The organism is Agrococcus sp. Marseille-P2731, from assembly GCF_900117395.1.
Lineage (GTDB): Bacteria > Actinomycetota > Actinomycetes > Actinomycetales > Microbacteriaceae > Agrococcus.
Genome location: NZ_FPEG01000001.1, coordinates 724,985 through 781,475, shown reverse-complemented (window position 1 = coordinate 781,475; position 56,491 = coordinate 724,985). Strand labels below are relative to the sequence as shown.

55 protein-coding genes (2 of these 55 cut by a window edge) are annotated in these 56,491 nt (G+C 72.1%); 8 read left to right on the top strand and 47 right to left on the bottom strand.

Going from position 1 to position 56,491, the window contains the following annotated elements; genetic code table 11:
• The 15 genes from miaA to dapA form a co-directional block, all read right to left on the bottom strand.
• Positions 1–422, bottom strand: the 5' portion of a protein-coding gene (miaA, locus tag BQ6202_RS03820) for a tRNA (adenosine(37)-N6)-dimethylallyltransferase MiaA (RefSeq protein ID WP_072313104.1). The gene continues 487 nt to the left of window position 1, outside the view; only the first 422 of its 909 coding nucleotides appear in the window; it begins with the start codon at positions 420–422; its stop codon lies off the left edge, out of view.
• Positions 419–1,912, bottom strand: coding sequence for a tRNA (N6-isopentenyl adenosine(37)-C2)-methylthiotransferase MiaB (miaB, locus tag BQ6202_RS03815; RefSeq protein WP_072313103.1), 1,494 nt, complete (start codon positions 1,910–1,912; stop codon positions 419–421). Before miaB ends, miaA begins: the two co-directional genes overlap by 4 nt.
• A 75-nt stretch (positions 1,913–1,987) precedes the next feature.
• A complete protein-coding gene (locus BQ6202_RS03810) occupies positions 1,988–2,473 on the bottom strand; it encodes a hypothetical protein (protein WP_072313102.1) in 486 nt (161 codons plus the stop codon).
• A 74-nt stretch (positions 2,474–2,547) separates the two neighbouring features.
• Positions 2,548–3,189, bottom strand: a complete 642-nt coding sequence (locus tag BQ6202_RS03805; RefSeq protein ID WP_083586937.1) for a regulatory protein RecX — start codon at positions 3,187–3,189, stop codon at positions 2,548–2,550.
• Entirely contained in the window at positions 3,186–4,262 is a 1,077-nt protein-coding gene (gene recA, locus BQ6202_RS03800; RefSeq protein ID WP_072313101.1) for a recombinase RecA, read from the bottom strand. Before recA ends, BQ6202_RS03805 begins: the two co-directional genes overlap by 4 nt.
• Positions 4,263–4,457: 195 nt before the next feature.
• On the bottom strand, positions 4,458–4,679 hold the full coding sequence (locus BQ6202_RS03795; protein WP_072313100.1) for a DUF3046 domain-containing protein: 222 nt from the start codon (positions 4,677–4,679) through the stop codon (positions 4,458–4,460).
• Between the two features lie 3 nt (positions 4,680–4,682).
• Positions 4,683–5,009: a helix-turn-helix domain-containing protein gene (locus tag BQ6202_RS03790; protein ID WP_072313213.1), complete on the bottom strand. Its 327-nt coding sequence runs from the start codon at positions 5,007–5,009 to the stop codon at positions 4,683–4,685.
• 121 nt (positions 5,010–5,130) lie between these two features.
• Positions 5,131–5,787: a CinA family protein gene (locus BQ6202_RS03785; RefSeq protein WP_083586936.1), complete on the bottom strand. Its 657-nt coding sequence runs from the start codon at positions 5,785–5,787 to the stop codon at positions 5,131–5,133.
• Positions 5,784–6,386, bottom strand: coding sequence for a CDP-diacylglycerol--glycerol-3-phosphate 3-phosphatidyltransferase (gene pgsA, locus BQ6202_RS03780; protein WP_072313099.1), 603 nt, complete (start codon positions 6,384–6,386; stop codon positions 5,784–5,786). Before pgsA ends, BQ6202_RS03785 begins: the two co-directional genes overlap by 4 nt.
• 13 nt (positions 6,387–6,399) lie before the next feature.
• Positions 6,400–9,309 carry an FtsK/SpoIIIE family DNA translocase gene (locus tag BQ6202_RS03775; protein ID WP_083586934.1) on the bottom strand — a complete coding sequence of 970 codons (2,910 nt, stop codon included), beginning with the start codon at positions 9,307–9,309 and terminating at the stop codon, positions 6,400–6,402.
• 89 nt (positions 9,310–9,398) lie between these two features.
• Positions 9,399–10,625, bottom strand: coding sequence for an ABC transporter permease (locus tag BQ6202_RS03770; RefSeq protein WP_072313098.1), 1,227 nt, complete (start codon positions 10,623–10,625; stop codon positions 9,399–9,401).
• Positions 10,622–11,317, bottom strand: a complete 696-nt coding sequence (locus BQ6202_RS03765; RefSeq protein ID WP_072313097.1) for an ABC transporter ATP-binding protein — start codon at positions 11,315–11,317, stop codon at positions 10,622–10,624. Before BQ6202_RS03765 ends, BQ6202_RS03770 begins: the two co-directional genes overlap by 4 nt.
• Positions 11,317–12,405, bottom strand: coding sequence for an efflux RND transporter periplasmic adaptor subunit (locus BQ6202_RS03760; protein ID WP_083586932.1), 1,089 nt, complete (start codon positions 12,403–12,405; stop codon positions 11,317–11,319). Before BQ6202_RS03760 ends, BQ6202_RS03765 begins: the two co-directional genes overlap by 1 nt.
• 115 nt (positions 12,406–12,520) lie before the next feature.
• Positions 12,521–14,194 (bottom strand): ribonuclease J, encoded by a 1,674-nt coding sequence (locus BQ6202_RS03755; RefSeq protein ID WP_268753739.1) that lies wholly within the window; start codon positions 14,192–14,194, stop codon positions 12,521–12,523.
• A gap of 87 nt (positions 14,195–14,281) precedes the next feature.
• On the bottom strand, positions 14,282–15,256 hold the full coding sequence (gene dapA / locus BQ6202_RS03750; RefSeq protein ID WP_072313095.1) for a 4-hydroxy-tetrahydrodipicolinate synthase: 975 nt from the start codon (positions 15,254–15,256) through the stop codon (positions 14,282–14,284).
• Positions 15,257–15,304: 48 nt separating this feature from the next.
• Between dapA and BQ6202_RS03745 the strand changes: the two genes are divergently transcribed.
• Together BQ6202_RS03745 and BQ6202_RS03740 are read left to right on the top strand one after the other, a co-directional pair.
• On the top strand, positions 15,305–15,868 hold the full coding sequence (locus BQ6202_RS03745) for a GNAT family N-acetyltransferase (RefSeq protein ID WP_072313094.1): 564 nt from the start codon (positions 15,305–15,307) through the stop codon (positions 15,866–15,868).
• A 103-nt stretch (positions 15,869–15,971) separates the two neighbouring features.
• Positions 15,972–17,678, top strand: coding sequence for a cell wall-binding repeat-containing protein (locus BQ6202_RS03740; RefSeq protein ID WP_072313093.1), 1,707 nt, complete (start codon positions 15,972–15,974; stop codon positions 17,676–17,678).
• Here the strand turns inward: BQ6202_RS03740 and BQ6202_RS03735 are convergent.
• From BQ6202_RS03735 to dapB, 4 genes are read right to left on the bottom strand one after another with little or no spacing between them, the layout of a single operon-like run.
• Entirely contained in the window at positions 17,648–18,205 is a 558-nt protein-coding gene (locus BQ6202_RS03735; protein WP_072313092.1) for a dihydrofolate reductase, read from the bottom strand. The two genes, BQ6202_RS03740 and BQ6202_RS03735, sit on opposite strands and share 31 nt — an antisense overlap.
• A gap of 23 nt (positions 18,206–18,228) precedes the next feature.
• Positions 18,229–19,029: a thymidylate synthase gene (locus BQ6202_RS03730; RefSeq protein WP_072313091.1), complete on the bottom strand. Its 801-nt coding sequence runs from the start codon at positions 19,027–19,029 to the stop codon at positions 18,229–18,231.
• Positions 19,026–19,532 carry a hypothetical protein gene (locus tag BQ6202_RS03725; protein ID WP_327021578.1) on the bottom strand — a complete coding sequence of 169 codons (507 nt, stop codon included), beginning with the start codon at positions 19,530–19,532 and terminating at the stop codon, positions 19,026–19,028. The genes BQ6202_RS03730 and BQ6202_RS03725 overlap by 4 nt, the downstream gene beginning before the upstream one ends.
• Positions 19,529–20,233, bottom strand: a complete 705-nt coding sequence (gene dapB, locus BQ6202_RS03720; protein ID WP_072313089.1) for a 4-hydroxy-tetrahydrodipicolinate reductase — start codon at positions 20,231–20,233, stop codon at positions 19,529–19,531. The genes BQ6202_RS03725 and dapB overlap by 4 nt, the downstream gene beginning before the upstream one ends.
• Before the next feature lie 78 nt (positions 20,234–20,311).
• Between dapB and BQ6202_RS03715 the strand changes: the two genes are divergently transcribed.
• Positions 20,312–20,770, top strand: coding sequence for a GNAT family N-acetyltransferase (locus BQ6202_RS03715; protein WP_234946097.1), 459 nt, complete (start codon positions 20,312–20,314; stop codon positions 20,768–20,770).
• Between the two features lie 7 nt (positions 20,771–20,777).
• Here BQ6202_RS03715 and BQ6202_RS03710 read toward each other — a convergent pair whose 3' ends face one another.
• The 3 genes from BQ6202_RS03710 to BQ6202_RS03700 form a co-directional block, all read right to left on the bottom strand.
• A complete protein-coding gene (locus tag BQ6202_RS03710) occupies positions 20,778–21,380 on the bottom strand; it encodes a histidine phosphatase family protein (RefSeq protein ID WP_072313088.1) in 603 nt (200 codons plus the stop codon).
• Between the two features lie 68 nt (positions 21,381–21,448).
• The gene (locus BQ6202_RS03705; protein ID WP_072313087.1) at positions 21,449–22,822 is read right to left on the bottom strand and encodes a M16 family metallopeptidase; all 1,374 of its coding nucleotides are present in this window, start codon (positions 22,820–22,822) and stop codon (positions 21,449–21,451) included.
• 115 nt (positions 22,823–22,937) lie between these two features.
• Positions 22,938–25,226 carry a polyribonucleotide nucleotidyltransferase gene (locus BQ6202_RS03700; RefSeq protein WP_072313086.1) on the bottom strand — a complete coding sequence of 763 codons (2,289 nt, stop codon included), beginning with the start codon at positions 25,224–25,226 and terminating at the stop codon, positions 22,938–22,940.
• 252 nt (positions 25,227–25,478) lie between these two features.
• On the opposite strand from BQ6202_RS03700, the gene BQ6202_RS03695 reads away from it, so the two are divergent.
• Positions 25,479–26,303, top strand: coding sequence for a hypothetical protein (locus BQ6202_RS03695; protein ID WP_072313085.1), 825 nt, complete (start codon positions 25,479–25,481; stop codon positions 26,301–26,303).
• Positions 26,304–26,363: 60 nt separating this feature from the next.
• On the opposite strand, the gene rpsO is transcribed toward BQ6202_RS03695, so the two are convergent.
• The 6 genes from rpsO to BQ6202_RS03665 form a co-directional block, all read right to left on the bottom strand.
• Positions 26,364–26,633, bottom strand: a complete 270-nt coding sequence (rpsO, locus tag BQ6202_RS03690; protein WP_072313084.1) for a 30S ribosomal protein S15 — start codon at positions 26,631–26,633, stop codon at positions 26,364–26,366.
• Positions 26,634–26,785: 152 nt separating this feature from the next.
• Complete coding sequence (locus BQ6202_RS03685; RefSeq protein ID WP_072313083.1) at positions 26,786–28,039, bottom strand: PrsW family intramembrane metalloprotease; 1,254 nt, start codon at positions 28,037–28,039, stop codon at positions 26,786–26,788.
• Between the two features lie 34 nt (positions 28,040–28,073).
• Positions 28,074–29,570, bottom strand: a complete 1,497-nt coding sequence (locus BQ6202_RS03680) for an aspartate ammonia-lyase (RefSeq protein WP_083586927.1) — start codon at positions 29,568–29,570, stop codon at positions 28,074–28,076.
• A gap of 91 nt (positions 29,571–29,661) precedes the next feature.
• On the bottom strand, positions 29,662–30,966 hold the full coding sequence (locus BQ6202_RS03675) for a kynureninase (RefSeq protein WP_072313082.1): 1,305 nt from the start codon (positions 30,964–30,966) through the stop codon (positions 29,662–29,664).
• A complete protein-coding gene (locus BQ6202_RS03670) occupies positions 30,963–32,009 on the bottom strand; it encodes an amidohydrolase family protein (protein WP_072313081.1) in 1,047 nt (348 codons plus the stop codon). The genes BQ6202_RS03675 and BQ6202_RS03670 overlap by 4 nt, the downstream gene beginning before the upstream one ends.
• Positions 32,006–32,875: a tryptophan 2,3-dioxygenase gene (locus BQ6202_RS03665; RefSeq protein ID WP_072313080.1), complete on the bottom strand. Its 870-nt coding sequence runs from the start codon at positions 32,873–32,875 to the stop codon at positions 32,006–32,008. The genes BQ6202_RS03670 and BQ6202_RS03665 overlap by 4 nt, the downstream gene beginning before the upstream one ends.
• A gap of 59 nt (positions 32,876–32,934) precedes the next feature.
• Between BQ6202_RS03665 and BQ6202_RS03660 the strand changes: the two genes are divergently transcribed.
• Positions 32,935–34,257: a M20/M25/M40 family metallo-hydrolase gene (locus BQ6202_RS03660; RefSeq protein ID WP_234946096.1), complete on the top strand. Its 1,323-nt coding sequence runs from the start codon at positions 32,935–32,937 to the stop codon at positions 34,255–34,257.
• 361 nt (positions 34,258–34,618) lie between these two features.
• Here BQ6202_RS03660 and BQ6202_RS03655 read toward each other — a convergent pair whose 3' ends face one another.
• The 8 genes from BQ6202_RS03655 to truB all read right to left on the bottom strand — a co-directional run bounded on the left by BQ6202_RS03655 (position 34,619) and on the right by truB (position 41,701).
• Positions 34,619–35,551, bottom strand: a complete 933-nt coding sequence (locus BQ6202_RS03655) for a cation diffusion facilitator family transporter (RefSeq protein WP_072313079.1) — start codon at positions 35,549–35,551, stop codon at positions 34,619–34,621.
• A 31-nt stretch (positions 35,552–35,582) separates the two neighbouring features.
• Positions 35,583–36,479: an aldehyde dehydrogenase family protein gene (locus tag BQ6202_RS03650; protein WP_072313078.1), complete on the bottom strand. Its 897-nt coding sequence runs from the start codon at positions 36,477–36,479 to the stop codon at positions 35,583–35,585.
• Complete coding sequence (locus tag BQ6202_RS03645) at positions 36,479–37,918, bottom strand: aldehyde dehydrogenase family protein (RefSeq protein ID WP_072313077.1); 1,440 nt, start codon at positions 37,916–37,918, stop codon at positions 36,479–36,481. The genes BQ6202_RS03650 and BQ6202_RS03645 overlap by 1 nt, the downstream gene beginning before the upstream one ends.
• Positions 37,919–37,926: 8 nt before the next feature.
• Positions 37,927–38,937: a deoxyribose-phosphate aldolase gene (gene deoC, locus BQ6202_RS03640; RefSeq protein ID WP_072313076.1), complete on the bottom strand. Its 1,011-nt coding sequence runs from the start codon at positions 38,935–38,937 to the stop codon at positions 37,927–37,929.
• Between the two features lie 78 nt (positions 38,938–39,015).
• Positions 39,016–40,002, bottom strand: a complete 987-nt coding sequence (locus BQ6202_RS03635; protein ID WP_327021577.1) for a bifunctional riboflavin kinase/FAD synthetase — start codon at positions 40,000–40,002, stop codon at positions 39,016–39,018.
• Positions 39,999–40,412: a hypothetical protein gene (locus tag BQ6202_RS03630; RefSeq protein WP_442855757.1), complete on the bottom strand. Its 414-nt coding sequence runs from the start codon at positions 40,410–40,412 to the stop codon at positions 39,999–40,001. Before BQ6202_RS03630 ends, BQ6202_RS03635 begins: the two co-directional genes overlap by 4 nt.
• Positions 40,413–40,426: 14 nt before the next feature.
• Complete coding sequence (locus BQ6202_RS03625; protein ID WP_143143626.1) at positions 40,427–40,798, bottom strand: hypothetical protein; 372 nt, start codon at positions 40,796–40,798, stop codon at positions 40,427–40,429.
• Between the two features lie 9 nt (positions 40,799–40,807).
• Positions 40,808–41,701 (bottom strand): tRNA pseudouridine(55) synthase TruB, encoded by an 894-nt coding sequence (truB, locus tag BQ6202_RS03620; protein ID WP_083586925.1) that lies wholly within the window; start codon positions 41,699–41,701, stop codon positions 40,808–40,810.
• A gap of 33 nt (positions 41,702–41,734) precedes the next feature.
• On the opposite strand from truB, the gene BQ6202_RS03615 reads away from it, so the two are divergent.
• A complete protein-coding gene (locus tag BQ6202_RS03615) occupies positions 41,735–42,739 on the top strand; it encodes a ketopantoate reductase family protein (RefSeq protein ID WP_072313074.1) in 1,005 nt (334 codons plus the stop codon).
• A gap of 224 nt (positions 42,740–42,963) precedes the next feature.
• Here the strand turns inward: BQ6202_RS03615 and BQ6202_RS03610 are convergent, their stop codons facing one another.
• Both BQ6202_RS03610 and BQ6202_RS03605 read right to left on the bottom strand, forming a co-directional pair.
• The gene (locus BQ6202_RS03610) at positions 42,964–43,665 is read right to left on the bottom strand and encodes a nucleoside/nucleotide kinase family protein (RefSeq protein ID WP_083586923.1); all 702 of its coding nucleotides are present in this window, start codon (positions 43,663–43,665) and stop codon (positions 42,964–42,966) included.
• 49 nt (positions 43,666–43,714) lie between these two features.
• Positions 43,715–45,031 (bottom strand): DUF418 domain-containing protein, encoded by a 1,317-nt coding sequence (locus tag BQ6202_RS03605; RefSeq protein ID WP_234946095.1) that lies wholly within the window; start codon positions 45,029–45,031, stop codon positions 43,715–43,717.
• A gap of 37 nt (positions 45,032–45,068) precedes the next feature.
• Between BQ6202_RS03605 and BQ6202_RS03600 the strand changes: the two genes are divergently transcribed.
• Both BQ6202_RS03600 and BQ6202_RS03595 read left to right on the top strand, forming a co-directional pair.
• The gene (locus tag BQ6202_RS03600; protein WP_072313073.1) at positions 45,069–45,941 is read left to right on the top strand and encodes an HhH-GPD family protein; all 873 of its coding nucleotides are present in this window, start codon (positions 45,069–45,071) and stop codon (positions 45,939–45,941) included.
• 91 nt (positions 45,942–46,032) lie between these two features.
• Complete coding sequence (locus BQ6202_RS03595) at positions 46,033–47,445, top strand: RNB domain-containing ribonuclease (RefSeq protein WP_072313072.1); 1,413 nt, start codon at positions 46,033–46,035, stop codon at positions 47,443–47,445.
• A 57-nt stretch (positions 47,446–47,502) separates the two neighbouring features.
• Here BQ6202_RS03595 and BQ6202_RS03590 read toward each other — a convergent pair whose 3' ends face one another.
• The 9 genes from BQ6202_RS03590 to BQ6202_RS03550 form a co-directional block, all read right to left on the bottom strand.
• Positions 47,503–47,808: a GIY-YIG nuclease family protein gene (locus BQ6202_RS03590; RefSeq protein WP_072313201.1), complete on the bottom strand. Its 306-nt coding sequence runs from the start codon at positions 47,806–47,808 to the stop codon at positions 47,503–47,505.
• A 258-nt stretch (positions 47,809–48,066) separates the two neighbouring features.
• Entirely contained in the window at positions 48,067–48,510 is a 444-nt protein-coding gene (gene rbfA, locus BQ6202_RS03585) for a 30S ribosome-binding factor RbfA (protein ID WP_072313071.1), read from the bottom strand.
• A 65-nt stretch (positions 48,511–48,575) separates the two neighbouring features.
• Complete coding sequence (infB, locus tag BQ6202_RS03580; protein ID WP_072313070.1) at positions 48,576–51,338, bottom strand: translation initiation factor IF-2; 2,763 nt, start codon at positions 51,336–51,338, stop codon at positions 48,576–48,578.
• Positions 51,339–51,408: 70 nt separating this feature from the next.
• Complete coding sequence (locus tag BQ6202_RS03575; RefSeq protein ID WP_268753743.1) at positions 51,409–51,690, bottom strand: YlxR family protein; 282 nt, start codon at positions 51,688–51,690, stop codon at positions 51,409–51,411.
• A 29-nt stretch (positions 51,691–51,719) separates the two neighbouring features.
• Positions 51,720–52,709: a transcription termination factor NusA gene (gene nusA, locus BQ6202_RS03570; RefSeq protein ID WP_072313069.1), complete on the bottom strand. Its 990-nt coding sequence runs from the start codon at positions 52,707–52,709 to the stop codon at positions 51,720–51,722.
• Positions 52,710–52,773: 64 nt separating this feature from the next.
• A complete protein-coding gene (locus BQ6202_RS03565) occupies positions 52,774–54,537 on the bottom strand; it encodes a proline--tRNA ligase (protein WP_072313068.1) in 1,764 nt (587 codons plus the stop codon).
• Between the two features lie 60 nt (positions 54,538–54,597).
• Positions 54,598–55,380 (bottom strand): hypothetical protein, encoded by a 783-nt coding sequence (locus BQ6202_RS03560; protein ID WP_143143624.1) that lies wholly within the window; start codon positions 55,378–55,380, stop codon positions 54,598–54,600.
• A complete protein-coding gene (locus BQ6202_RS03555) occupies positions 55,377–56,369 on the bottom strand; it encodes a VWA domain-containing protein (protein WP_072313199.1) in 993 nt (330 codons plus the stop codon). Before BQ6202_RS03555 ends, BQ6202_RS03560 begins: the two co-directional genes overlap by 4 nt.
• Positions 56,369–56,491: the final stretch of a vWA domain-containing protein gene (locus BQ6202_RS03550; RefSeq protein WP_143143623.1), read on the bottom strand. The gene runs 867 nt beyond the window's last position; 123 of the gene's 990 nt are visible here — the last part of the coding sequence; its start codon lies off the right edge, out of view — the gene reads right to left on this strand; it ends in the stop codon at positions 56,369–56,371. The genes BQ6202_RS03555 and BQ6202_RS03550 overlap by 1 nt, the downstream gene beginning before the upstream one ends.

Below are 56,491 nucleotides of genomic sequence, written 5' to 3'. Positions count from 1 at the left end.
TGCAGGGCGTGCGCGCCAGCACGCTCGAGCTGCGCCTCGAGCTCGGCGCGCAACCCCTCGTCGGTCGCGGGGAACGCGAAGTCGTAGAGCGCGCTCGACGCGTAGAGCCCGCTGCCGCCGACCAGGATCGGCACCGCGCCCCGCCCCTCGATGTCCCGCAGCGCGAGGAGCGCGGCGTCGCGGTAGGCGGCCACCGCGGCGTCCTGCCAGGGCTCCAGCACGTCGAGCAGGTGGTGGGGGTGGCCGCGGCGCTCGGCGATCGGCGCCTTCGCGGTGCCGACGTCCATGCCGCGGTAGAGCTGCATCGCGTCGCAGTTGACGATCTCGGCGCGACCGCCGAGGCGCACGACTTCGTCGGCGATGTCGAGCGACAACCCCGTCTTGCCCGTGCCGGTCGCTCCGACGATGGCGAGCAGCGTCACACGCCGCCGATGCTCGACGGCCGCAGCGTCGGCAGGCCCAGCGAGACCGGGCCGGCGGGCTGCGGTGCGGCTCCGGCGGGGCTCGGCACCCCGCAGCTCTCGGCCTGCGAGCGATCCCAGGCGTCTCCGGCGCGCGTGCGTCGCAGGGCGCTCGGGGTGCCGGCGACCAGGTGGAAGGAGGCAGCCTGCGTCACCTCGACCGTGACGACGTCTCCCGGGCGAGGCTCCTGCTCGCCTGGCGTGAAGTGCACGAGGCGGTTGTCCTCCGCGCGGCCGCTCAGGCGCTGCGTCTCGGCGTTCTTCCGTCCTTCGCCGACGGAGACGAGCACCTCGACCGTGCGCCCGACCTGCCGCTGGTTCTCCTCCAGGGCGATGCGGTCCTGCAGCGCGACGAGCCGCTCGAAGCGCTCCTGCACGACCTCCTTCGGCACCTGGTCCGGCATCGTGGCCGCGGGCGTCCCGGGCCTGATCGAGTACTGGAAGGTGAAGGCGGAGGCGAAGCGCGAAGCCTCGACGACGCGCATCGTCTCGGCGAAGTCCTCGTCGGTCTCGCCGGGGAAGCCGACGATGATGTCGGTCGTGATCGCCGCGTGCGGGATGCGCTCGCGCACGCGATCGAGGATCCCGAGGAACCTGGCGGAGCGGTAGGAGCGACGCATGGCGCGCAGCACGCGGTCGGAGCCCGACTGCAGCGGCATGTGGAGCTGCGGCATGACAGCCGGGGTCTCGGCCATCGCGTCGATCACGTCGTCGGTGAAGGCAGCCGGGTGGGGGCTCGTGAACCGGATGCGCTCGAGCCCGTCGATCTCGCCGGCTGCGCGCAGCAGCTTGCCGAACGCCAGCCGGTCGCCGAACTCGACGCCGTAGGAGTTGACGTTCTGCCCGAGCAGCGTGACCTCGATGGCGCCGTCGTCGACGAGGGCCTGCAGCTCTGCCAGGATCTCGCCCGGTCGTCGGTCGCGCTCCTTGCCGCGCAACGAGGGCACGATGCAGAAGGTGCAGGTGTTGTTGCACCCGACGGAGATGGAGACCCAGCCCGCATACGAGGACTCGCGCTTCGTCGGCAGCGTGGAGGGGAAGACCTCGAGCGACTCGAGGATCTCGACCTCTGCCTCACCGTTGTGCCGGCTGCGCTCCAGCAGCGTCGGCAACGAGCCGATGTTGTGGGTGCCGAACACGACGTCGACCCACGGGGCCCGCTCGATGATGGCGGACCGATCCTTCTGCGCCAGGCACCCGCCGACGGCGATCTGGAATCCTGCGCGCTCCCGCTTGGTCTTCGCGAGGTGACCGAGGTGCCCGTAGAGCTTCTGGTCGGCGTTCTCGCGCACGGCGCAGGTGTTGATGACGATCACGTCGGGCGCGCCATCCAGCGCCTCGGCGTAGCCGGCCTCCTCGAGCGAGCCGCGCAGTCGCTCCGAGTCGTGCACGTTCATCTGGCAGCCGAAGGTCTTGACCTCGTAGGTCCGCGGCGGCGCGCTGATCGGCATGCGCACCAGGATACCGGCGCACGACGAAGCCGCCCCGCGCCAGGGCTCGGGGCGGCTGAGATCGGACGAGGAGCGTCAGCCCTGCGTGAGGGTGAGGTCGTAGCCGGAGTCGCCGTTGCCGTCGACGCCGGTGAGGCTCATGGTGTCGAGCGCTGCGGTGCCGGTGTACTCCAGGCTCTGGATGTCGCGGATGCCCGAGATGAACATGGTGATCTGGTCACCCTCGACGACCCAGGTGTCGGAGGGCTCGTCCCAGTTCTCCCCGTTCCAGTCGTTGAGGAGGACCGTGCCGTCCTCCTCGAGCACGAGGTCCATCGCGTTGCCGACGGAGTCGGAACCCGACCAGGCGGTGCCGGCGAGCTCGACCGAAGCGCCTTCCTCCGGCGCCTCCGACTCGGCGCCGCTGTCGGTGCCCTCGCTGCCGGTGTCCTCGGAGCCGGTGTCCTCGGTGCTGGTGTCGGTGGTGGTGCCGCCGACGGGCGGCAGCTGGAAGCAGCCCGTGAGGGCGAGCAGTGAGACGGCGGCGACGGCCGGCAGCGTGAGGATCCTGGTCTTCTTCATGGCCTCAACATAGCCCAGGATGCATGACGGGCACCTGCATGCGCGCCCGAAGTTCGGGCAGGCACCGCGGCCGCTCAGCGGAACCGCGGGCCCTTCGGCCGACTGTGCTCGATGGCGATGCGCACCAGGGAGCCGCCGAAGCCCCGGCGCTGCAGGAAGCCCGCCAGACGACGCTCTGCCGTCGCGTCGTCCAGGCTGCCCATCCGCCTGCGCCGGTCGCTCGCAGCGTCGATCGCACGCTGGAGCTCGGCCTCATCGTCGCTGGGCTCGAGGGCATCGGCGTCGAGACCGCGCTTGCGCAGCTCTGCCGCGACACCGCGCTCGCCCAGGTGCTTGCGCACGCGAAGCCGCTCCGCGAAGTCCTGGGCGAGCTGCGCGTCGTCCACCAGGCCCTCGTCGGCGAGGCGGTCGAGGACCGCCTCGCGCACCTCGGGCTCGACCTCGCGCCGCTCGAGCGTGCGATCGAGCTCCTGCCTGCTGGCCGCACGACGGCCGAGCGCGCGCAGCGCGATCGACCGCGCCGCCTCCTCGTCGATGTGCTCCGTGAGCACCTCGGCGCCTGCATCCGCCTCCGCGTCGTCGTCCGGGGCCTCCCAGGTACCGCCGCGGATGAACGGACGAGCCTCCACCGGATCGTCCTCCTTCGAGGCGATCCAGGTGGAGAGCTCCGTCACGGCCGCGAGCCGGTCGCGGTCGGGCCGCTCGAGGTCGCTCACGCGCCCTGGCGCTCCTGCCTGCGGGCGTCGAGCGACTCGACCGCCGCCTGCTGCTCAGCCGCGATGGCCTTGCCCGTCGCGCCGACACCGAGCTTGCCGAGGATCTGCCGCTCGATCTGCAGCGCCAGGTCGGCGTTGTCGATCAGGAACTGGCGGGCCTTCTCCTTGCCCTGGCCCAGCTGGTCGCCGTCGTAGGTGTACCAGGCACCCGACTTGCGGACGATGCCGTGCTCGACGCCGAAGTCGATCAGGCTGCCCTCGCGCGAGATGCCGATGCCGTAGAGGATGTCGAACTCCGCCTGCTTGAACGGCGGCGCCATCTTGTTCTTCACGACCTTGACGCGCGTGCGGTTGCCGACTGCGTCGGTGCCGTCCTTCAGCGTCTCGATGCGACGGATGTCGAGGCGCACGGACGCGTAGAACTTCAGCGCCTTGCCACCGGCAGTCGTCTCGGGGCTGCCGAAGAAGACGCCGATCTTCTCGCGCAGCTGGTTGATGAAGATCATCGTGGTCTGCGTCTGGTTCAGGCCACCGGTCAGCTTGCGCAGCGCCTGCGACATGAGGCGGGCCTGGAGGCCGACGTGGCTGTCGCCCATCTCGCCCTCGATCTCGGCGCGCGGCACGAGCGCCGCGACGGAGTCGATGACGATGAGGTCGATGGAGCCCGAGCGCACGAGCATGTCGGCGATCTCGAGCGCCTGCTCGCCCGTGTCGGGCTGCGAGACGAGGAGCGCGTCGATGTCGACACCGAGCTTCTTCGCGTACTCCGGGTCGAGCGCGTGCTCGGCGTCGATGAACGCCGCGATGCCGCCGTTGCGCTGTGCGTTGGCGATCGCGTGGAGCGTGAGCGTCGTCTTGCCCGAGGACTCCGGTCCGTAGATCTCGATGATGCGACCGCGCGGCAGGCCGCCGACGCCGAGCGCGACGTCGAGGGCGATGGAGCCGGTGGGGATGACCTCGACCGGAGCGCGATCCTCGCTGCCGAGGCGCATCACCGATCCCTTGCCGAACTGGCGGTCGATCTGTGCGAGCGCCGCCTCGAGCGACTTCTCGCGGTCTGCGGGTGTGGGCATTGCTGGCCTTCCGTTCGCCGTGCATGGCTGATGTTGTGCGCTCACGGTACGTCGGGCCACTGACACGCGTGCGACCCGTCGGCTCGCCTGTGGATGGCGGGCCTGTCGTGCGTGATCAGCCTACGCTCCGATCGAACGCATCTTCGAACGAAGGGCGGCGTGTCGCCCATGCGACACGCCGCCCTCGTCGGCACTTCAGCGCTGCGGCTCCTGCAGCCCCCGGCCGTGACGGCGCTGCGAGGGGACGTCCTTCGCATCGCACAGCGCGCGCCACACCTCGCGCGCCGGCACCCCAGCGGCGAGGGCCTCGGCGCCGGTGCGGCCGCCGAGGCTCCCGAGCCTGAGGTCGGTCATGAGCACCGAACCGAGGGCGCCGAACTCATCGGCGACCGCGGTCTGCAGCTCGCTCGCGCGCACCCCTCAGTGCACCGAGTCGAACTCCGCCACCATGTCGGCGGGGAGCGTGTCGGGCACGGTCGTGGACAGCGAGTCGAGCTCGCCGAAGCTCAGGCCCTCGAGCACTGCGAGACGGTCCCCCACCTCACGCAGCACGCTGGACAGCGGAACGTCGAGCGCATCTGCGACCGACGCGAGGATCTCGCTGGAGGCTTCCTTCTGACCGCGCTCCACCTCGCTCAGGTAGCCGAGCGCCACGGATGCCCGCGACGCCACCTGGCGCAGCGTCCTGCCCTGACGAAGCCGCGTGTCGCGCAGCACATCGCCGATCTCCTGTCGAACCAGCACCATGGTCTCCCCCTTCACCGTGGTCGGATGCATCAGCCTACTGGCAGCTCTCCTGCGATCTGCCGTGATGCCCACGAAGTTGACAACACCCATGTCACATCATGCATTCCGCAGGGCGCCCAGGTCAGGATGTGGATTCGCTGTGCATGGGGAGGTCGGTGCGATCGAGCGCAGCCGAGAGCTCCCGGAGGGCCGCGAGCAGCGCCGCGGCACGCACTTCCTCGCGGTCGCCCGTGACCTGGTGCGACGACGACTGCGCGACGCGGCCCGAGATCGTCTCGATCTCCATGCCGATGTGGAACTCGCCCGGCGGTCGATCGTCCTGCGAGCCCGGCCCGGCGACCCCTGTGGTCGCGACGCCGATCGTGCACTCGGAGCGATCGATCGCGGCGAGCTGGCGCACCCCGCGCGCCATCGCGATCGCGACGTCCGGGTCGACCGCTCCGCGCTCCGCCAGCAGCTCAGCGGGCACGCGCAGCACCTCCTGCTTCATGGGCGTCGCGTAGGCCACGATGCCGACCCGCAGGACGCCAGAGGCTCCTGGCGTGCGCACGAGCGTCGCGGCGACGAGGCCGCCGGTGAGCGACTCGGCGACGGCGATCGTGATGCCGCGAGCGGCCGCCCGCGCGACGATCGACCCGGCCAGCTGCGCGATCTCGCGCACCGTGGCGAACGAACCGGCCGCGGGGCCGCTCCCCGGAGCACTGCTCGCCCCGGCACCGCCGCGCTGGTCGCTGCCGACGCTCGTCGCGCGCGTGGCGCGCCCTGCCGCATCCGTCATCGTCGTCCTCTCACTGCGTGGATCACGAACTCGATGCCCGAGTAGACCGTGAGCGCCACCGCGACCGTCATGGTGATCGTGCAGATCCAGGCACCCGGTTCGCCGAACCATGCTTGGAGCGGCACGAGCGCGAGCGGCAGCGCGATCGCCTGGGCCATCGTCTTCGCCTTGCCCGCCCAGTCTGCCGCGAGCACGACCTGGCTCGCCACCAGGAGGCGGTAGGCGGTGATGCCCCACTCGCGCAGGAGCACGACGGCGGTGATCCACCAGTCGAGCTCGCCGAGCACCGACAGCACCACGAAGGCGCTGCCCGTGATCGCCTTGTCTGCGATGGGGTCGATGAGCTTGCCGAAGTCGGTGACGAGCCCGCGGCCGCGCGCGATCTGGCCGTCGACGAAGTCGGTGGCGATCAGCACGGCGAACAGCAGAGCACCGAGCGTGCGCGCCACACCCGGCTCGGGGTTCGTCAGCGCGACCACGATGAAGACGGGCGTCAGCAGGATGCGCGCGAGGGAGATGAGGTTCGGCACGCTCGCGACGCTCGCCGGCTCGTCGCCGCGCCGCCAGACGCGGCCGCGCCACGGGCTCAGGATCCCCATGCCAGCAGGCTACTCAGTCTCGACCGGTGAGCGACCAGGCGTCCTCGTCGTCGTCGCTCTCCGCCTCGACCACCTCGAGGCCGGCGCGGTTCGCCTCGTCGAAGGGGTCGGCGTAGGGGTCGTCGGCCTGGCTCCACGAGCCGTCGTCAGCGGATGCGTCGGTCGCGTCCGCGACGTCGGCGACCGCGGCCGCCGGCGCGCTCGGCGCGGCCTGCACCGGGGCGGGCGCGCCCGCCGGCGCACCTGAAGCCGGCCCCTCGCCGCGCAGCGAGGCGAGCACGGCCGCGAGGCCGTCCGGCGGCACGAGCACGTCGCGAGCCTTCGATCCCTCCGACGGGCCGACGATCTCGCGCGACTCCATGAGGTCCATGAGGCGGCCGGCCTTCGCGAAGCCCACGCGCAGCTTGCGCTGCAGCATCGACGTGGAGCCGAACTGCGTCGAGACGACGAGCTCCGCCGCCGCACACAGGTCTTCGAGGTCGTCGCCGATGTCGGCGTCGATCTCGCGCTTCTCGGCCACCTCGGCGACATCGTCGCGGTACTCGGGACGAGCCTGGCCGGTGACGTGCTGCACCACCCGCTGGATCTCGGCCTCCTCGACCCAGGCGCCCTGCACGCGCATCGCCTTGTTCGAGCCCATCGGCAGGAACAGGCCGTCGCCCTGGCCGATGAGCTTGTCGGCGCCGGGCTGGTCGAGGATCACGCGCGAGTCGGTGACGCTCGAGACCGCGAATGCGAAGCGGCTCGGCACGTTGGCCTTGATGAGGCCGGTGACGACGTCGACCGAGGGGCGCTGCGTCGCGAGCACCAGGTGGATGCCGGCGGCGCGCGCGAGCTGCGTGATGCGCACGATCGAGTCCTCGACGTCGCGCGGCGCGACCATCATGAGGTCGGCGAGCTCGTCGACCACCACGAGCAGGTAGGGGTAGGCCTTCAGGCTGCGCTGGCTGCCGGCGGGCAGCACGATCTCGCCGGCGCGCACCGCGGCGTTGAAGTCGTCGATGTGCTTGTAGCCGAACGACGCGAGGTCGTCGTACCGCATGTCCATCTCCTTCACGACCCACTGGAGCGCCTCCGCTGCCTTCTTCGGGTTCGTGATGATGGGGGTGATCAGGTGCGGCACGCCCTGGTAGGCGGTGAGCTCGACCCGCTTCGGGTCGACGAGCACCATGCGCACCTCGGCGGGCGTCGCGCGCATGAGCAGGCTCGTGATCATCGAGTTCACGAACGACGACTTGCCGGAGCCGGTGGAGCCTGCGACGAGCAGGTGGGGCATCTTCGCGAGGTTCGCGACGACGAAGCCGCCCTCGACGTCCTTGCCGATGCCGATCGTCATCGGGTGCTTCGAGTCGTCGGCCGCGCGCGAGCGCAGCACGTCTCCGAGCTTGACCGTCTCGCGGTCGGGGTTCGGGATCTCGATGCCGATCGCGCTCTTGCCCGGGATGGGCGAGAGGATGCGCACCTCGTTCGAGGCGACGGCGTAGGACAGGTTCTTGGAGAGCGCGGTGACGCGCTCGACCTTCACGCCCGGCGCGACCTCGACCTCGTAGCGGGTGACGGTCGGACCGCGCGAGAAGCCGGTGACCTTCGCGTCGACGTTGAAGGAGGACAGCACCTGCGTGATCGCCGCGACGATGTCGTCGTTCGCCTGCGAGCGGGCCTTGGGCGGGTCGCCCTGGCCGAGCGACGCGATCGACGGCAGCCGGTACGGCCGCTCGCGCGGCGGAGCGACCGGCGCGACCGACGTGCCCTCGCCCGACGGCGCATCTTCGAGCGCGTCGTCGGGCGCGGCGGCCTGGCCAGGAGCGATCTCGCCCGTGTGCTTGCGCATCGCCTCCTCGGCGTGCTCGAGCGAGGCGAGCGCCGCGGTGGCGTAGTCCTCGTGCTCGGCATCGCCGGCGTCACCAGGGCGCGGCTCGACGGGCGGCGCCGGCACCCGGCCGACGCGCGTCGTCGGCTGCTCGCGATCGACGACGACGGGGCTGTCGTAGGGCAGCTCCTGCGCGTCGCCGAGATCGAGCGCCTCGACGCCCTCGTAGGGCGGGTCGACCTCGCGGCCCGTCGAGTTGCGGCGCCAGAAGGGCAGGGCGTCAGCGCCCTCCACGGGCTCCTCCTCCGCCGCCTCGGCAGCCTCTGCCCTGGCGAGCTCCTTCGCTTCGCGGCGGACGCGGCGGGCCTCCTCGCGCTCTTCCTCGGTGCCGGTGTCGACGCCGAACAGGTAGCCGTACAGCTCGATGAGTCGCTGCGGGATGCGATTGGGAGCGGTGCGCGTGACCACGAGCACCGAGAGCGCGGCCACGAGGCCGCAGACGATGCCGGCGCCGATCGGCTGCAGCAGCGCGGCGAGCGGCGCAGAGGCCACCCAACCGAGGATGCCGCCGGCGTCTGCCAGCGCAGGCATGCCCTGCGACGCATCCGGCATGCCTGCGATCACGTGGGCGAGGCCTGCGACCGAGATCAGGAGCAGGGCGAGGCCGACCCCGACCCGCCCGTTGTCGCTGACGGAGGCCGGGTGCCGGAACATCCAGAGCGCGAGGAGCACGAAGACGACCGGGAGCGCGATCGCCACCTGGCCGAAGAGGCCGCCGAAGGTGTAGGCCGAGATCGCCTGCGCGACCGCGTTGGCCGGCAGGATCCACTCGACGACGGCGCCGAGGATCGCCAGCAGCGTCAGGAAGAAGGGCACGCCGTCGCGGCGCTCGTCCTTCGCCAGCTCCTCGCGGCCGAAGACGCGCGCCGCGCCGCCGGTGGCGTGCGCGAGGCCCATCCAGGCGCGCTGGCCGAGGCCGGGCCCGTCGTCCTCGAAGACGGGCTGCGCCTTCGTCCCGCGCGCCTGCTGCTGCACCTTGGTGGTGGCCGAGGTCTTCGTGCCCTTCGCCGGGCTCTTGGGCGCGATCGGGCGCGTCGGCTTCGTGCTGGACATGCGGATCACTGTAGGTCGAGCCGGCGACACGGGCGCGCAGGCGCTCCGCGATGCCGGCGAACACGCTGCGCGACCGCTCCCCCCGGAGCTCAGAAGCGGATGGCCTCGATCACCTTGGACCGCACGGCGATCGTCGCGGGGATGCTGCCGGCGATCGCGCCGACGGCGGCGGAGACGACGAGGCCGACCACGGCGGCGCCCATCGGGAAGCCGGGCAGCGTCGCCCCTGCGAGACCCTGGGTGAGGAGGTCCTCCACCACGGGCAGCCGGTAGGCGAAGATGCAGATGGCGATGCCCACTGCACCCGCGACGACCGTGCCCACGACGGATTCGAGCATCACCGCGACGAAGACGCGGCCGCGCGAGGCGCCGAACGCGCGGCGGATGCCGAACTCGCGCACCCGCTGCCGGATCGAGACGACGGCGACGGTCACGAGGCCGAGCGCGCCGAGCAGGAGGATCACCGTCGCGGTGCCGATGAGCGTGAGCTGGAGCGGCAGGAGCGGGTCGAAGCCGCTGTCCCAGGCCTGCCAGTCGCTGCGCTGGACGTCCACCGTCGAGCCGGGCAGCGCGGTGCGGAGATCGTGGCCGACCATGCGCACGCCGTCGACCGCTGCCTCCTCCGGCACCCAGAGCTCGAGCTGGAACGGGTTCATGTACACCGCGCCCTGCGCGGCGTCCGCGACCCGCACCAGGTCGCGCGGCAGCATCCACGCCTGCGGCCAGCTGTCGTTCTGCCCGCGATCGACGACGCCGACGATGACGGCGGTGGTGCCGCCGACCTCGACCGTGCGGTGCTGCGCGAGCGCGCCGCCGCCGAGCGCATCCAGCACACCGCGGTTGACCACCACGGCGGGCGCGAGGCGCGCGCGGTCGCTCTCGGTGAGGAAGCGCCCCTCGGTCGTCTCGAGGTGGTGCATGACCGCGAAGTCGGGGGCGACGGCCATGATCGACACCGATCGCATGCCGCTCTGCGCGACCAGGGGCAGGTCGCCGCTCGCGACGGGGCTCGCGTAGTCGATGGCATAGCGCTCGACGGTCGCCTCCATGGCGTCGAGCGTCGCCTCCTGGTCGCTCGACGTCGGCTGCTCGACGCTGGACGCTGCGGGGCTGACGTACGCGGTGATCGTGGCCGCCCTGCCCGACTGCGCCTCGAGCGACACGAGGATCGTCGAGCGGGCGAGCTCCCCGATGGCGACGGAGGCCGTGAGCGCCGTGATCGCCAGCATCACCCCGATGAGGCTCATGAGGACGCGGCCGCGATGGATGCGCAGCTCGGTCCACGCATCCTGGACGGCGGCGACGACGTCGGTCACGCTGCGACCCCCTCGGTCGCCTCGAGCCGGCCCTCCACGATGCGCAGCTCGCGGCGGGCGCGCGCGGCGACCGCGAGGTCGTGCGTGATGGTGACGAGCGCGGCGCCCGCATCGGTGGCGACCTCGTCGAGCAGATCCATGATGCGACCGCCCGTCTCGATGTCGAGCGCACCGGTGGGCTCGTCCGCGAGGATCAGGCGCGGGCTGCGCACGAGCGCCCTCGCGATCGCGACTCGCTGCTGCTCGCCACCCGACAGGTTGGTCGCCTTCGTGTCGACGCGGTGGCTGAGCCCGACGCGATGGAGCATCTCGCGTGCCAGCCGGTGCCGCTGCCAGTAGCGCCTGCCCGCGCCGTAGTGCAGCGGCATCGCGACGTTCTCGGCGGCCGTGAGGCCCTCGATGAGGTTGAACTGCTGGAAGACGAAGCCGACCGAGGCGCCGCGCAGCCGGTCCCGCTCGCGCGCGCCCATGAGCGCGACCGGCTCGCCGTCGAGCTCGACGACGCCGGTGGTCGGCTGATCGATCAGCCCCAGGATGTTCAGCAGGGTCGACTTGCCGGAGCCGGATCGGCCCACGATCGACACCCGGTCGCCGGCCGCGACGTCGAGGTCGATGCCCCGGAGGATCTGCAGGGCCGGGCCGTCGATCGTCGCGAACTGGCGCGTGACGTCCCGCAGGTGCAGCAGCGGCATCAGAACCCGCAGAGCACGGGGTCGGCGGTCGCGGGGTCGGCGCAGGGATCGGCCGCGCCCGGCACGAACTGCAGCACCTCGTCGCCCTCCGCGAGCCCGGAGCGCACCTCGACAGCGGTGCCGTCGCTGAGGCCGAGCTCGAGGCGCACCTCCTCGGGTTCGCCCGCGGTGCCGTCGGCCGCGATCGTCGGGCGGTAGGCGATGCCGACGTCGGCACTGCCGAGGACGGCGGTCGTCGGCAGGACGAGCACGTCCTCCGCAGACCCCGCGGCGAGCTCGACGTCAGCCGACAGGCCCACGAACACGCGCACCCCGTCCGGCACGGTGCACTGCAGGGTCGCCGTCGCGCCCGTGCCGATCTCCTCGCCCGAAGGCTGCCGGATGGCGACGTCGGTGCACTCGAAGGGTGCGGGGCCGGAGTCGATGGTCACCATCGCCGACTCTGGCTGCGTCGACAGTCGGTACTGGTCGGAGGCACCCACCGACGCCTGCACGAGGTGCTGCGGGGGCTGCACGGCACCGGTCTCGCCGGCGAGCTCGACGCTCTGGCCCTGCAGCAGCGTGAAGCCGGTGAGGGTCCCGGCGGCAGGAGCGCGCACGTTCCAGATCGCGAAGGTGGGCTCGCTGAGGTTGCCCTCCTCGTCGGGCTCCGGCTGCGACTCGACGCGGACCGTGTAGAGCACGGCGCCCTCCTCGACCACGACGCCATCCGCCGCGAAGACGCGAGCGACGGTGCCCGTCTGCGTCGAGCGGATGGGGACGGCCTCCACGGGCACCACGGTGCCGTCGAGCGACACGGCGTTCTCGATCGAGCCACGCGAGACCGCGGCGGTCGGCTCGGCGAACATCGCTCCCGCCATCGGGTCCTCGGCGGCGGCCTCCTCCGCCGCGGGGAAGAACGCCAGCTTCACGAGCGCGATCGCGATCGCCGCGGCGACCGCGAGCTTCAGCACCGGCAGCACCCAGGTGCGCCAGGCGCCGGGCCCCCGGGCGGCCCGCTCGGCCTTGTGCAGCTGCTTGCGCTCGAGCGCCTCGAGCTGCTGCTGGCGCTTCGCGCGAGCAGGGTCGATCTCATCCATCGGCGGCACGGCGACGTCCTCTCAGGCACGGGGCCGTGCGTCGTGCGTCGGCGCCCTACCGACCAACCTAGGCGGCGCCGACGCGACCGGCGCTCATCCTCACGGATGAGATGCGCCGTGCGCCCTACGCCTCGATGACCACCGGGACGATCATGGGGCGACGACGGATGCGCGTGCCCACCCAGCGGCCGACGGTGCGCCGCACGACCTGCTGGTACTGGTGCTGGTCGCGCACGCCCTGCTCGCCGGCCTCCGCGAGCGCCTTGACGATCTTGGGTCGGATCTCGTCGAAGACCTTGTCGTCCTCGGCGAAGCCGCGCGCGTGGATCTCCGGGCCGACGATGACCTTGCCGGTCTGCGACTCCAGGGCGATGAAGATCGAGATGAAGCCCTCCTCGGCGAGGATGCGGCGATCCTTGAGGTCTGCCTCGTCGATGCGGCCGACCGACGAGCCGTCGACGTAGACGAAGCCGATCTCGTGCTGGCCGGCGACCGTGATCCGGTGGTCCTTGAGATCCCAGACGGTGCCGTTCTCGCCCACGTGCGCCCGCTCGCGGGGCACGCCGGTGTCGATCGCGAGCTGCGCAGCGGCGTGCAGGTGGCGGTACTCGCCGTGCACGGGGATGACGTTCGCGGGGCCCAGGATGTTGTAGCAGTAGAGCAGCTCGCCCGCCGAGGCGTGGCCGGAGACGTGCACCTTGGCGGAGCCCTTGTGCACGACCTTCGCGCCCAGCTGCATCAGGCCGTTGATGATGCGGAAGACGGCGTTCTCGTTGCCGGGGATGAGGCTCGAGGCGAGGATGATCGTGTCGTCCTCGCCGACCTCGATGCGGTGCTCGCCGTTCACGATGCGGCTCAGCACGGCCATCGGCTCGCCCTGCGAGCCGGTCGACATGAAGACCACCTGCTCGCGCGGCAGGTTCTCGGCCTCCTTCTGCGCGACCACGACCTTGTCGGGCACCTTCAGGTAGCCGAGGTCGGCCGCGATCCCCATGTTGCGCACCATCGAGCGGCCGACGAAGGCGACCTTGCGGCCGTTCTCCGCGGCGGCGTCGAGCACCTGCTGCACGCGGTGCACGTGGCTCGAGAACGAGGCGACGACGACGAGGCCGGTGGTCTTCGAGATCACCTGCGACAGGACCGGACCGATCTCGCGCTCGGGAGCCGTGAACCCGGGGACGTCAGCGTTCGTCGAGTCGACCAGGAACGCATCCACGCCCTCCTCACCGAGGCGCGCGAACGCGCGCAGGTCGGTGATGCGGTCGTCGAGCGGCAGCTGGTCCATCTTGAAGTCGCCGGTGTGGAGCACGAGGCCGGCGGAGGTGCGGATGGCGACGGCGAGGGCGTCGGGGATGGAGTGGTTGACCGCGATGAACTCGGTCTCGAACGGACCGAGCTGCTCCTTCTGCCCCTCCTTCACGGTGTGCGTGTAGGGCTTGATGCGGTGCTCCTTGAGCTTCGCCTCGATGAGCGCGAGCGTGAGCTGCGAGCCGAGCAGCGGGATGTCGGCCTTGAGGCGCAGCAGGTAGGGCACCGCGCCGATGTGGTCCTCGTGCCCGTGCGTGAGCACGAGTCCGACGACGTCGTCGAGGCGGTCGCGGATGGGCCCGAAGTCAGGCAGGATCAGGTCGACGCCGGGCTGGTGCTCCTCGGGGAAGAGCACGCCGCAGTCGACGATGAGCAGCTTGCCGTCCTGCTCGTAGACGGTCATGTTGCGGCCGACCTCGCCGAGGCCGCCGAGCGGGAAGATGCGGAGCGTGCCTGCCGCAAGCGGGGCAGGCTGAGTGATGGCCGTCAAGGGCCCTCCTTCGATATGGGGCTCGCGGTGCTGCGAGCGGATGTGGTGGGGGCGCGCACCTCGCGCGCAGGGAAGTCTGTGGCCGGGCTACTGCCTCGTGGTGCCGTGCACCTTGGGCAGTGCGCCTCCGGCCGCCGCGTTGCGGTCGGGGCGGAAGCGGGTGAGGTCGAGCCCGTCGATGTCGGAGACGAGTGCCAGCTCATCCTCGATGAGTGCCGCCTCCGCATCCTCCGGCCCGACGAGCGGCAGGCGCACGCGCGGACTGCCGATGCGGCCGAGGCCGTGGAGGATGTACTTCGCGGCGACGGTGCCCGGTACGTGCGTCATCGTAGCGCGGACCAGCGGCTCGAGCGCCTTGTGCTGCGCCTGGGCGGTAGCCAGGTCGCCCGCGTTCACGGCGTCGATCATCGTGCGGTAGGGCGTCGGCGCCACGTTGGCGGTGACGCCGATCAGGCCGGAGGCACCGATCGCGAGGTGGGGGAGCACGTTGGCGTCGTCGCCGGAGAAGTAGAGCAGGTCGGTCTGGTTCAGCACGCGGCTGACCTCGGCGAAGTCGCCCTTCGCGTCCTTCACGGCCAGGATGTTCGGGTGCTTCGCGGCGCGCAGGATGGTCTCGAAGCGGATCGGGATGCCGGAGCGGCCCGGGATGTCGTAGAGGATGACCGGCAGGTCGGTGGCGTCGGCGATCATGCGGAAGTGCGTGAGGATCCCCGCCTGCGTCGGCTTGTTGTAGTAGGGCGTGACGATCATGACGCCGTCGGCGCCGGCCTGCTCGGCCTGGCGGTAGAGGTCCATCGCGTGCGCGGTCTCGTTCGAGCCGCCGCCCTGGATCACCTTCGCGCGGTCGCCAGCGACGGCCTTGGCGACCTCCACGAGCCGGATCTTCTCCGGGTCGGTGAGGGTCGAGGTCTCGCCGGTGGTGCCGGAGACGACGATGCCGTCGGCGCCACCCGTCACGACGTCGTCGATGAGACGCTCGACGTCTGCCCAGTCGACCTCGCCATCCGCGCTGAAGGGGGTCACGAGCGCGACGAGGACCTGGCCGAATGGGTTGTGTGTCACACCCCGAGGATATCGCGCCGCTCGATGCCGCCCGGGTAGCGTCGTCGGGTGATCCGACTCCAGGAGCCCTCCCCCGCCCTGCACGCCGCGTGGCTGGCCGCGATGCGCGAGTTCGACGGCGCGGTGCTGCACGGCTTCTCGACCTTCGGCTTCGAGGTCGAGGAGCTCGCGACGGAGGCGGGCTTCGCGCGCTGGCTGGAGCGCGAGCGCCGGCAGCAGACCGAGGGCATCGACGGCTTCGTGCCGGCGACCGCGTGGTGGATCGTCGACGACGAGGCGTCGGGCACGGTGCTCGGCTCGATCCACCTGCGGCACGAGCTCAACGCCTGGCTGCTCGCCGAGGGTGGGCACATCGGCTACGGCGTGCGTCCCTCCGCGCGCGGGCGCGGCGTCGCGAGCGAGGCCCTGCGGCTCGTGCTCGAGCGCGCGGCAGCGATGGGCATCGAGCGGGCGCTGCTGTGCTGCGAGGCCGACAACGCGGCATCGCGCGCGACCATCGTCGGCGCCGGGGGCGAGCTGGAGGACGTGCGCACGAGTGCCGAGCACGGTGCCTATGAGCGGTACTGGATCGCGCTCGACCGCGAGCGCAGCGCGCCTCGCTCGAACCCGTGATGCGATCGTTACGCGTGCAGCACGGTCAGGCTCTGCCTGAAGGTTAGGCTCGGCCTCACCCAGCCCGTCCGGCGGCGCCCCGCCACGTTCGATGAGGAACTCCATGCGCCCCCTCCTTGCCCTCACCGTCGCGCTCGCGCTCGTGGCCACCGGCCTCGTGACCGCAGCACGTGCCGCCGAAGCAGTCTCCAGCGAGCGGATCGCCGGCAGCAACCGCTTCGCGACCAGCGTGGAGATCTCGCGGCAGACGCCCGCGACGGGCGACGTGGTCTTCCTGGCGAACGGCCTGAAGTTCCCGGATGCGCTCGCGGCGGGCCCCGTGGTCGCCGCCGAGAGCGGACACCTGCTCCTCACCCCGCCGAACGAGCTGCCTCAGGTGGTCGCCGAGCGCATCCGCGAGCTGGCCCCCTCGGAGGTCGTGATCGTCGGCTCCGCGTCCTCCGTCTCGGACGCCGTCGCGGCTCGCGCTCAGCAGGTCGCCCAGGCGAGCGGCGGCGGCGAGACGCTCACCCGCCTCGGCGGCGCCAACCGCGTCGAGACCTCACTGCTGCTCCTCGAGCGCCTGCGAGCGAAGAGCGGTGGCGTGGCGTCCGTGTGGGTCGCGTCCGGCGCCAGCTTCCCCGACGCGCTGGTGGCGGCCTCCGTCGCCGGGCGTGACGGCTCAGCGGTGGTGCTCGACCACCACGCGCCGACGGCGGCTGGCGCACAGGCGTGGCTCGACCGCGTGGGACCTGCGGTCGCCGGGCTGCCGGTGAACGTCGCCGGCGGCGCGCCCTCCGTCAGCGCCGCCGACGAGCGCGGGCTCCGCGGCTTCGCGTCATCGCTCGAGCGCTTCGCGGGCAGCGACCGGTACCGCACCGCGCAGCTCATCAACGCGCGCTTCGCACCGAGTGGCAGCGAGCCCGTGATGCTCCTCGCCACCGGCCAGAACTTCCCCGACGCGCTCGCGGGTGCCGTGCACGCCGCGCTCCGCGGCGTGCCGATGTTCCTCACACCGAACGCTTGCCACGCATCCATCACCCCGATGCTGCGCGACGAGGCCGATCGCCGCGGCATCAGCCGCGTCGTGGGCCTCGGCAGCTCGGCGACGATCAGCGACGCGGCGCTCAGGCTCGCAGACTGCCCACTCACCCTGCAGCAGACCATCGCGGCGCAGTACGGCACGTTCGCGCCGCAGCAGCACTCCGGCTCGGGCGATCGACTGATCGACCTCGGCGCACGCGGCATCCCCTACGCGCAGATCCGCGCGACCATGTCGAGCAGCGGCACGAACAGCGTCTCGGTGCTCGATGCCGATCGGCAGGAGCTCGACAAGCCGATCGACTTCCCGGGCTCCTACAGCGGCACGGCACTGCTCGCCGCGTTCCACGAGCGCCCGGCGCGGTACCTCAGGGTCGAGACGAACGGGGCCTGGACGCTGCGCCTCACCGATCTCTCGAGCGCGCCCGTGATGGGCACGCCGCTGTCAGGTCAGGGTGACGCAGTGTTCATCTCCGGCAGCCCGGCGCGCACCGTCGCGGCCTCGCACGGCGGCGGCGTGTTCGCGGTGCTGGAGCTCCTCGACGGCGGAGAGAGCTACCGCGTGCCCTTCGAGCACTGCTGCGAGCCGATCCGAGCGACGGCGGTGCTGGCGGCTGGTCCTGCCGTCGTCGCGGTGATCTCCGACTCGCCGTGGTCGCTCACCGGGCGTCCGGGGCCCGCCTCGGCGTCCCCCAGCCAGGACCGGACCGCGCACGAGAGCGGATCGAACCCGCTGCGCGAGCTGTCGCAGCTGGACGGTCAGTCCGCGACGCGCTCGAGCGAGCGGTAGGCATAGCGCAAGCCCGAGGCGCTGGTGTGCCAGCCGGTCGCGGGCTCGCGCGCGATCTCGGCCCAGGGCGCATCCGCCGGGCTTGCGTCGTGCGCGCGCTGATCGGCGGCGATCGCGCCCGGGTCGGGGGCGGTGGTGTCCCCGGATGCGTCGAGGTCGATGTCGGTGATCTCGAGCCGGTCGGCGAGCGGCAGGGCGTCGCGGTAGACGCGGCCGCCGCCGATCACCCACACCTCACCCTCGGTGCCGGCGATGGCGCGCGCTGCCGCCAGCGCCTCCTCGAGGCTCGCGACCGTGCGCGCGCCGGCAGCGAGGTAGTCGCGGTCGGAGGTGATGACGATGTTGTCGCGGCCGGGCAGCGGCCGGAACCGCTCAGGGAAGGACTCCCAGGTGCGACGACCCATGACGACCGGGTGGCCCATGGTGATCGCCTTGAAGCGCTGCATGTCCTCCGGCAGGCTCCACGGCATGTCTCCGGCCTCGCCGATCACACCGCCGCGCGCCTGCGCCCAGATCATGCCCAGCATCCGCTCGCCCCTCTTCGCCGCGCTCAGACCGCGACCGGCGCCTTGATGCCGGGGTGGTGCTCGTAGCCGACGACCTCGAAGTCGTCGAGATCGTAGTCGAGGATGCTGTCGGGGCGGCGGCGGATGCGCAGCGTCGGCAGCGCGTAGGGCTCGCGCGCGAGCTGCCGCTCGACCTGCTCGACGTGGTTGTCGTAGACGTGGCAGTCGCCGCCGGTCCAGATGAGGTCGCCGACCTCGAGGCCCGTCTGCTGCGCGATCATGTGCGTCAGCAGCGCATAGCTGGCGACGTTGAAGGGCACGCCGAGGAACATGTCGGCAGAGCGCTGGTACAGCTGGCAGCTCAGGCGCCCGTCGGTGACGTCGAACTGGAAGAACGCGTGGCAGGGGGCGAGCGCCATGTCGGGGATGTCGGCGGGGTTCCAGGCCGAGACGATGTGGCGCCGCGAGTCCGGGTTCGTGCGGATCGACTCGACGACCTGCGCGATCTGGTCGATCGAGCCGCCGCTCGGGTCGGGCCACGAGCGCCACTGCACGCCGTAGACGGGGCCGAGCTCGCCGTCGGCGTCGGCCCACTCATCCCAGATCGTGACACCCTGCTCCTGCAGCCAGCGCACGTTCGACTCGCCGCGCAGGAACCACAGCAGCTCGAGCGCGATCGACCTGAAGTGCACGCGCTTGGTCGTGATGAGCGGGAATCCCTGCGACAGGTCGTAGCGCAGCTGCCGCCCGAAGACCGAGCGCGTGCCGGTGCCGGTGCGGTCGCCCTTGCTCTCGCCGTTGGCGAAGACGTCGGCGAGCAGCGCCTCGTAGGGGTGAGCGGTCATGATGCCTCCTGTGCTTCAGTGCTGCCGCGTGCGCGGCGCCGCAGCTCGAGCGCCTTGCGGGCTGCCATGCGGGCGCGCTTGCGGTCGCGGGCCGCGTCGTACGCCATCGACAGCCGCAGCCACGACTGCCATGCCTCGGGATGCGCCTCGACGTCCGCCTTCGCGGTCGGGAAGGCGCCCTCGGCGGCCTCCCGGTCGGCTCGGCCAGAGGGCATGGCGGGCAGCGGCTGCGGCATGCCGCCCTGCGCGTCGAGCTCGCGCACCGCGCGGTGCAGCTGCGCGCCGAAGACGAGCTCGCGGCCGAGCGCCCACGCGCCGACGACGAAGAAGACGAGCAGCGCGACGCCCGTGACGATCCCGATCACCTCGCCGGAGGCGATGAGCCGCACTGCGCGGTCGCCGGCCAGCACGAGGTAGAGCGCGAGGGCGCCGGCCATGACGAGCGCGAGCGCCATGCCCATGCCCGCCGGGGCAGCTCGGCGGGCGCCGGCCGGCTCGCTCACGCCAGCCCCAGCAGGTCGCCGATGCCGACGGTCACCCCAGGCAGCGGCTCGGCGCGGAGCGCGAGCAGGATGCCTGCGGTGTACGACTCGCTCGAGGTCGTGTCGTGGCGGATGGTGAGGGTCTCGCCGATGCCGCCGAACACGACCTCCTGCCGGGCGACGACGCCCGGCAGGCGGATGGCGTGCACCGGCACACCCGCGATGATCGCTCCGCGCCCCGGCTCATCGGGCGTGGCGGGCAGGAACCCCCGCACCGCACCGACGGCCTCTGCCGTGCGCGTCGCGGTGCCGCTGGGCGCATCCCGCTTGCGATCGTGGTGGGCTTCGACGACCTCGACCGCCTCGAAGTGCTGGGCGGCGATCGTCGCCAGGTGCGTCTCGAGCACGCTGCCGAGCGAGAAGTTGGGCACGATGCGGATGCGGTCGACACCTCGGTCGCGGAGGGCCGCGACGCGCTCGTCGCTCCAGCCGCTCGTGGCGATCACCATCGGCACCGCCGCCTCGGCCGCCGCGGCGACGAGCTTGGCGCTGGCCGCCAGCACCGTGGCGTCGAAGATCACGTCGATCCGATCGAGGTCGACCCCCTCGCGCACGTCGAGCTCGACCGGCTCGAGGTCGTCGGCCTCGCGCACGAGCCGCAGGGCGAGGGCACCGAGCCGACCGGTGGCGCCCGCGATGCCGACGCGCCTGGTTGCTGCCATGGCACCAAGCCTACGGCGTCGCGGGTCGCCGGCGAGCGGTTGCCGGCCCGCGCGGCCGCGCCGTCCTAGAGTGAGCGGGTGCCCATCACGATCGCTCTCGAGGACCCCGCGACCGAGGTCGCGCAGTCGCTCCTGCAGGCCTACTTCTCGGACCGCGCCATCACCTTCATCGGCGGCACCTACACGCCTCGCCCCGCGGATCCCGCCACACTGCGAGCGCCGGACGGCGCCTTCCTGATCGCCTGGGACGGCGATGAGCCGGTGGGCTGCGGTGCGCTGCGCCGGCTCGAGCCGCACCGCTTCGAGGTGAAGCACCTCTTCGTCGCACCCGCCGGCCGTGGCAGGGGCACGGGTGCCGCGCTGCTCACCGCGCTCGAGCAGCGCGCGGCCGAGCTCGGTGGGACCGAGGTTGTGCTCGACACGAACAGCGCCCTCGAAGCGGCGAACGCGCTCTACACGAGCCGCGGGTACGCATCCGTCGCCCCCTACAACGAGAACCCGAACGCGACGCGCTGGTTCCTGAAGCCGCTCGGTTGATGCCGCGTCAGTAGGGCTGCGGGATGGGCATGCCCGTGCGCTCCTCGGGCGGGAGGTGCCCGAGGTCGTTGTGCACGACGAGCTGCGGCGGCTTGCCGGAGCGACGACGGATGATCGTCAGGCCGCAGTTGGCCTGGTTGAGGCTCATCCACTGCCAGTCCGGCGACTGCATGACCTCGCGCACGAACCAGCCGATCACGAAGTTGTGGGTGACGAGCAGCTCGTTGACGTCGCCGCGCGACGGCCGCAGCCACTGATCGCCCGCATCCTGCATCTGCGCGGCTCCTGCCTCGGCCTCCTCGGGCCGCACGCTGTCGAGGAAGCGGTGGAAGCCCACCGGGGTGCTCTCGTCCTTGCCGGAGGGGATGCAGTCGAGCAGCAGCGACGACTTCTCGAACTCGACGGCCGTCAGGCGCTCCTGCATGATCGCCGCGGTCTCGGTGGCGCGCATGAGCGGCGAGGTCCACGCGCGATCGAAGTCGACGCCCGAGAGTCGCTGCGCGATCGCCTTCGCCTGACGCACGCCGCGTCCGGAGAGCTTGCCGTCGTCGACGCCGTGCTCGGCATCGAGCTGCTCGCCATGCCTGACGAGGTAGAGCAGGTGGGCCATCGTTCCTCCGCGTGGCGCGACGATGCGCCCGATCTCGGTGCTGCGGGCGCGCGAACGGGCCCTTCTCTCTAGCGAGCGGCTGGGACCGCTGCCTCCACCGTATCCCGCCGGGCTGACGCGACGAGCGAGTCGAGCCCGTCCGGCACCTGGCCGACGGCCGAGATCGAGCGGGGACCGCTCGCGAGCTGCACGGCCAGCTCGCGCACATCCGCCTCGGTGACGCGCTCGATGCGCTCGAGCGTCGCGTCGATGTCGAGGAACGCCCCCAGCGTCAGCTCTGCTCGGCCGAGGCGCGACATGCGCGTGTCGCTCTCCTCCAGTGCGAGCGCCGAACCACCCGCGAGCTGCCCCTTCGCGCGGCGCAGCTCGTCGTCGGCCACGCCCTCGGCGAGCCGCTCGAGCTCGGAGAGCATGAGCCCGGCGACCTCCAGCGTCTTGTGCGGCTGGCAGGCGGCCGCCATGCCCATGACACCCGCGTCGGCATAGCCGGAGGCGAAGGAGTAGACCGAGTAGGCGAGGCCGCGCTTCTCGCGGATCTCCTGGAAGAGGCGTGACGACATGCCGGACCCGAGCACCGCGTTCAGCACCGCCATGGTGCTGCGACGCGGGTCGCCCGCGGTCAGCCCCGGCGTGCCGAGCATGAGGCTCACCTGCTCGAGCGGGCGGCGCACGACGGTGAGCCCTCCGTCGCTCGAGGGCTGCAGGGCGCCATCGCGGCGCTCCTTCGGGCTGCCAGCGGTGAGCGCCCATCCGTAGCGGCTGAGCGCCTCCTGCAGCTGCTCGACGACGGTGTCGTGGTCGACGGCGCCGGCCACGGTCACGACCAGGTCGCTCGCGCCGTAGTGCTCACGGTAGTGCTCGGCGACCCGGTCGCGCGAGACAGCGCGGATCGACGCGCTCGTGCCGCCGATCGGACGCCCGAGCGGCGCCTCCACGCCGTGCACCAGCTCGCTGAGCCGCTCCCCCGCAACGTCGCCGGGATCGTCGTCGGCCATCGCGAGCTCCTCGAGGATCACCTCGCGCTCGTGCTCGAACTCGCCCGCGTCGAGCAGCGAGGAGGTCACCATGTCGGCCAGCACGTCGACGGCCATGCCGAGGTCGCGGTCGCGCACCTTCGCGTAGTAGCAGGTGTGCTCCTTGGCGGTCAGTGCGTTGTGCTCACCGCCGACCTCGTCGAAGGCGACGGCGATGTCGAAGGCCGTGCGCGTCCGGGTCCCCTTGAACAGCAGGTGCTCCAGGAAGTGCGTGGCGCCTCGCGCGTCGTCGCGCTCGTCGCGAGAGCCCACCGGCACCCAGAAGCCGACCGAGGCGCTCGCGGCACCTGGCACGCGCTCGGTGAGCACGCGCACGCCGCTCGGCAGCACGCTGCGGCGCACCACCGAACCGCCGGCGGCGTTGATGACGATCTCGGGGGTCTCGAGCGGCAGGGCGACAGCGGGCATCCGACGATTCTACGTCGCTCGAGGCAGCACCGGCCGCGATGGCGCACGGCGCTGCCCGCGCAGACGACGGATGCCCCCACCCGGCTGGGTGGGGGCATCCGTCGTCGTGCGGTGGTTACTCTGCCGAGTCGGCCGAGACCGAGGAGACCGAGGACTCCGCGTCGCCGGCTGCAGCGGTCGGGGCGACCGGCTGGCTGTCGTCGACGACCTCGAGCGAGAGCTTGCCGCGGTCGTCGATCTTGGTGATCTCGACCTGGATCTTCTGACCGACCGAGACGACGTCCTCCACGGCCTCGATGCGCTTGCCGCCGTTCAGCGTGCGCATCGCGGTCACGTGCAGCAGACCGTCGCGACCGGGCATCAGCGAGACGAACGCGCCGAACGACGCGATCTTCACGACGGTGCCGAGGAACCGCTCGCCGATCTCGGGGTTCGAGGGGTTCGCGATGGCGTTGACCGCGGCGCGCGCGGCCTCTGCCGACGGCCCGTCGACGGCGCCGATGTAGACGACGCCCGAGTCCTCGATCGAGATCTGGGCGCCCGTGTCGTCCTGGATCTGGTTGATCGTCTTGCCCTTCGGGCCGATCAGCTCGCCGATCTTGTCGACCGGGATCTGCACGCTGATGACGCGCGGCGCGGTGGGCGCCATCTCGTCAGGTGCGTCGATGGCGGCGTTGAGGACCTCGAGGATCTTCGTGCGCGCCTCCTTCGCCTGCGTCAGCGCGCTGTGCAGCACCGAGGCCGGCAGGCCCGAGAGCTTCGTGTCGAGCTGGATCGCCGTGATGAACTCGGGCGTGCCAGCGACCTTGAAGTCCATGTCGCCGAGCGCGTCCTCAGCGCCCAGGATGTCGGTGAGCGCCGCGTAGCGGGTCTCGCCGTCGACCGTGTCGCTGACGAGGCCCATCGCGATGCCTGCGACGGGGGCCTTGAGCGGCACACCGGCGTTCAGCAGCGCGAGCGTCGAGGCGCAGACCGAGCCCATCGACGTCGAGCCGTTCGAGCCCAGCGCCTCGGAGACCTGGCGGATCGCGTACGGGAACTCCTCGCGGCTCGGCAGCACGGGCATGAGCGCGCGCTCAGCCAGGGCTCCGTGGCCGATCTCGCGGCGCTTGGGGCTGCCGACGCGGCCCGTCTCGCCCGTCGAGTACGGCGGGAAGTTGTAGTTGTGCATGTAGCGCTTCGACGTGACAGGGCTCAGCGAGTCGATCTGCTGCTCGAGCTTGAGCATGTTGAGCGTCGTGATGCCCATGATCTGCGTCTCGCCGCGCTGGAAGATCGCGGAGCCGTGCACGCGCGGCACGACCGCGACCTCGGCGTCGAGCGGACGGATGTCGGCCAGGCCGCGGCCGTCCATGCGGATCTGGTCGGTGAGGATGCGGCCGCGGACGACCTCCTTCGTCACCGCCTTGTAGGCGCCGGAGACCTGCGTCGCGACGACCGCGGGCAGCTCGCCGCGCTCGATGCGCTCGTTGATCTCCTGCTTGACCTGCTCCTTGAGCTGGTCGTCGGCGTCGTTGCGCTCGAGCTTGCCGGCGATGCGGTAGACCTCGCTCAGGCGATCCTTGGCGATGCCGCGGACGGCCTCGAGCGCCTCGTCCGAGTAGGGCGGGAAGAGCGGGTAGTCCTGCGTCTCCTTCGCGGCGGTCTTCGCGACCTCTGCCTGCGCGGCGACGAGCTGCTTGATGAAGGGCTTCGAGGCCTCGAGGCCCTGCGAGACGATCTCCTCGGTCGGCTTGACAGCGCCGCCCTCGATGAGCGCCCATGCGTTGTCGGTGGCCTCGGCCTCGACCATCATGATCGCGACATCCTCGACGCCCGCGGCGTCGGTGACCACGCGGCCGGCGACGACCATGTTGAACACGGCGCGCTCGAGCTGCGAGTGCTTCGGGAAGGCGACCCACTGGCCGTCGATGAGCGCGACGCGCACACCGCCGATGGGGCCGTCGAACGGCAGGCCGCTCAGCTGCGTCGACATGGAGGCCGCGTTGATCGCGAGCACGTCGTAGAGCTCGTCGGGCTCGATGGCGAGCACGGTGACGACGACCTGCACCTCGTTGCGGATGCCCTCCACGAACGACGGGCGCAGCGGCCGGTCGATGAGGCGGCAGGTGAGGATGGCGTCGGTCGAGGGGCGGCCCTCGCGACGGAAGAACGAGCCCGGGATGCGGCCGGCGGCGTACATGCGCTCCTCGACGTCCACCGTGAGGGGGAAGAAGTCGAAGTGGTCCTTCGGGTGCTTGCCGACGCTCGTGGCGCTCAGCAGCATGGTCTCTTCATCGATGTAGGCGACAGCGGCGCCCTGCGCCTGCTGCGCGAGCCGGCCGGTCTCGAACCGGACGGTGCGGGTGCCGAACTTGCCGTTGTCGATGACGGCTTCGGCGAATGTGATCTCTGGACCCTCCAAGGGTCCCTCCTCTCGTAGGCGCGCACGCGCGCTGTCGAACGTCGCGCATCCGCGGTGAGGAGGTGGTCATCAGTGGAGGAGGTCGAAGCCTGCTGCTTCGGCATCCTCCACCAACGACCAGCCTCGGTCTCGTGAGCGGATGCGCTGCGGTCGCGAGCAGATGCTGCGACCGATCTGCATCGTATCAGTCGGGCACCGCAGCGGCCCGGAGCCTCGGCGAGCGCGCTGGCAGGCGGCCGTAGCATCACCAGCATGGCCAGCATCCCGCCGCTCGACCTCCGACCGCTCCACGAGCCGCTCACCTCGGAGCGGCGGCGTGCGGCAGGGCGCTGGCGGCGCGAGCGCCGGCGTCCCGCCGACGTGCGAGCGATCGGCCTCGCGATCGCCGGGTGGGTGCTGACCATCCCCGGGCTCCTCATCGTGGCGAGCTACCTCGCGAGCCCGGAAGAGCTGCCGATGCTCATCGTCGGCTCGATCGTCGCCGCCATCGGGCTCGCGCTCCTCGTCGGTCGCTCGATCGCGCGCCGCGCCCAGCGCATCCGCGAAGCACGACTGCTCGCCTTCGCCGAGGCGAACGGCTTCGCCTACGCCGCGGCCGCGCTGCGCCAGGACGGCCGCGTCGAGGATGTGCTGCGCGCGCACGACGGCGCGGAGTGGGGTGTGCTCGTGGTGTCGCAGCGCGATCGCAGCGAGCGCCGGCACGGCTACCTGGGGGTGCCCTACGCTCCGCCCGTCGACCCGGCCGAGGACCCGACGCTGCTCGTGCTGCGCGAGCACATCACCGACGTCGGCCTCCGGTGCACCATCGCGCTGCGCGGCGGCACGCTCGGCCTGACCGCGCACGACGGCTGGTCGCAGGAGGACGTCGCGGTGCAGCGGTTCGTCCACGACGTGCGCTCGATCCTCGCGACCATGGCGAGCCCGAGCGCCGCGAGCGCCGAGCGGCCCACAGCGATCGCCTCGACGACGGCCGGCAAGCGGCTCGCTCGGGCGCAGCTGCGCATCGGGATCGGCGCCGCCCTCGGCGCCGTGGCGCTGGCGCTCGGGACCTCGCTGCTCGGCCAGCTGCTGCGCTGAACCGGCTCTCGACATGACGAAGGGCCGCCCCGTGCGGGGCGGCCCTCGAGAGTCATCAGGCTATCGGCGGAGGCCGAGACGCTCGATCAGCGCGCGGTAGCGCTCGATGTCGACGTCCGACAGGTAGCCGAGCAGGCGGCGACGCTGACCGACGAGCAGCAGCAGACCACGACGCGAGTGGTGGTCGTGCTTGTGCTCCTTCAGGTGCTCGGTGAGGTCCTTGATGCGACGCGACATCAGCGCGATCTGCACCTCGGGGCTCCCGGTGTCGCCCTCGTGCGTGGCGTACTCCTCGATGATGGCCTTCTTGATCTCTGCGTTCAGGCTCATGTGATGGGGCCCCTCTCTCCTCGCAGCGCGGTGCCCGTGCCGGATGCACGAGCGCTCTTCGTCCGCGGCCGGTTCACGGCAACCTGCCAAGACTACCAGTTCCCGCGACACCACGGGGGCTCAGCGCTGCAGGAGCTCAGCACCATGGCGGCTCAGCGCCGCGGCGGCCAGCCGCGCTCGAGCTCCAGGTCGCCGAACCGCTGCACGCGCGCCCCCGTCGGCGCCGCGACCGCGATCCCCTGCTGCATGTGCACCGGCTGGCCGATCGCAGCGCTCGCCATCGTGCGGCGCAGGTGCATGAGCTCCGACAGCAGCGACACCTCGTCGGCGACGTGCTTCGCCTTGTCGCGGCCGACGAGCGCGCGCTGCCGGTGGTTCGCGAGTCGCGTCGCGGTCTGGATGTACTGCTGCATCGGCCGGCGCAGGCCCCGCCGCTTGGCCCACTGCAGCAGCAGCGCCCGCCCGTCGCCCGAGGAGAGCCGCTCGACCTCCTCGTGGCTGAACCAGCCGGCGCGGCCGTAGTCGTGCAGGCGGGCCCGCGTGATCCTGATCTCCTGCCGCAGCAGCAGCCACACGAGCGCCGCCGCGATCACGCACAGCGGCACCTGCACGAGCAGGTAGTAGACGAAGAAGCCGACGGTGCCGCCCGGCACCCACCAGCTGGCGGAGTTCCACAGCGCGTGCAGGAGCGCGGAGACCAGGTGGCCGGCCGGGAACGCGAGCAGCAGCCACCACCGGCTGCGCAGCCGGGCCGCGAAGCCGAGCGCGAGCCCGATGCCCACCGCGGTGAAGATCGCGTGCGTCAGCGGGCTCATGATGCCGCGCAGGAAGAAGATGAAGGAGCCGTCGCCGCTCTCGCTGAGGGAGGTGCCGAAGTAGAGGATGTTCTCGGTGAACGCGAAGCCCGCGGCCGACAGCGCCGCGAAGACGATGCCGTCGACCGGGCCGTCGAAGGTCTTCCTGAAGAACAGGAACATGATGACGACGGGGATGGCCTTCCACAGCTCCTCGGTGAAGGGCGCCTGGATGACGGTGGCGTAGAACTCGTACTGCTCCTGGGACTGCAGGAAGGGCACGACGATCGGCTCGAGCACGCCCTCGTTGAGCAGCAGCGTCAGCAGCACCGCGGCGATGCCGCCCCACAGCGCGGCGAACCACAGCGCGATGCGGGGCTCGGGCTCCCAGCGGTCGATCGCGGCGACCGCCCAGATGACGAACGCGAGCGGGAGCAGCGCCATGAGGCCGGAGGTCGCCACGAGCGCCGAGTCGCCGATCGCGCCGTCGAGGATGAAGATGACCGCGAACGACGCGAGCGCCAGCACGGCGATGCCGATCACGCCGGCGATGACGCCGACGTTCGGACCTTGCTTCCGGGCGAGCGGAGACAGCTGGGCGAGGGCACTCACTCGCAGATCGTATCGAGGAGCGCCCCGCCGGGCATCACTGCTCGCCGTCGAGGACGATGACGGGCATCGCCTGCGTCGTCGGCTGCAGGCCAGACAGTCGGGCCGGCTCCAGCAGCTTCTCGACCCGCTCGCGATCCATCAGCCCGTTGTCGACCACGAGGTCGGCGATCGACTTGTGGCTCGTGAGCGCCTCGTGCGCGAGCTTCGCCGAGTCGGCGTAGCCCAGGTAGGGCGTGAGCGCCGTGACGACACCGACCGACGAGCCGACCATGAGGCCGAGGCGCTCGCGGTTCGCCTCGATGCCGTCGACGCAGTTGACGCGCAGGGTCAGGCACGCCTGCGTCATCCAGTGCAGGCTCTGCAGGATCTGGTGCGTGATGACCGGCTCGAAGGCGTTGAGCTGCAGCTGCCCGGCCTCCGACGCCGCCGTGACCGTCGCATCCGACCCGATGACGGCGAAAGCGACCTGGTTGACGACCTCGGGGATGACGGGGTTGACCTTGCCGGGCATGATCGACGACCCGGCCTGCTTGGCGGGCAGCGAGATCTCGCCGAAGCCTGCCTGCGGACCGGAGGAGAGCAGGCGCAGGTCGTTGCAGATCTTCGAGAGCTTCACGGCGCAGCGCTTGAGGGCGCCGGAGACGGTCATGAACACGCCCGTGTCGCTCGTGGCCTCGATGAGGTCGCTCGCGGTCACGATCGGCAGGCCCGTGAGCTCGGCGAGGTGGCGGCTCGCCGCCTCGGCGTAGCGCGGGTCGGCCGTGATGCCGGTGCCGATCGCGGTGGCGCCGAGGTTGACCTCCGCGAGCCACTTGATGGTCTCCTCGAGGCGGTCGTAGTCCTCGCGCAGCGTCACCGCGAAGCCGCGGAACTCCTGGCCGAGCGTCATCGGCACGGCGTCCTGCAGCTGCGTGCGGCCGACCTTCAGCACGTCTCGGAACTCGACCGCCTTCGCGTCGAACGCATCCGTCAGCCTCGCCAGCTCGTCGAGCAGGCGTCGCAGCGTGAACGCCATCGCGACCTTGATCGAGGTCGGGTAGGTGTCGTTCGTCGACTGCGATCGGTTGACGTCGTCGATCGGGCTGAAGCGCTCGTAGTCGCCCTTCTCGTGGCCCAGCTCGACCAGGCACGCGTTGGCGATCACCTCGTTGGTGTTCATGTTCGTCGAGGTGCCGGCGCCGCCCTGGATCACGCCGACCTTGAACTGGTCGTGCAGCTCGCCGGCGCGGATGCGCTCGCAGACGCGCTCGATGAGGTCGGCCTTCTCGGGCTCCAGCGAGCCGATCTCCTTGTTGGCGCGCGCGCAGGCCTGCTTGACGACAGCGAGCGCGTTCACGAGGTCGGAGTAGACGGAGATGGAGCGGCCGGTGATCGGGAAGTTGTTGAGCGCCCGCTCGGTGTGGATGCCCCAGTAGGCGTCGACCGGCACGGGCATCTCGCCGAGCGAGTCGCGCTCCATGCGGGTGGGCCCGTCGTAGCTGCGCTCTCCCTGCGGTGCGGGGTCGAGCTTGTATGCAGGGGTGTCGGTCATAGCGGGCTCCGTTGCCTTCCGTGTGCCTCGTGGGCGGGTTGCGATGCGGTGCGGGCTGGTGGCCCGCGCCATGAGCCTAGCCGGGAGGTCATCACCCCGCCGGGCGGGCCTCCGAGCGCGTCGCCACCCGCTGCGCCTGGCGCAGCTCGTGCCCGAGCGCGGCGATGCCGAGCTCGACCTCGGCGAAGGTCGTCGACAGCGGGGAGAGGCCGATCCGGATGCCGTCCGGTGCCCGGAAGTCGGGGATCACGCCGCGCTGCCAGAGGCGCGCGTTCACCGCGGCGAAGCTCGGATGCGTCACGGTCAGGTGGCTGCCCCGGTGCGGCCCGGCCGGTGGGCTGGCGAGGACCGCTGGGGTGTCGGCGCCCGGCCGCTCCCCCAGCACGTGCTGCTGCAGCGCGGCCTCGGCGAAGTCGGTCAGCGCCACCGACTTCGCGCGCACCGCAGGCATGCCGACCCGCTCGATCAGCTCGACCATCGCCTCGAGCGCGACCGTCGCGAGCACGGGCGGCGTGCCGCTGACGAAGCGGCGCAGGTCTGGGGCGGCTCGATAGCTGCGCTCCATGCCGAAGACGTCGGCTGCGCCCATCCAGCCCTGGATGGGCTGCGCGAGCTCGCCCTGCAGGCGCTCGGCGACGTAGCCGAAGGCCGGCGAGCCGGGCCCGCCGTTCAGGTACTTGTAGGTGCAGCCGACCGCGAGGTCGACGCCGCACGCATCGAGCTCGGTGGGGATCACCCCGGCCGAGTGGCAGAGATCCCAGAGCACGAGGGCGCCCGCCTCATGGGCTGCCGCCGTGATGCCGGCGAGGTCGGCGAGGAAGCCGGAGCGGTACGCGACGTGGCTCAGCAGCACGAGCGCCGTGCGCTCGCCCACCGCCTCCCGCACCTGGTCGAGCGTGACGCCGCCCGCCGGGTCGGTCTCGATCCAGCGGATCGTCATGCCGCGCTCGGCCGCGATGCCCTCGACGATGAAGCGGTCGGTGGGGAAGTTGTCGTCGTCGATGACGATCTCTCGGCGGCGCTCGTCTGCGCGCATCCATGGCGCGTCGACCGCGGCGCGCACGAGCTTGTAGAGCAGCACGGTCGTCGAGTCGCCCACGAAGCACTGCCCGGCCGCCGCCCCGACGAGCGCGCCGATGCGGTCGCCGAGGTCGTAGGGCCGGCGCATCCACTGCTCGTCCCACGAGCGGATGAGTCGGCTCCCCCAGTCCTCGCCGACGAAGCCGGCGAAGCGCTCCGGCAGGTCGGCGAGCGGGCGGCCGAGCGAGTTGCCGTCGAGGTAGGAGACCACGTCGCCGCCCCGGACGAAGGCGCTCGTGTGCGCGGCGAGCGGGTCGCGGGCGTCGAGCGCTGCGGCCAGGGCGGCGGTGTCGGCGCGAGCAGCGGGGTCGGTCATGCGTCCTCCAGGTCGAACGTGGTGTGCGGCAGCGGGCGCGGCCGATGGCGGGGCGGGCCGAGCAGCGCGGCGAGGAGCGACTCGTCGTCGTGCACCGCGGCGGTGCAGCTCGTGACCGTCGGCCCGGGCGGCAGCAGGTGCTCGGCGAGCAGCGCGTCCACGAGCGCGGTGCCGTCGAGGCCGGCCCGGCGCAGCGCCGCGACCTCGCTGTCGTCGAGGTCGAACCGCGTCAGGCCGTTGCCGAGGTCGGTGCCGTACGCGACCGCTCCCCCAGCCGCCGCGAAGCGCGCCAGGTTGTCGGTGGCGCGCTCGAGCGCGGCCGGATCGCCGTCGCGCTCGTGCATCGCGAGCGTCGAGATCCAGGTCTGGCTCGCGGCCGCCTCGCCGATGAGCTCGTCGCTCAGCCGCTCCGTCCACGGCGCGTGCGCGAGCACGTCGACGCCTGCGGCCAGCGCGCGCTCCGCTGCGCCGGGGCCCTGCGCGTGCGCGACGAGCAGCAGCCCGTGCGCGTGCGCCTCGTCGACGATCGCTGCGAGCATCGCGGCATCGGGCACCGGCCCGGCCTCGGCGTTGAGCGAGACCTTGATGACGGATGCGCCGGCGCGCGCCTGGGCGCGCACGGAGCGCACCGCATCGCTCGCGCCGGCGAGCTCGGCGACCGCGCCCGGCGGCGCCCAGGCGCGATCGGAGGGATAGCCGCCGATGGCCGCGTGGAACGGGCCGGCGAAGCGCACGTCGAGCCCGCGGTGGGCGGCGGTGGCGGCCTCGACGAGGGCCGGCAGCGCGGCGGGCGCCCAGCCGAGGTCGAGCACGCGGCCGAGCGTCGTCGGCGCGGCGAGCGCCGCGTCCGCGAGGCCGAGGTGCACGTGCGCGTCGGTGATGGGCGGCAGCAGCGTGCCGTGGATGCGCGAGCGGATGCGGGGCGGTGCTTCGTCACCCGGCACCAGGCGCATGCCGGCCTCGCCGAGCTCGACCACCGCATCCGCCACCCAGCGGCCGGCGATGCGCGCCCGGTCGACCCGGGCGACGATCGGCGGCCTCACTCCTCGATCCGGGTGCGCACGGCGTAGAGCTCGGGGAAGAACGTGAGCTCGAGCGCGCGCCGGAGGAAGTCGACGCCGCTTGAGCCGCCCGTGCCGTGCTTCATGCCGATCGTGCGCGTGACGGTGCGCAGATGCCGGAAGCGCCAGAACTGGAAGTTGTCCTCGAGGTCGACGAGCTCTTCGCAGGCCTCATAGGCGCGCCAGTCCTCGGCGCCGTCAGCGCGGCCCGCGTCCTGGTAGATCGCCTGGAAGACGGGCACGAGCTCCTCGGTGTAGACGTGCGCCTTCGTGACGTCGCGCTCGAGCAGCGCGGTCGGCACGGCGTGACCGCGGCGGGCGAGGTGGCGCAGGAACTCGTCGTAGAGGCTCGGGCGGTGCAGCTCGGCCTCGAGCGCCGCGTGGTCGGCCGGGTTCGACTCGAACACCTGCAGCATGCGCGCGTGCTTGTTGCCGAGCGCGAACTCGACCATGCGGTACTGCGCGCTCTGGAAGCCGGAGGCGTTGGCGAGGAAGCCGCGGAACTGCGCGTACTCGGTGGGCGTGAGCGTCGCGAGCACCGACCACTGCTGCGTCAGCACCTCCTGGATGTGCTTCACGCGCGCGATGCGCTTCAGCGCGGCGCCCAGGTCGTCGGCGGCGAGAAGCCGCCGCGCGTCGTCGAGCTCGTGGATGACGAGCTTGAGCCACAGCTCGGTCGTCTGGTGCTGGATGATGAACAGCAGCTCGTCGTGGTGCTCCGGCTCGCTCTTGGGCTGCTGCGCGGCGAGCAGCGTGTCGAGGGCCAGGTAGCTGCCGTAGGTCATGCGGTCGCTGAGGTCGGTCACGACCCCCGACTCGATCTCACGGGTGTTCTCCTCGACGGCCACGTCGGCCTCCTCGCTGCTCGTGCCCCAACGGTAACGCGCCGCGGCGATAGCCTGCGCGGGTGCTCATCACCGACGATGCCCTCGACGACCTGATCGCCGCCATCCGCGTGCCGACCGAGACCGAGGCGCAGATCCCGGCCTTCCAGGCGCTGCTGCGCGAGCGCTTCCCGCGACTGTTCGCCGAGCTCGAGGTCGAGGCGGTCGGCTCGACGCTGCTCGCGCGGTGGGCGGGCATCGGCGATGGCGCCCCCGCCCTGCTCATGGCGCACCAGGACGTGGTGCCCGCGCCTGAGGCCGGCGCCGGTGACGGGCCTGCCGGTGCCGGGTGGACGCATCCGCCCTATTCGGGGCACCGCGACGCCACCCACGTCTGGGGTCGCGGCACCCTCGACGACAAGGGCTCGCTCGTCGGCATCTGCGTGGCGATCGAGGCGCTGCTCGAGCGCGGCTTCCGGCCGCAGCGCGACGTCTGGCTGGTGTTCGGCCACGACGAGGAGACGATGGGCACCGGCGCCGCCTCGGCGATCGCCGAGCTCGATCGGCGCGGCGTGCGGCCCGCATGGGCGCTCGACGAGGGCGGCGCGATCATCGAGCCGCCCATCGCGGGCGTCGCACGCGACGTCGCGGTCGTCGGCGTCGCCGAGAAGGGCTTCGCCAACGTGCGGATGCGCGTGGCGCAGGTGGGCGGGCACGCCTCGACGCCGCCGGCGCTGCCGGCGACGTCACGGCTGGCACGGGCGATCCGGCGACTCGACTTCGCCACGTGGCCGCGCTCCCTGCCCGAGCCCGCGCTGCGGATGCTGGAGCTGCTCGGTGCAGAGGCCGCGGGGGCGCAGGGCGCCGTGCTGCGCAACGTGCGGAGGACGCGGCCGATCGTGGAGCGGATCCTCGCGCGGAGCGATGAGACGCGCGCGATGCTGTCGACGACCGCGGTGGTGACGCAGCTCTCGGGTGCCGCGGCGGCGAACGCGCTGGCCGAGGAGGCCGTCGCGGTCGTGAACGCGCGCATCGCCCTCGGCTCGACCGTCGACGAGACGCTTGCGCGCATCCGCCGCGCCGTCGCCGACGACGCCGTCGAGCTGACGGTGCTGCACGGCCACGGACCGAGCCCCGAGAGCCCGGCGAGCGGCGTCGGCTGGGAGGCGATCGAGGCCGCGATCGGTCGTGCGCGGCCCGACGTGCTCACCGTGCCCTACGTGATGCTGGGCGGCACCGACGGCCGGCACGCGCACCGCATCACCGATCGCGTCTACCGCTTCGCGCCGTTCGAGATGACCCGCGAGGAGCGGCTGACCCTGCACGCGCGCGACGAGCGCATCCGCATCGACACGTGGCTCGCCGGCTGCCGCTGGTACGCCGACCTCATCGAGACCAGCTGCTGATGCGGCGCGTCGCCGGCTTCTCGCTCGAGTGGCGCCTCCCGCACCTGAGTGGCGCCTCCCCCACCTGAGTGGCGCCTCCCGCACCTGAGTGGCGGCTCCCGCACCTGAGTGGCGCCTCCCGCGATCGAGCGGCGACTTCCTGTCCTGGGCGGTGCCTCCCGCCACTCACAACCCGCAGGCGCCACTCACAAGCGGCAGGCGCCACTCAAACGCGGAAGGCGCCACTCGATCGCCGGGGGCGCCACTCAAGCGCGGAGGGCGCCACTCGATCGCCGGGGGCGCCACTCAAGCGCGGAGGGCGCCACTCGAGCACCGGGGGCGCCAGTCGGGCGCGAGGCGTGCGGCGGGCGGCGGCGCGGGGTCAGTCGTGCAGGTGCGGCTCGTGCGCGGTGTGGCTCGGGGGCTCGAGCTGGAAGGTCGCGTGCTCGAGCGAGAGGGGGAAGTGCTCGGCGGCGCACTCCTGCAGCGCATCGAGGATGCGCGGCGCATGGCCGTCGGTGAAGCACGCCTCCTCCACCACCACGTGGGCGGTGAGCTGGTGGACGCCGGTGCCGAGCGTCGATGCGTGCAGGTCGTGCACCGAGAGCACGTGCTCGAGCTCCAGCAGGTGCGAGCGCACGTCGTCGAGGTCGAGCTCCTCGGGCGCCGACTCCAGCAGGATGCGCCCCGCGTCGCGCAGCAGCACGATCGAGCGCGGCACGATGAGCGCGGCGACCAGCGCGCTCGCGATCAGATCGGCCTGCTGGAAGCCCCACACCCAGATCGCGATCGCCGCCGCGATGACCGCGACCGAGCCGATCGCATCGTTCAGCACCTCGAGGAACGCCGCGCGCAGGTTGAGGCTCGCGCCGCGCCCGCTCGCGAGCACCGCCAGCGAGACCAGGTTGCCCGCGAGCCCGACGACGCCGAACACGAGCAGGAGCGGCCCGGGCACGTCAGTCGGCTCGCCGATGCGGCGCACGCCCTCGATGACGACGACGAGCGCGACGATGAGCAGCGCCGCCGCCTGCGCCGCCGCGGCGAGCACTTCCACCCGCACGAGGCCCCAGGTGCGTCGGCCCCGCGGCGGCCGCCGCAGCAGCCACTGCGCCGCGAGCGCGACGCCGAGCCCGGCGACATCCGTCAGCATGTGCACGGTGTCGACGAGCAGCGCGAGCGAGCCGGTGAGGATCGAACCGATCACCTGGGCGATGAGCAGCGTCGCCGTGATGCCGAACGCGACGGCGATGCGCGTCGTGCTCGACGCATCCGCGCCGTGCGCAGCGCCGTGCGCGTGCCCGTGCCCGCCTGCCATCTGCCGCCCCCGCCGCGGGCCTATCGCGCCACTACAGGCGCGACTTCGTGTGCCAGACGGTCTTCGTCTCGGTGAGGGCGAGGATGCGCAGCGGCGTCTCGGGCGCCAGGCCCGGCTCTGGCCGGATGACGCGCTTGAGCGTCTCGGCCGCGAGCTGCTCGAGCTCGACCCAGTCGAGGTCGCCGGCGCCCGTCAGGTCGAGCGCGTTGACGTCGGCGTGGCCGGCGAGCCACGGCGCGAGCTCCGCCGGGTCTCCCGTCAGCACGTTGACGACGCCGCCGGGCAGGTCGCTCGTGGCGAGCACCTCGCCGAGCGAGATCGCCGAGAGCGGTGCGGATGCGGCGGGCACCACCACGACGGCGTTGCCCGTCACGAGCGCGGGCGCGATGACGGAGGTGAGCCCGAGCAGCGCGCTCGACTGCGGCGCGACGATGGCGACGACGCCGGTCGGCTCCGGCACCGAGAGGTTGAAGTAGGGGCCCGCGACAGGGTTGGCGCTGCCGCCGATCTGGGCGATCTTGTCGGTCCAGCCCGCGTGCCACACCCACAGGTCGATGGCGTCCTCGACCTGCGCGAGAGCGGCCGCGGCGCTCAGCCCCTCGGTCTGCTGCAGCTCGTCGACGAACTGCGCCTTGCGGCCCTCGAGCACCTCGGCGACGCGGTAGAGCACCTGGCCGCGGTTGTAGGCGGTCGCACCCGCCCAGCCCGGCTGCGCCTTGCGCGCGGCGCGCACGGCCTCGCGCGCATCCTTGCGCGACGCCATCGCGACGTTCGCGACGAAGCGGCCCTGCGCATCCGTCACCTCGGTCACGCGGCCCGACTCGCTGCGCGGGAAGGCGCCCCCGATGAACAGCTTGTAGGTCTTGGGCACTCCGAGCCGATCGGTCGTGCGCGTCGCGGCCTCCGCGCCGGTCTTCGTGGTCGCCATCACTCGCCTGCCTTCAGGTATGCCTGCATGCCCTGGCGGCCGCCCTCGCGGCCGTAGCCCGACTCCTTGTAGCCGCCGAAGGGGCTCGCGGGGTCGAACTTGTTGAACGTGTTCGTCCAGACGACGCCGGCGCGCAGCTTGTCGGCCACCGCGAGCACGCGGCTGCCCTTGTCGCTCCAGATGCCGGCCGAGAGGCCGTAGGGCGAGTTGTTCGCCTTGGCGATCGCCTCGTCGGGGGTGCGGAACGTGAGCACCGAGAGCACCGGCCCGAAGATCTCCTCGCGGGCGAGGCTCGAGGAGGCCTCGACGCCCGTCACGACGGTGGGCGCGAACCAGTAGCCCTCGGCGGGCAGCTCGCACGGGGGGCTCCAGGCCTCGCCGCCCTCGGCGATGCCCGCGTCGACGAGCCGCGTGATGCGCGCCAGCTGCTCCGAGGAGTTGATCGCGCCGACGTCGGTGTTCTTGTCGAGCGGGTCGCCGACGCGCAGCGTCGCCATGCGCTCCTTGAGCCGCTCCATGACCTCGTCGTGCACGCTCTCCTGCACGAGCAGCCGGCTGCCGGCGCAGCAGACCTGTCCCTGGTTGAAGAAGATGCCGTCGACGATGCCCTCGATCGCCTGGTCGAGGGGCGCGTCGTCGAAGACGATGTTCGCGCCCTTGCCGCCGAGCTCGAGGGTGAGCTTCTTCCGCGTGCCGGCGAGGGCCTTGGCGATCTCGCGGCCGACGGCGGTCGAGCCCGTGAAGGCGACCTTGTCGACGTCCGGGTGGCGCACGAGCGCTGCCCCGGTGTCGCCCGCGCCCGTGATGAGGTTGACGACGCCGGCCGGGAGGCCTGCCTGCTCGCAGATCTCGGCGAAGAGCATCGCGGTGAGGGGCGTGGTCTCGGCCGGCTTCAGCACCACGGTGTTGCCCGCGGCGAGCGCCGGCGCGACCTTCCAGGCCAGCATCAGCAGCGGGAAGTTCCACGGGATGACCTGCGCGGCGACGCCGAGCGCCTGCGGGCGGGCGCCAAGGCCCACCCAGTCGAGCTTGTCGGCCCAGCCGGCGCAGTGGAAGAACCACTGCGCCACGAGCGGCACGTCAGCGTCGCGGGTCTCGCGGATCGGCTTGCCGTTGTCGAGCGACTCGGCGACGGCCAGCTCGCGAGCGCGCTCCTGCAGGATGCGCGCGATGCGGAAGAGGTACTTGCCGCGGTCGCGGCCCGACATCGGGCCCCAGGTGTCGCGGAAGGCGGTGCGCGCTGCCCGCACCGCCGCATCCACGTCGCCCTCGTCGGCGGCGCCGAACATCGCGATCTGCCGCTCGGTCGCGGGAGAGATCGAGGCGAAGGGCGTACCGCCGCCCGGCACCCACTCGCCGCCGATGTAGAGGCCGTACTGCTCGCGCAGGTCGAGGATGGAGGTCGACTCGGGAGCCGGCGCGTAGTCGAGGAAAGTCATGGCGGGCCTCAGTCGATCGTCACGTAGTCGGGGCCGGAGTAGCGGCCGGTGGTGAGCTTCTGGCGCTGCAGCAGCACGTCGTTCAGCAGGCTGGAGGCGCCGAAGCGGAACAGGTGCGGGTCGAGCCACGCCTCGCCGCAGGTCTCGGCGACCGCGATCAGGTACTTGATGGCGTCCTTCGAGGTCGAGATGCCGCCTGCGGGCTTGACGCCGATGCGCTCGCCCGTGAGCCGCTCCCAGTCGCGCACGACCTGCAGCATGAGCGTCGTCACAGGGAGCGTCGCCGCCGGCTGCACCTTGCCGGTCGAGGTCTTGATGAAGTCGCCGCCGGCGAGGATCGACAGCCACGAGGCGCGGCGCACGTTGTCGTAGGTCACGAGCTCGCCGGTCTCGAGGATCACCTTGAGGTGCGCGAAGGTGCCGTCGTCGCGGCGGCACGCCTCCTTGGTCTGCACGATCTCGTCGAACACCTTCCCGTAGTTGCCCTCGAGGAAGGCGCCGCGGTCGATGACCATGTCGATCTCGTCGGCACCGGCGGCGACGGCGTCGCGGGTGTCCTGCAGCTTGACGGCGATGCTCGCGCGGCCCGCCGGGAACGCGGTGGCGACCGCGGCGACGTTGATGCCGGTGTCCTTGCCTGCGCTCCACGCGCTCCCGAGCGCCTCGACGGCGCCGGCGACCATGTCGCCGTACACGCACACCGCGGCCGGGCGCGGGGTCGAGGGGTCGGATGCGTCGGGCACGAGCGCCTTCGCCACGAGCGAGCGCACCTTGCCGCGGGTGTCGGAGCCCTGCAGCGTCGTCAGGTCGATCATGCGGATCACCGTGTCGAGCGCCGCCGCCTTCGAGGTGCTCTTGATCGAGCGGGTGCCGAACTTCGCGGCGCGGGCCTCGAGACCGACGGCGTCGACGGCAGGCAGGCCCTCCAGGTGCCGTCGGAGCGCGACCTCGGAGAGGTCACCGCCGAGCAGCTGGACGGCGCGCTGCGCGGGGGCGAGCGCCTGGCTGGATGTGGACACGCTGCTCCTTCAGGACGCCGCGGCAGCTCGTGGCGGCGCGGCGGGGCGGATGGGTGACGGCAGTCTACCGAGTGGCGGTCAGGCCGGGCCCGGCAGCAGGGGCGCGACGCTGGCCCTCGTCGTCTCGACGTCGCGGTGCATCTGCGCGATGAGCTCGTCCAGCCCCTCGAAGCGGTGCATGGGGCGCACGAAGTCGACGAGCTCGAGCTCGATCGGCCGATCGTAGAGGTCGAGGTCGACGTCGAGCAGGTAGGCCTCGACGGTCTTCGCCTGCACGCCGTCGAAGGTCGGGTTGTCGCCGATCGACACGGCGGCCGCGAAGGTGCCGGCGTCCACGTGCGCGATCGCGGCGTAGACGCCGTCTGCGGGGATGAACCCGTCGACCGGCGCGCCCAGGTTCGCGGTCGGGAAGCCGAGGGCGCGCCCGCGCTGGAACCCGCGCACCACCTCGCCGCGCAGCTGGTGACGGCGGCCGAGCATCTCGTTGGCCTCGGCGATGCGGCCGAGGTCGAGCGCCTCGCGGATCCAGGTGGAGGAGACGCGGCGGCCGTCGGTGAAGCAGATGTCGTCGATCGACTCGACCCGCACCCCGCGCGGCTCGGCGAGCTCGCGCAGCAGGGTCGGGGTGCCGGCGCCGCGGAAGCCGAAGCGGAAGTCGTCGCCGACGAGCAGCACGCGGGCGCCGAGCCCGTCGAGCAGCACCCGCTCGGCGAACTCCTCCGGCGGCTGCGCGGCGGTCGCCCTCGTGAACGGGATCACGATGACGCGATCGGCGCCGGCCGCCTCGAGCAGCCGGGTCTTCGCCTCGAGCGAGACGAGCGGATGCGGTGCCACGTCGGGCCGCACGACCTCCAGCGGGTTGCGATCGAAGGTGACGACGGTCGTCACGAGCCTGGGCGCACCGGGCTCCCGCGGCTCGGCGAGCTCGCGCAGCTGCTCGATGATGCGCTGGTGACCGATGTGGACGCCGTCGAACTTGCCGATCGTGACGGCGCTGGGCACTGCCTGGAGCTCGTCGATCCAGGCCATCGGGTCGCCGCTCGCGCCGGCCGCGGCGCCGCTCATGCCGCGACCCGCTCGCGGCTCGCGTGCAGCCACCACAGCCCGAGGAAGGGCAGCACCGCGGGGATGAACACGTAGCCCATGCCGAAGTAGCTCCAGACGGAGTCGTGGCCGAAGAGGCTCGGCGCGACGATCGACAGCGTGCCGACCACGAGCACGCCGACGAGCTCGAAGCAGACCGCCGCGAGCGCCACGGCGCGCGCGACCCGGCTGCGCTGCATGGCGAGCGCGACCGTCGCGACGATGTAGACGACCGCTGCTGCGGCGCTCAGCGAGTAGGCCAGCGGGGCCTCGTCGAAGCGCTGCACGATCTGCACGAAGGAGCGGCCCGTCGCCGCGATCGCCAGCACCGCGTACACCGCGATGAGGACGCGTCCGATCCCTGCATGCCTGCGCTCGCTCACCCGATCGATTCTACGGCGGGTCGTCACGCCACCTGCACGAACCAGATCTGGTGCATCCGATAGGCCATGACCGCGCAGGCGAGGATGCCGATGCCGACGACGAGCGTCTGCCACTCGCCCTTCTTGTCGATGAGCGCCCACATCACTGCCGCGGGCGGGATGAGGATCGCCGAGATCAGGTACACCCAGTACTCGAGCAGGTCGCCCGTCGGCCCCGCCCCCACGATCGGCGCGATGATCGACGCCACCACCTGCACCACGAGCGTCAGCAGTGCGAAGGCGGCGGCGCCCAGCACCCAGTCGTTGAACGGCCTGCGGGTGAGCCCGACGACCGCCACGACTGCGCCGATGACGCCCAGGCCGATCGCCTGCGCGAGCATGAGCCAGCTGATCACGAGCGCTCCTCAGGCCGTCGGGAAGTTGGTGACCGGCAGCAGCCGGTTGCCGGAGACGCGGGCGATGCCGATGAGGCGTTCACCGTGCACGGCGGCGACGATCCCCCGCTCGCCCTCGAGCGACGCGGTCTTGCGCCCGCTCGCGAGGTTGGCGGCGCGCTCGTCGTCGAGCTGCACGACGGGCAGGATGCGACCGGCGGCCTCGGCGGGCGGCAGGAGCAGGTCGGCGGCGCCCGCCTCAGGCAGGTCGTCGGCGAGCGGCGCGCCGTCGATACCGAACGGTCCGATGCGCGTGCGCCGCAGTGCCCGGAGGTGCCCACCGACGCCGAGCGCCTCGCCCAGGTCGCGGGCCAGCGCCCGGATGTAGGTGCCGCTCGAGCAGTCGACGACCACGTCGACCTCTGCCACCTCGCCCGGCCGGAACGCGAGCGCGTCGAAGCGCGCGACCGTCACGGGCCGCGCCTTGAGCTCGACCTGCTCCCCCGCGCGCACGCGGGCGTAGGCGCGCTCGCCGTCCACCTTGATCGCGCTCACCGAGGAGGGCACCTGCTCGATGTCGCCCGTGAGCCTCGCCATCGGTGCGGCGAGGTCGTCGCTCGTCAGGTGCGAGGCATCCGCCCTGCTCGTCTCCTCGCCCTCGGCGTCATCGGTCGAGGTGGCGGAGCCGAGCGCGATGGTGGCCGTGTAGGTCTTGTCGAGCCCGACCATGTGCGTCAGCAGCCGCGTCGAGGGGCCGATGCCGAGGATCAGCAGACCCGTGGCCATCGGGTCGAGCGTGCCGGCGTGGCCCACCTTGCGGGTGCCGAGCGCGCGGCGGGCGCGGCTGACCGCCGTGTGGCTCGTGATGCCGCGCGGCTTGTCGACGAGCAGGATGCCGTCGGGAGCGATGGGGGCTGCTGGCACCCTGAGAGCCTAGCGGCGGCTAGCCTGGCGAGCATGGCGCAGGCGCACGAGCAGACCCCCTCCCGACAGCGCGTCGCCGTGATCGGTGCCGGTGCGATCGGGGGCACGATCGCAGCGCGGCTGGATGCGGTGGGTCACGACGTGACCGTCACCGCGCGGGGCGAGAACCTCGCCGCGATCCGCGAGCGCGGGCTGCGGATCAAGGGCGGCTTCGGCGCGCACACGGCTGCGGCGACGGCGCTCGAGGAGCTGGTGGAGGCTCCTGACGTGGCGATCCTGGCGGTGAAGGCGACCGGTGCGGTGGAGGCGCTCGAGGCGAACCGGCGGGCGCTCGAGGGCGTGCCGCTGCTCGTGGTGCAGAACGGGCTGGGGGGCGAGCGCGCAGCGGCGCGACTGCTGGGTCACGAGCGCGTCGCCGGTGGCATCTCGCTGATGGCCGCCAACTCGCTCGAGCCGGGTGTCGTGACGGTGACGGCGACGGGCGACACGATCGTGGGCGGCGCGGAGGGCGAGCGCTTCGCCGCGCTGCTCGGCGAGGCACTGCCGACGAGCGAGACGCCGTCGATCGAGGGTGCGCAGTGGACGAAGCTGCTCATCAACATGGTGAACGCGATCCCCGCGATCATCGGCCACTCGGTGCAGGACGTGATCGGCGACCCGGGGCTGCGGCGCGTGCTGCTCGCCTCGATGCGGGAGACTGCGCGCACGGGGCTCGCCGCCGGGGTGCGCTTCCAACCGCTGCAGGGGCTCACGCCGCTGCTCGTGCGCGTGGTCGCCTTCGCGCCGCGGCGCGTGGCGCAGCAGGTGCCGCTGCGCATCCGAGCGCGGCTCGGCGAGGTGCCCAACATGGGCTCGACGCAGCAGTCGATCCGGCGCGGGCAGCCGACGGAGGTCGATGCGATCAACGGGGCCGTGGTGGCGGAGGCCGCACGGCTCGGGCGCCCGGCGCCCGTGAACGCTGCGCTCGTGGAGCTCGTGCACGAGGTGGAGCGCAGCGGGACGTTCCTGGCGCCGTCCGTGGTGCGGAAGCTGGCGTAGCCGCGATCCGCTGGCGGCTCCGCGCATCCGCCGCTCGACCGCGGATCGCGCCACTCGACGACGGGAGGCGCCACTCAGCGACGGGAGGCGCCACTCAACGACGGGAGGCGCCAGTCAACGACGGAAGGCGCCACTCAGCGACGGAAGGCGCCACTCGACGTCGGGAGGCGCCACTCAGCGACGGGAGGCGCCAGGCGGGTGCGGCTGCGGGGCGGGCGGGCGCGTCAGCAGGAGTCGGCGAAGGACTGGAAGGGCTTGCGCCAGTCGGTGGTGTCGACCACGAAGGTCGCGTTCGTGCGCGGCGAGTGCTCGCGCTCGTAGCGGTCGTGCGCCTCGCGGTAGCGGGTGTGCGAGGCGTGACCGACGTCAGGGTGCGCGCCGTCCCGTGCGCGCATCCGCTCGCCTCGGACGCGGTCGTCGGCCTCCAGGAAGACGACCGCATGCCACTTGCCTGCCAGCGCCGGGCGCTGCAGGAACACGCCGTCGACGATCAGCACCGCATCCGGCCCGGTGGTCTGCCACTCCATCTCGACGCCGGCGTCGCGATGCAGGTCGAAGGCGCGCGTCATGAAGCCGGTCGAGCCGCCCATGCGGAACGGCTGCAGCAGCACGCGATCGAGCAGCTCGATGTCGAACGCATCCTCGTAGTAGCCCTTCGGCGAGTGGCGCCCCTGGCGGTAGCGGAAGGCCTGCGGGCGGTGGAAGTCATCGACGCTCGCCCGGAACGCCTCGACGCCCGCGCGCGCGAACGCGACCTGCAGCGCATCCGCGAAGTGCGTCTTGCCTGCGGCATCCCGCCCGTCGACCGCGACCAGACGACGGCCGCGGGGCGTGCGCCGCACCATCAGCTCGGTGAGCCGGGTGTAGAGCTCCTTCTGCTCCGGCGTCCACGACGCGGCCCGCATGAGGAGAGCGCTGTCGACCATGCCGCCAGCCTACGGCGCGCGGCCGCGGAGTCGCTCGAGGCGTGACCGCTCAGACGAGCGGCGACGGTGCCGCGACCTGCCGCTTGCCGTAGGCGAGGCGGCGCAGCAGCGCCTCGGCCGGTCCGCGCTTGCCCTGCAGGTCGAGGATCACGGCGACGATCGCGGTGACGAGCCAGACGCCCACCGCGAGGCCAGCCGCGCCGATCGGCGAGATCGTGGCGCCGAGGCCGAAGCCCCAGGCGGCCAGGATCGGCGCGAACAGCACCGACTGCAGCAGGTAGCTCGAGAGCGAGCGCTTGCCGACCGCCGTGATGGTGCGCGTGACGATGCCGCGACGATCACCGATGGCTGCCGCGATGAGTCCGAAGAGCGCGGCGTAGCCGATGCCGCCCGCCACGCCCGCGAGGCTCGAGACGCCCATCGTGCCCCACGAGATGGCGGGATCGAAGAGGGCGCCGGCGAACTGCAGGGCGGCGAGCGCTCCGCCCGCCCAGCCGATCAGGATGCCGCCGACGGCGATGCGGGTGAGGGTCGCGCGGTGCTCATGCGGGCGGTCGAGCAGCCCGCGGCGGGCAGCGAGGATGCCGAGCACCGTCGCGAGCGGCACGGTGAGCGCGATGACCTGGCCGGGCGTCGCGAGCAGCCATGTGCCGAAGCTCGCGAGCATGAATAGCGGGTAGCTCGACTCCCCCGCCGGCGACACCATGACACCGCCGAAGTCGGCCAGATCACCGGCGACGCCGCTGCTGAGCACCGCGGCACTGACCAGCGAGAACGCGCCGAACACGAGCAGCAGGCCGCCGAGCACCCAGGCGACGATCTTCAGCGCGCGATCGGAGCGCCGCAGCAGCAGCCACGCGACGATGAGCCCCGTGAGGCCGTAGGCGCCGACGATGTCGCCGAACCACAGCAGCAGCGCGTGCACCGCACCGAACGCGAGCATCCACAGGTGCCGCAGCTGCAGCAATCGGCGGGCGGCGCGCCACGGCGTGCCCGCGGCGGACTGCCGGCTGTACAGCTGCCAGATCCCGTAGCCGAACAGGAAGGCGAACAGCGGGTAGGCGCGGCCGTCGATCGCCACGAGCGAGAACAGCTGATAGCCGAGGTCGGCGCCCTCGTGGCCCACGCCGTGCGCGTTCGTCAGCCCGTGCTCGGCGCCGTAGAGCCACCACGGCACGTTGGCGAGCGCGATGAGCAGCAGCATGAGGCCGCGCGCGAGGTCGGGCGCGAGGCTGCGCCCGCGGGCTGCGGTCGCGGCCGCGGCGCGGTCGACCTCGAGGTGCGGATGCGGTGCGACCGCCTGGTGGGGCGGCCACGGCTGCTGGCCGGGCTGAGCGTGCGGGGGCCAAGGCTGCGCGTCGGTCACCCGACGACGCTATCCGCCCGCCGGATACGCTGGCTGGATGCTCGACGAACAGGGGCGGGACGCGCTCGCCGCCTGGTATCGCGCCAGTGCCCGCGACCTCCCGTGGCGCCGCCCCGACTTCGACGCCTGGGGCACCCTCGTGAGCGAGATCATGCTGCAGCAGACGCAGGCCGCGCGCGTCGCCGTCGAGATCGACCGCTGGCTCGAGCGGTGGCCGACGGCTGCCGATCTCGCGGACGCACCGACGCACGAGGTGCTGCGCCAGTGGGGCACGCTCGGCTACCCGCGGCGCGCGCTGCGCCTGCAGGACACCGCGCGGGCGATCGTCGAGCGGCACGGCGGCGAGGTTCCCAGAGCCGTCGATGCGCTGCTCACGCTGCCAGGGATCGGCGACTACACGGCTCGGGCCGTCGCGGTCTTCCACTTCGGCGATCGCCATCCGGTGGTCGATACGAACGTGCGGCGGGTCGTCGCGCGGGCCGTGCACGGGCAGGGCGAGGCCGGCCCGGCGAAGCGGCGCGACCTGGCCGATGTCGACGCCCTGCTGCCCGCGGAGCCGGCAGCCGCATCCGTGATCTCGATCGCGCTCATGGAGCTCGGTGCGCTCGTCTGCACCGCCCGAGCACCGAAGTGCGAGGCCTGCCCGATCGCCGACGCGTGCGCGTGGCGCGCCGCCGGCTACCCGCCCTTCGAGGGCAGGCGCGCGCCGCGCCAGTCGACCTTCGCCGGCAGCGACCGGCAGGCGCGCGGCACCGTGCTGCGGGCGCTGCGCGGCGTCGACGTGCCGCTCGCCGAGCACGAGCTCGGGCCGCTCTGGCCCGACGACGAGCAGCGAGAGCGCGCCATCGCGTCGCTGGCGGCCGACGGGCTGATCGTGCGCGACGGCGGCGCCATCCGCCTCCCCGACTGACGGTCGACCCCGCAGCCGGTCGGCCAGCGCCGCAGCGCGGATCGCCCCACCAGCTGGCCGGTCGAGAGGGAGCGGGGGTTAGGTTGTGGGCATGCCTGCGCGACACCAGCGACTGACCGACACGACCGACGAGCTGTCTGCCGCGCTCGCGGCGATCCGGGAGGACCTCGGGCTCGACGCCGACTTCCCGGCGGAGGCGGTCACCGAGGCCGAAGCCTTCGCGGCCGCGCCTCAGCTGCCGGAGGCCGACCAGACCGCGATCGAGCTCGTGACGATCGATCCCGAGGGATCGACCGACCTCGACCAGGCGCTCCGCATCGAGCGCGAGGGCGAGGGCTTCGTCGTGCGCTACGCCATCGCCGACGTGCCGGCCTTCGTCGTCCCCGGTGGCGCGATCGACTCGGAGGCGCGGCGACGCGGGCAGACCATGTACGCGCCGGACGGTCGCGTGCCGCTGCATCCGCCCGTCGTGAGCGAGGGTGCGGCGAGCCTGCTCGAGGGGCAGGAGCGCGGCGCCTACGTGTGGACGATGCGACTGGATGCGCGCGGCGACGTCGTCGACACCGCGCTCGAGCGCGCGCGGGTGCGGTCGCGCGAGCAGCTGACCTACGTCGAGGCGCAGCGGCGCATCGACGGCGGTGACGCGATGCTCGGGCTGCTCGCGGAGGTCGGCGAGCTGCGCATCGCGCTCGAGGAGGCGCGCGAGGGCGCGAGCCTCGACATGCCGGAGGAGCAGATCGCGCACGACGGCGAGCGGTACTCCATCGAGCGGCGGGTGCTGCTGCCTGTCGAGCGATGGAACGCGCAGCTCTCCCTCATGACCGGGATGGAGGCGGCGAACCTCATGCTGCGGGCGAAGCGCGGGATCCTGCGCACCATGCCGCAGCCGCCCGCCGGCGACATCGACCGCTTCCGCCGCGAGGTTCGTGCGATCGGCGAGGTGTGGGCGGAGGACGAGCACTACGGCGCCTTCCTGCGCCGGCTCGACCGTGAGCGGCCGACGACGCTGGCGATCCTGCAGGCCGCCCGGCGGCTCTTCCGCGGCGCGTCCTACGAGGTGCTCGACGACGACTCCGATGCCTCGCAGCTCGAGCAGGCCGCGATCGGCGCCCCCTATGCGCACACGACCGCGCCGCTGCGGCGGCTGGTCGATCGCTACGTGCTCGCGCACTGCGAGGCGATCGCGAACGGACGCGAGATCCCGCAGTGGGCGGCGGAGGGGCTGGCGGGGCTGCCGGAGATCATGCGCTCCTCGGGCCAGACCGCCGGCACGCTCGAGCGCGAGTCGATCGACGCCGTCGAGATCGCGGTGCTGCGCGAGCGCGTCGGCGACGAGTTCGACGCCGTCGTGGTCGAGACCCGGAAGGACGGCGCGACGATCCAGCTCATCGACCCGCCGACCGAGGCCGCGTGCACGACGGATGCGGGGCCCGGCGAGCGGATCAGGGTGCGGCTGACGGAGGCGGACCTCGCCTCGCGCCGCCTGCGCTTCGCCCAGGCCTGACCGCTCACGGCTGGCTGAGCCGCTCCGCCGCCGCAGGCGGCAGAGCGTGTCGAAGCCTCAGAGCCGTCGTTCCACCTTGGCCACCCCGCGACGCCGGGCCTCATGCCGCATCCGCGCCCAGTCGCCGTCGATCAGCGCCTGCTTCTTCGCGCGCGACCAGCCATGGATGCGCCGCTCAAGGGCGTATGCCTCACTGGTCGAGGCGAGCTCCTCGGCCCAGACGAGACGCACGGGTAGCCGACGCTTCGTGTACTCCGCACCGACGCCATCGGAGTGCTCCTGCAGGCGAGATTCGAGCGCGCGGCCGGTGCTGCCGACGTAGAACGATCCGTCGGCGCAGCGGAGGAGGTAGGTCCAAGGCATGTTGGGCATCTTCGCTCACGGAGGCGGCAGCCCGGGTGGAGCGTGGACACCTTGTGGATGAGATGGCTTCGACACGGTCAGCGCGCTGCGCGCGCGGACCGGCTCAGCCAGCGGTGCAGGACGGCTTCGACACGGTCAGCGCGCTGCGCGCGCGGACCGGCTCAGCCAGCGATGCAGGATGGCTTCGACACGGTCAGCGCGCTGCGCGCGCAGACCGGCTCAGCCAGCGCGGTCGCGCCGCTGGCCGAGCGAAGCGCATCAGTCCTGCTGCTCCTCGTCGAGGTCGCGCGGCTTGCGGTACGGGTCGGCGTCGCCGGCGTACTGCGCGCGCTCGTGCGCCCGCTGCGTCTCGAGGTCGCGCACGCGCGCCTCGTCCAGCAGGTGCTCGATCGTCGACGCGTTCTCGGGCAGCGCGTCGAGGATGAACTCGATCGACGGCGTCAGCCGCAGCGACAGGCCCTTGCCGATCTCGCGGCGCACGACGCCCTTCGCGCTCACGAGCGCCTTCGCCGTCTCGTCGCGCTCCTCGTCGGAGCCGTAGACCGTGTAGAAGACCGACGCGTGCTGCAGGTCGCCCGTCACCCGCACATCCGTCACCGTCACGAATCCGAGCCGCGGGTCCTTGACCTCGCGCTCGAGCGCGTTGACCGTGATCTCACGGATCCGGTCGGCGATCTTCCTCGCCCTGGGGTTCTCGCCCATGCGTTCCTCCTTCGTCTCAAGACGAGTATGGGGCGACCGCAGCCGCCCCATACCCGTGTGCGCGATCAGACGCGCGGCTTCTCCACCATCTCGATGGTCTCGATCTCGTCACCGATCTGCAGATCGTTGAACTTGCCGAGGCCGATGCCGCACTCGTAGTCGGTGCGGACCTCGGTGACATCGTCCTTGAAGCGCCGCAGCGACTCGATGGCGAGGCCATCGGCCAGCACGATGCCGTCGCGGATGATGCGCGCCTTGGCGTTGCGGGTGATCGTGCCGGAGCGCACGATCGAGCCGGCGATGTTGCCGAACTTCGAGGAGCGGAACACCTCGCGGATCTCGGCGACGCCCGACTGGACCTCTTCGAACTCCGGCTTCAGCATGCCCTTCAGCGAGTTCTCGATGTCGTCGATCGCACCGTAGATCACGTTGTAGAACCGCACGTCGACACCCTCGCGCGCAGCGCGCTCGCGGGCCTTCGGATCAGGTCGCACGTTGAAGCCGATGATCACGGCGTCGTCGACCGTCGCGAGGTTCACGTCGGACTCGGTGACAGCTCCGACGCCGCGGTGGATGATCCGCAGGTCCACGCTGTCGTCGATCTCGATCTTCAGCAGCGACTCCTCGAGCGCCTCGACGGCACCCGAGACGTCACCCTTGATGATGAGGTTGAGCGTCTCGACCTTGCCCTGCTCGAGCGCGGTCTTCCAGTCCTCGAGCGAGAGGCGCTTGCGGGCCTTCGCCAGCTGCGCGTTGCGCTCGACGGCCTCGCGCTTCTCAGCGATCTGGCGAGCGGTGCGATCCTCATCGGTGGAGATGAAGGTGTCACCGGCGCGCGGCACGCTCGAGAGGCCCTGGACCTGCACGGGCATCGACGGGCCGGCCTCCTCGACCAGCTCGCCGCGGTCGTCGACCATCGCACGCACGCGGCCGTAGGCCGTGCCCGCCACGATCGCGTCGCCGACGCGCAGCGTCCCCGACTGGATGAGGACGGTGGCGACAGAGCCGCGGCCCTTGTCGAGCTTCGCCTCGATCGCGACGCCTCGCGCCTCCTTGTTGGGGTTGGCGCGCAGGTCGAGGCCTGCGTCGGCCGTGAGGAGCACGGCCTCCAGCAGATCCTCGATACCGGTGCGAGCCAGCGCCGAGACGTCGACGAACATCGTGTCGCCGCCGTACTCCTCGGCGACGAGGCCGAACTCGGTGAGCTGCTGACGGACCTTCGCCGGGTTGGCGTCGGCCTTGTCGACCTTGTTCACAGCGACCACGATCGGCACGCCTGCGGCCTGCGCGTGGTTCAGGGCCTCCACCGTCTGCGGCATGATGCCGTCGTCGGCGGCGACCACGAGGATCGCGATGTCGGTCACCTGCGCACCACGTGCACGCATGGCGGTGAACGCCTCGTGGCCCGGGGTGTCGATGAAGGTGATCGCGCGGTCGTAGCCCTCGTGCTCCTGCCACACCTGGTAGGCGCCGATGTGCTGCGTGATGCCGCCGGCCTCGCCGTCGATGACGTTGGCGCCGCGGATCGCGTCGAGCAGTCGCGTCTTGCCGTGGTCGACGTGACCCATGACCGTGACGACCGGCGAGCGGAACTCGAGGTCCTCGTCGGTCTCGTCCTCCAGCTCCTGCGCGAGGTCGAGCCCGAAGCCCTCCAGGAGCTCCTTGTCCTCGTCCTCGGGGCTGACGATCTGGATGCGGTAGCCGAGCTCTGCACCCAGCAGCTCGAAGGTCGCCTCGTCGAGCGACTCCGTGGCCGTCGCCATCTCACCGAGGTGGAACAGCACGGTCACGAGGTCGCCGGGCATCGCGTCGATCTTCTCCGCGAAGTCGGCGATGGATGCGCCGCGGCGCATGCGGACGACGGTCGTGCCGTCGCCGCGACGGACCTTGACGCCACCGATCGACGGCGCCTCGCGCATCTCGAACTCGAGCCGCTTCGTGCGCTTCGACTTGCGGGACTTGCCCTTGGCGCCGCCCTTGCCGAACGCGCCGGCCGTGCCGCCACGACCGCGACCGCCGCCGCGACCCGCGAAGGCGGGACCGCCGCGACCGGGAGCGCCACGGCTGGGCGCACCCTGACCGGGACGCTGGAAGCCGCCTGCACCGCCGGCGCCACCAGCGCCGGGACGGCCTGCGCCGCCGCCACGGGGAGCGCCCGGGCGGGGTGCGCCGGGGCGCGGAGCGCCCGGACGCGGTGCGCCGGGGCGCGGAGCCGCGGGACGCGGTGCGCCGCCCTGCTTGCTGGTGAACGGGTTGTTGCCGCCGCGCGGTCGACCCATCCCCTGGCTCGAGGCGAAGGGGTTGTTGCCGGGCCGCGGCGCGCCGGGGCGCGCCATCGGGCGCGGGATGGCGCTGCCGGGCGTCGCGGATGCGTCGCCGGGCTTCGGGGCCTCGGCCTGCGCGGGCGCAGCCTGGGCGTCCGTCGCCGCGGCCTGCGTTGCCGCGGGAGCGGCCTCGGGTGCCGGACGCTCTGCGGCCGGTGCTGCGGGTGCCGGCGTCGCCGGTGCTGCCTGCGCGGCCGGAGCCTCATCAGCCGGGGCCTGCGCGGCCGGGGTCGGCGCCGGGGCGGCGTCGGCCTTCGGCGCAGCCGCGGGCTTGCGCGGCGCGGGGGTCTTGCCTGCGGGCTTGGCGGGGGCCGCTGCGGCCTCCTGCGTGCCGGCGGCAGCGCCCTCTGCCGCGAGGGCAGCCTTGAGCTTGCGAGCGACCGGGGGTGCGACCGCCGAGGCGGGTCCCTTGACGAACTCGCCCATCTCCTTGAGCTTGGCCAGAGCGACCTTGCTCTCGACGCCGACTTCGGCGGCGATCTCGTGAACGCGTGGGTTTGCCACTTCTCTCCTGTCCTGGTCCGCCCAGGACAGGGCGGACTAATAGCTGACGGGTCTCATTTCGAGCTGCTCATCAGTTGTCCATGTGCCGTTCATTCCTTCGGTCGGGGCTCGGGTCGAGCCCGTCCTGTGCCCATCGTGCGATGGGCGTCGTATCCAGGCGGTGCTGCCGCAGCGCTCGCGGAATGGCGCGGAGCGCGCGTTCCGCGCACTGCTGCGACGGATGCACCCACGCGCCTCGGCCCGGAAGCCGTCGATCGAGATCGACGACCGCCTCGCCGTCGTTCGCCACGATCCGCACGAGTTGTGCGGGTTCGGAGCGCGCGCGACAGCCAAGACACGTTCGGATGCTCACCACGATACCAGGCGACACGCCCGGGATGCTCAGTCGTCCATCACCGAATCGGGCTGGATGTCGATCTTCGCGCCGGTGAGCTTCGCCGCCAGCCGGGCGTTCTGGCCCTCGCGGCCGATCGCGAGCGACAGCTGGAAGTCGGGCACGAGCGCCCTGACCGCCTTGGTCTTCTCGTCGAGCATGAACGCATCCGAGACCCGTGCGGGGCTCAGAGCGCTCGAGACGAAGGCCGGCAGGTCCTCGGAGTAGTCGACGATGTCGATCTTCTCCTCGCCCAGCTCGGCCTGCACGGCGCGCACGCGCGAGCCGAGCTCGCCGATGCACGCGCCCTTGGCGTTGATCCCCGGCTGCGTGGCGCGCACCGCGATCTTCGACCGGTGGCCGGCCTCGCGGGCGATCGCCACGATCTCGACCGCGCCGGAGGAGATCTCCGGCACCTCGAGCGCGAACAGGCGGCGCACGAGCGACGGGTGCGTGCGGCTGACGGTGACCTGCGGACCCCGCTGGCCGCGCTCGACCTTGGTGATGTAGACGCGGAGGCGCTTGCCGTGCGTGTAGGCCTCGCCCGGCGCCTGCTCCTCCGGCGGCATCATCGCCTCCATGTCGTCGCCGAGCTTGACCTGCACCATGCGCGGGTTCGTGCCCTGCTGCACGACGCCGGCGATGATGTCGCCCTCGCGATCCTTGTAGACGCCGAGCACCGTCTCGTCGCTCTTCTCGCGCAGCGCCTGGAAGATGACCTGCTTGGCGGCGGAGGCGGCGATGCGGCCGAAGTCGTCGGTCGTCGCGACCGACTCGCCGATGCGGTTGCCGTCCTCGTCGATCTCGGGCTCGTAGAGCGTGACCTCACCCGTGCGGCGATCGACCTCGACGCGCGGCTGCGGTGCGGCCGGATCGACCTTCTCGCCCGAGCGCAGGTGCGCCTGCAGGATCGCCTGCTCGATGATGCGGATGAGGTCGTCCTGGGAGATCTCCCGCTCGCGCTCGACGGTCTTCAGCACGCTCAGCTCGATCTTCACTTGTGGGCTCCTCTTGTTCCTGCGTCTCGTCCGGCGACGATTGCCGACCGATCAGTCTACCGCCTCAGCGGCCGAGCGCCGCCTCGAGCTGCTCGATCTCGACCTTGGAGCGCTCGCCGGTCGCGCGATCCCAGACCTCGACGGAGCCCTCGACGGCGTCGCGGCCCACGACGACGATCTGCGGCACGCCGATCAGCTCGGCGTCGCCGAACTTCACGCCGGGCGAGACCTTGGGGCGGTCGTCGAACAGCACCTCGAGGCCGCGCGCCTCCAGGTCGGCGACGACGCCCTCGGCGACGGCGAAGATCGCCTCGTCGCGGCCCGTCGCGACGACGTGCACGTCGAACGGCGCCACCTCGCGGGGCCAGATCAGCCCCTTCTCGTCGTGGGCGATCTCGGCGATCGCGGCCAGGTTGCGCGTCACGCCGATGCCGTAGGAGCCCATCGTGACGGTGACGAGCTTGCCGTTCTCGTCGAGCACCTTGAGCCCGAGCGCCTCGGCGTACTTGCGGCCCAGCTGGAAGACGTGACCGACCTCCATGCCGCGCTCGAGCGTCACAGGGCCGGAGCCGTCGGGCGCGGGGTCGCCGGCGCGCACATCGGCCGCCTCGACCCATCCGTCGCCGACGAAGTCGCGGCCCGCCACCAGGCCGAACACGTGCTTGCCGGCCTCGTTCGCTCCGGTGATCCACGCGGTGCCGTCGGCGATGCGCTTGTCGAGCAGGTAGCGGATGCCGGTGCTCGACTCCTCGCCGAGCACAGCGCCGGCAGCAGACCAGGGGCCGATGTAGCCCTTGACGAGCCCGGGGTTGGCCTTGAAGTCCTCTTCGTCGGCGGCGGTGACCTCCGCCGGCTGGAAGGCGACCTCGACGCGCTTCTCGTCGACCTCGCGGTCGCCCGGGATGCCGACGACGACGAGCTCGCGGCTGCCGTCGAGGTGGGTGAGGCGCAGCACGACGTTCTTCAGCGTGTCCGCGGCCGTCCAGGCGACGCCGTCCTCGCGGGGGAAGCGTGCGTTGGCATCGGCCACGAGGGTCTCGATCGTCGGGGTGCGCGGCGTCTCCCGCACCACCGCATCCGCCTGACCGTCGATCGGCAGCGCCTCGGGCGCGACCGTCTCGAAGGCCTCGACGTTGGCGGCGTAGCCGCCCGCCGAGCGCACGATGGTGTCCTCGCCGACCGGGGTGGGGTGCAGGAACTCCTCGGACTTCGAGCCGCCCATCGCGCCCGCGTCGGCCGCCACGACGACGTACTCGAGGCCGAGGCGCTGGAAGATGCGCTCGTAGGCGTCGCGCTGGCGCTGGTAGGAGGCCGCGAGGCCCTCGTCGGAAACGTCGAACGAGTAGGCGTCCTTCATCGTGAACTCGCGGGCGCGCAGGAGGCCGGCGCGCGGCCGGGCCTCGTCGCGGTACTTGTCCTGGATCTGGAAGATCGTGAGCGGCAGCGACTTGTAGCTCGAGACGAGGTCCTGCACCAGCAGCGTGAAGACCTCCTCGTGTGTCGGCGCGAGCAGGTGGTCGGCGCCCTTGCGGTCCTGCAGGCGGAAGATGCCGTCGCCGTACTCCGTCCAGCGTCCAGAGCGCTCGTAGGGCTCGCGCGGCAGCAGCCCGGGGAAGAGCACCTCCTGGGCGCCGGCCGCCTCCATCTCCTCGCGCACGATGCGCTCGATGTTGCGGCGGACGCGCAGACCCAGCGGCAGCCACGAGTAGAGGCCGGCACCGGCGCGGCGGATGTAGCCGGCGCGCAGCAGCAGGCGGTGGCTCGCGACCTCGGCCTCGGCCGGGTCCTCGCGGAGCGTGGTGAAGAAGAGCTGGGAGAGGCGGATCACCCTTGCGAGTCTAGGCGCAGGCGCTCGCGCGGCAGGTCGTGCGGCGTGATGCGCGGCCGGTCACCAGGGTTGGTCGACGCTCGGACCGCCGCCGCCCGGATCGCCGTTCTCGTCGTACTGATCCTGCTGCTGCTGCTGCTCCTGGGCTTCCTGGTTCTGCTCCTCGAGCTGCTCCTCCGGCGTCTGCGGCTCGCCCTCGCCCTGGCCCTCGCCCTCTCCTTCGCCCTCGCCCTCGCCCTCGCCGGACTCGTCCTCGATCTTGTCCTCGATGCGCGGCACCGCTGCGTCGAGCTGCTCGGCGGTGTCGGCCTCGCCCGCTCGTGGCTCGTCGAAGCAGCCCTCCGGCTGCGCCTCGATGAGCGCCAGGGCCTCGGTGTAGAACGCGTTCGCCTCGCTCGTGCTCTGCGCCTCGCGCGCGGTGTCGCCCTGCTTCTCGATCGCCGTGACGAGCGAGGAGACGATGACGCAGTGCTCGTGCACCTCTGGCGCGGTCTCGGGCTCGCCGTGCAGCTCGAGCGCCTCCTCGAGCTTCGCGCGACCCTCCTCGAGGGTGCCGGCCATCGTCAGGTGCACCCCGAGGGCGAACGGCGCCTTCCAGGTCTCGACCCAGTTCCAGCTCTCGAGTCCACGCGCCGCGTCGGCACCCTGCGCGTAGGCGCGCGAGTCGAAGCGGTCGACGGTGGTCTGCGAGAGCACGTTGATGCTGATCAGCTTGCCGCCCACGACGAGCGCGGCGATCGCCACCGGGATGAGGCCGAGCATCAGCCACCACCGCAGCGTTCGTCGCCGGTCGTCGGTCATGGCGCGCCGCTGGCGGCGTGCGCGGCCGAGCCTGGCGCTCATCGGGCACCCGCCTTCGGCAGCATGCCGCGCGTGGTGCGGAGCGAGCGCGCGAGGCTGAACGCCTCCCAGGCGATCAGCAGCGCGATCGGGATGCCGAGGATCCACGCGACCTCGAGCCGCGCCTCCTCCGTCTGGTCGAGGTCGGCGGCGCTGTCGAGCGCAGCCATCGGGCCGAGCGCGTCCGAGATCGGCAGGCCGGGCGCGCGGTGCAGGTAGGTGATGCCGAGCTCGTCGGCGATGCTGCCGAGGCGATCCTCATCGATGCGGCTCACGGCGTCGCCGCCGGCGGGATCCTGCACGTACTGCTCCTGCTGCGCCGGGTCGAAGCTCGACACCCGCATCCGCCCGCCCTGCTCGGTGCCGTAGCCGAGCACCAGGCCTCGGTCGACGAGCCCGCCGGCGTCGGCGAACGACTCCGGCGCGTCCTCTGCGGTGTGCTCGCCGTCGCCGAGGTAGAAGACGATCGCTGGCGAGGAGGGGTCCTCTGCTGCGCTGCGCTCGAGCTCGGTGCGCAGGAGCTCGTGCGCGACCGCCACCGAGGTGCCGCGCGACTGCTGGGCGATCTCGGGCTTCAGCGCCCGCACCATCTCGATCACGGCAGAGCCGTCGTCGGTGAGCGGCACCCGCAGGCTCGCCTGCGAGTCGAAGGAGATCACCGAGATGTCGGCACCGGCGAACGAGCGTGCGATCTCGACGACGTCCTCATGCATGCCCGTCAACCGCGGCTCGGTGCCCCAATCCTCGGCGGCCACCGACTGCGAGGTGTCGACCATCACGAACACGCGTGCCTGCACGGATGCGGTGGGCACCTCGCCGCCGGGAAGGGCAGGGCGGAAGGCCATCGCGACGGCGAGCAGCACGAGCAGCGTGCGACGGATCCACGCGAGGCGTCGGCCGCGCACCGTGGCGAGCTGCCACGCGCAGAGCGCGAGCGCGAGGACGCCGACGACGATCACGGCGATCGGCAGCGTGGGGTGGAACGTGAGCATCACAGGCGGACCCTCCACGCGACGGCGCACAGCGCCGCGACGATGATCAGCACCACGAGCGGCAGGGCGCCCGGCCGGTCGACCAGCTGGATCTGCGGCGGCGTCTCGATGTAGCCGGCCTC

Excerpts from the sequence above, each read along its gene's own strand:
- BQ6202_RS03810 (WP_072313102.1), bottom strand. The coding sequence starts at position 2,473 with ATGAAGAAGACCAGGATCCTCACGCTGCCGGCCGTCGCCGCCGTCTCA.
- BQ6202_RS03680 (WP_083586927.1), bottom strand. The coding sequence starts at position 29,570 with ATGACCGACACCCCTGCATACAAGCTCGACCCCGCACCGCAGGGAGAG.
- BQ6202_RS03635 (WP_327021577.1), bottom strand. The coding sequence starts at position 40,002 with ATGAGCGGCGCCGCGGCCGGCGCGAGCGGCGACCCGATGGCCTGGATC.
- BQ6202_RS03765 (WP_072313097.1), bottom strand. The coding sequence starts at position 11,317 with ATGCCGCTGCTGCACCTGCGGGACGTCACGCGCCAGTTCGCGACGATC.
- BQ6202_RS03650 (WP_072313078.1), bottom strand. The coding sequence starts at position 36,479 with ATGGCGACCACGAAGACCGGCGCGGAGGCCGCGACGCGCACGACCGAT.
- BQ6202_RS03590 (WP_072313201.1), bottom strand. The coding sequence starts at position 47,808 with ATGCCTTGGACCTACCTCCTCCGCTGCGCCGACGGATCGTTCTACGTC.
- BQ6202_RS03790 (WP_072313213.1), bottom strand. The coding sequence starts at position 5,009 with ATGGTGCTGGTTCGACAGGAGATCGGCGATGTGCTGCGCGACACGCGG.
- BQ6202_RS03730 (WP_072313091.1), bottom strand. The coding sequence starts at position 19,029 with ATGACCGCTCACCCCTACGAGGCGCTGCTCGCCGACGTCTTCGCCAAC.
- BQ6202_RS03645 (WP_072313077.1), bottom strand. The coding sequence starts at position 37,918 with ATGACTTTCCTCGACTACGCGCCGGCTCCCGAGTCGACCTCCATCCTC.
- rbfA (WP_072313071.1), bottom strand. The coding sequence starts at position 48,510 with ATGGGCGAGAACCCCAGGGCGAGGAAGATCGCCGACCGGATCCGTGAG.
- BQ6202_RS03705 (WP_072313087.1), bottom strand. The coding sequence starts at position 22,822 with ATGCCCGCTGTCGCCCTGCCGCTCGAGACCCCCGAGATCGTCATCAAC.
- dapB (WP_072313089.1), bottom strand. The coding sequence starts at position 20,233 with ATGGCAGCAACCAGGCGCGTCGGCATCGCGGGCGCCACCGGTCGGCTC.
- miaB (WP_072313103.1), bottom strand. The coding sequence starts at position 1,912 with ATGCCGATCAGCGCGCCGCCGCGGACCTACGAGGTCAAGACCTTCGGC.
- BQ6202_RS03775 (WP_083586934.1), bottom strand. The coding sequence starts at position 9,309 with ATGTCCAGCACGAAGCCGACGCGCCCGATCGCGCCCAAGAGCCCGGCG.
- BQ6202_RS03600 (WP_072313073.1), top strand. The coding sequence starts at position 45,069 with ATGCTCGACGAACAGGGGCGGGACGCGCTCGCCGCCTGGTATCGCGCC.
- BQ6202_RS03785 (WP_083586936.1), bottom strand. The coding sequence starts at position 5,787 with ATGACGGATGCGGCAGGGCGCGCCACGCGCGCGACGAGCGTCGGCAGC.
- BQ6202_RS03595 (WP_072313072.1), top strand. The coding sequence starts at position 46,033 with ATGCCTGCGCGACACCAGCGACTGACCGACACGACCGACGAGCTGTCT.
- BQ6202_RS03735 (WP_072313092.1), bottom strand. The coding sequence starts at position 18,205 with ATGCTGGGCATGATCTGGGCGCAGGCGCGCGGCGGTGTGATCGGCGAG.
- rpsO (WP_072313084.1), bottom strand. The coding sequence starts at position 26,633 with ATGAGCCTGAACGCAGAGATCAAGAAGGCCATCATCGAGGAGTACGCC.
- BQ6202_RS03675 (WP_072313082.1), bottom strand. The coding sequence starts at position 30,966 with ATGACCGACCCCGCTGCTCGCGCCGACACCGCCGCCCTGGCCGCAGCG.
- BQ6202_RS03740 (WP_072313093.1), top strand. The coding sequence starts at position 15,972 with ATGCGCCCCCTCCTTGCCCTCACCGTCGCGCTCGCGCTCGTGGCCACC.
- BQ6202_RS03615 (WP_072313074.1), top strand. The coding sequence starts at position 41,735 with ATGGCGCAGGCGCACGAGCAGACCCCCTCCCGACAGCGCGTCGCCGTG.
- BQ6202_RS03555 (WP_072313199.1), bottom strand. The coding sequence starts at position 56,369 with ATGCTCACGTTCCACCCCACGCTGCCGATCGCCGTGATCGTCGTCGGC.
- BQ6202_RS03710 (WP_072313088.1), bottom strand. The coding sequence starts at position 21,380 with ATGGCCCACCTGCTCTACCTCGTCAGGCATGGCGAGCAGCTCGATGCC.
- recA (WP_072313101.1), bottom strand. The coding sequence starts at position 4,262 with ATGCCCACACCCGCAGACCGCGAGAAGTCGCTCGAGGCGGCGCTCGCA.
- BQ6202_RS03560 (WP_143143624.1), bottom strand. The coding sequence starts at position 55,380 with ATGAGCGCCAGGCTCGGCCGCGCACGCCGCCAGCGGCGCGCCATGACC.
- BQ6202_RS03695 (WP_072313085.1), top strand. The coding sequence starts at position 25,479 with ATGGCCAGCATCCCGCCGCTCGACCTCCGACCGCTCCACGAGCCGCTC.
- BQ6202_RS03610 (WP_083586923.1), bottom strand. The coding sequence starts at position 43,665 with ATGGTCGACAGCGCTCTCCTCATGCGGGCCGCGTCGTGGACGCCGGAG.
- BQ6202_RS03655 (WP_072313079.1), bottom strand. The coding sequence starts at position 35,551 with ATGGCAGGCGGGCACGGGCACGCGCACGGCGCTGCGCACGGCGCGGAT.
- pgsA (WP_072313099.1), bottom strand. The coding sequence starts at position 6,386 with ATGGGGATCCTGAGCCCGTGGCGCGGCCGCGTCTGGCGGCGCGGCGAC.